Source organism: Pseudomonas lini (assembly GCF_001042905.1).
Taxonomy (GTDB): Bacteria; Pseudomonadota; Gammaproteobacteria; order Pseudomonadales; family Pseudomonadaceae; genus Aquipseudomonas; species Aquipseudomonas lini.
Genome location: NZ_JYLB01000011.1, coordinates 170,321 through 227,178 on the forward strand (window position 1 = coordinate 170,321; position 56,858 = coordinate 227,178).

Sequence of the window (56,858 nt, forward strand, 5' to 3'; positions counted from 1 at the left end):
GGCTTTGTAGCCGCGCACCAGATCGACGTTGGTGCGCGCGACGTCTTCGGAAAACTCCGAGGCGCTGACGCTCACCGGTGGGAACTGCGACAGGTCGGTGTTGGGGCCGATGCGCGTGGTGGAGGGCACGTAGAAGTCTTCAGGCAGGTCACGACCGTCGACCACCGAGTTGTGCCGCACCACGCAACCGTCGCCCACCGCGCAGTTGAACAGTACGCTGTTGAATCCGATGAACACGCGGTTACCGACGGTGCAGGGGCCATGCACGATGGAGCGGTGGGCGATGGAGCTGAACTCGCCAATGTTCACCGCCGCACCGGACTTGGAGTGGATCACCACGCCGTCCTGAATGTTCGAATTGGCGCCGATGGTGATTGGCTCCATTTCGCCTGAGTCATCCACTTCATCGGCGCGAATCACCGCGTAAGGACCGACGAACACGTTCTCGCCGATCACCACTTTGCCGCAGATGATGGCGGTTTTATCCACATACGCGGACTCCGCAATCAACGGCAGATCACCCGAAGGGTTCTTGCGGATCATGGCTTGCTCAACGCCTCATACAAGGTGTTGAGGTTGTATTCGAACAACCCGGCGAACGTACTGGCCGGGCCGGTTGCCGCGAGGGCATCGGAGTACAGCGTGCCGCCGATATGCGCGCCGCTTTCATCGGCGATTTGCTTGAGCAGGCGTGCGTCCTTGATGTTTTCCATGAACACCGCTTTGACCTTGGCCTGACGGATCTGCGTGATCAGCGCAGCGACTTCGGCGGCCGATGGTTCACGTTCGGTGGACAGTCCTTGAGGTGCCATGAAGTCGATGCCGTAAGCCTGGCCGAGATAACCGAAGGCGTCATGGGAGGTCACGATTTTGCGATTACCTGGCGGCAGCGAACCGAGCTTGGCTTTGGCCTCGGCGAGCAAGGCGTAGATCTTTTTCAGGTAGGCTTGGCCGTTGTGTTCGTAGTCGGTTTTGTTGGAAGGGTCGGCGGCGATCAGCGCTTTGGTGATGTTGCTGATGTACAGCTCGGTGTTCGCCAGATTGTGCCAGGCGTGGGGGTCGGGAATGGTTTCGCCGTCTTCATCCAGCGAGCGTGGAATGACACCGTGGCTGGCACTGATGACCGCAGCTTTGGTCTCGGTGCTGGTCACCAGACGGTCCAGCCATGGCTCGAAACCTAGCCCGTTCTTGATGATCAGTCTGGCCTTGAGCAATGCCTTGGCATCGTCCGGAGTCGGCTCGTAGGTATGGGCATCGGCGTCCGGCCCGACCATATTGGTGATCTGAATATGGTCGCCGCCGACCTGTTGAGTCATGTCGGCGAGGATGCTGAAGCTGGTGACTACCTGGAGTTTTTCCGCGGCCGACAGCGACATCGACAGCATCAAACTGAACAGCACGAGTAAAGCGCGCATCGTGTAACACCTCATTGGGATGTGAGCAAAGGCGGGCGGCGCAGCAAACCGTGCACCGGACCGAACACCACGGACAGCAAATACAAAGCGCCAGCCACCAGCACGATCGCCGGGCCGCTGGGCAGTGAGTAGTAAAACGACAGCAACAAGCCGAACCAGACCGAGAGGCAGCCGAGCAGCGCGGCGATGGCCATCAGCACCGGCAAGCGACGACTCCAGAAGCGAGAAGCCGCAGCCGGCAACATCATCAAACCGACCACCATCAGGGCGCCGATGGCCTGGAAACCGATCACCAGGTTCAGCACCACCAAGGTCAGAAATACCCCATGAGCCAATGGCCCGAGGCGGCTGACGGTTTGCAGAAAAAGCGGGTCGAGGGTGTCCAGCAACAGGGGTTTGTAGATAAGGGCCATGGCGATCAGGCTGAAGCCCGAGACCCAAATCATGCCGGTCAAAGTAGGCCCGTCGACCGCGAGCGCCGAGCCAAACAATAGGTGCAACAGGTCCAGTCGCTTGCCGGCGATACCGAGGATCAGCACGCCGCTGGCCAGCGATATCGGGTAGATCGCGGCCAGGCTCGCGTCTTCTCGCAGGCCGGTGCGGCGGGTGATCCACGCGGCCAGTCCGGCCATGCTCAGACCAGCGCCGAGGCCACCGATGGTCAACGCGGGCAAACTCAAACCGGCGAACCAGAAGCCCAATGCGGCGCCCGGCAAGATGCCGTGAGCCACCGCGTCGCCGATCAGGCTCATGCGCCGCAGGATCAGAAACACCCCAAGCGGAGCGGTGCTGCACGCCAGAACGAGACCACCAAGGAACGCCCGGCGCATGAATACGAATTCGTGGAACGGTTGCCAAAGCTGAGCGGCAGCGATCATCAAGCCACCTGCGTCTGGAGTTGTTGGCGAATCAGATCGGTACTGGGGCCGAGGACGCAGCCGCTGCTTTTGATCAAGAGGGCTTGTGGGATGTGTTGGCGTACGGCGGCGAGGTCATGACACACCACGACCAGGGTTCGGCCTTCGGCATGCCAGGCGTGGATGTGTTTCCAGAGCAGCGCTTGGCCGAGTTCGTCGAGCGCGGCGTGGGGTTCGTCGAGCAACAACAAGGGGGCTTCGGCGAGACTCAGCCGGGCGAGCAGGGCTCGCTGCAATTCGCCCCCGGAGAGGGCCATCAATGGGCGATGTTCCAGGCCGGTCAGGCACCAGTCTTCCAGCGCAGACTTGAGGCGCTGGCTGCGAATTTCCGGAGTTTGCTTGTTGCCCCAGAAACCTGCGGCCACCAACTCTTGCAGGCTGATGGGGAATTGCCGGTCCAGGTGTTGTTGCTGAGGCAGGAACGAAAGGCCGCCTTTGCGTGGAACATCAATGATGACTTTGCCGGCGAGTGGTTTTTGCAGACCGGCGATGACTTTCAGCAGACTGCTTTTACCCGAACCGTTGGCACCGATGACAGCGGTCAGACTTCCTTTGGGTAATTGGAAATCCATCGACGGAGTGAGCGGTTGACCGGGTGCGCCCCAGCGCAAGGCTTGGCATTGGATCATGCGGCCTCCCAATTCCAACGGCTTTCGGCGACGGCATCGTGGGCGTGAAGACTTTCGGCGTGAACGACTCGCACGTGAAAAGCGTTGATGCCGGGGGAGCGTTTCAGGGCCAGATTCAAGCGTCGAGCGGCGTCTTCGCAGAACATCAGGTTCTGGCCGTTGGCGAGGGCGAAGGCTTGTTCGTCGGCGCGTTTCACGGCGGTTTGCACCGCGGTGCCCAAGGCTGCTTCCGCATCGTTGATCGCGGCGATCAGCGGCAGGTCATCCAGATAGTCGTCCAGACGCAGCTGCAATTGCGCATTGCTGCGTTGGCTATGCGGCGTGGCGACGATGCCTTTCGTAGAGCCGAGCCAAGCCAGAACGTCAGCGTGTTGCAATGAACGATTGGCGAAGTCATCAACGAATTGTTGTTGAATCAACTGCCGCGAAAGCGCTGCTGAGCACGGGCAGGTTGAGGAATAAGGAACGTCGATTTTTAGTTCCACGTGGAACATCGTGTTTTTCAAACTGGCTTCGATGCTCACCGGATAAGTTTTCCAACCGGCCAGTGGACTGATAAGCGCGGGTCTTTTGAGCAATAGTTCGGTGTGAATTTTTAGGAACGCGTTGTGGGAAAGTCCTTCATGGCTTTGGAGAAAATTCTGCAAAACTCGCCGCAACAACGCGGGCGAAAGGTTTTCCTGCTCAAGCATTTCCAGCGCCAGATACAGCCGCGACATATGGATACCACGCGCCTCTCCATCGTCGAGGCTAACGCCAGCGTCGGCCTTTGCGCTCAGTCGCTGGCCATCGAATAAAACAGGAAGAGCAATGCCGCACATGCCCACCCAATCGAGTGGCAGGGCTTGGCGTGAGGCCTGCGCGGCGATATCCGGCAGAGTCAGCGCATTCATGAGCAGGTCCATCGTGGGAGTTGATTTGGCATGTTATATTATAACAATCAAATCGACGATGCCTTTTTCGTGAGCGGGCTTTCACCATGCACAGACGTCACTTGCTCAACCTGATTCTGGCCAGCGCGGCCTTCGCATTTCCCTTTTGCGCGTCGGCCACGCAAATTCGCAATGCACGACTGTGGCGTTCTGACGACAAGCTGCGACTGGTGTTCGATCTGAGCGGACCGGTGCAATACAAGACGTTTTCCCTGAGCGCTCCGGAACGGCTGATCATCGATCTGAGCGGCGCCAATCTCAGTGGCGACTTCAGTCAGTTGGCACTCAGCAACACGGTGATTCGCGCAATCCGCTCCGGACATTTCGGCCAGGGCGATACGCGAATCGTCCTCGACCTCAGCGGCCCGGTGCAGCTCAACAGTTTCCTGCTGGCGCCACAGGACGGGCAGGGGCACCGATTGGTGCTCGATCTGAAGACCGCTGCGCCGCTACAGATCGCGGCAGTGCCGTTGGAAAAAACTGAACCCGTCACCGATAAGGCTCACCCCAAGCGCGACATCATCGTGGTGGTCGACCCTGGTCACGGCGGCAAAGACCCGGGCGCGATCGGCGCCAAAGGTGAACGGGAAAAAGATGTGGTGCTGTCGATCGCCCAACTGCTGGCCAAGCGGCTGAAGCGTGAGAAGGGCTTCGACGTGAAACTGGTGCGCAACGACGACTTCTTCGTCCCGCTGCGCAAGCGCGTGGAGATCGCCCGCAAGCACAAGGCCGACATGTTCATCTCGGTCCATGCGGACGCGGCGCCGCGTCTCACCGCTTCAGGTGCGTCGGTGTACTGCCTGTCCGAAGGCGGCGCGACCTCGGCCACGGCGCGCTTCATGGCGCAACGGGAGAACGGTGCAGACCTGCTGGGCGCCACCAGTCTGCTCAATCTCAAGGACAAGGACCCGATGCTCGCCGGGGTGATTCTCGACATGTCGATGAACGCCACCATCGCCGCCAGTTTGCAGTTGGGCAGTACGGTGCTCGGCAGCCTCGCGGGCATCACCACGCTGCATCAGAAGCGCGTGGAACAAGCGGGATTCGCTGTATTGAAGTCGCCGGATGTGCCGTCGATTCTGGTGGAAACCGGCTTCATCTCGAACGCCCGCGACAGCCAGCGACTGGTGACTGCCCGCCATCAGCAAGCCGTGGCAGATGGTTTGTTCGAAGGGTTGCAGCGGTATTTCCAGAAGAATCCTCCGGTTAATAGTTATTTGGCTTGGCTGAACGAACAGAAGCAGCTATCGGCGTGAGCCCGAATTAAAAACTCGATTATTTAAGCGTCAGTAAATAATAAAAAACAGACCTGATATCGCCAGAAAGTCTTTGTTTTCATGGATTACCTATAAGAACTGACAGTAGACGACATGTCAGTTATCACTTTAACTAGCAAAGGTAAAAATAATTTAAATTTATTGAATATTGAGGTGTGAATATGCGTTCTATTAAATATGTTGAGGATTTTGACGCGCTAGAGGATAAGAAATATGAAACGGGGGAAATGCTGGTCACTCCTCATATGACATTTGTCACTACCTCGCCAAGCAACTCATTGGGGATAAGTATTGGACTAGTTCGGTCTGAAAAAGGGTTTAACAAAAAAGGTCTCTTGTCAGACAATAATAGTCATTTTGGACCTGGGGATTTAATTGTAACGTTCAGGTATCCCCGTATCAAAGGCTTTGAGTTTGCTTTTCATGGATATAACGCTCATGGATATGAATGTAAATATTTTGATCAAGGTGGACAGTTTATCAATGCACTGCCGTTGAAAACCGATGAGGCCCAATTCGTTAGATATGAACGAAGTGAAGAGGGCGTTTATATTTCACGGCTTGAAATTAACTTTTGGTCGGATTATGCATATATGGCAGTTGATCAATTTAGTATATGGAAAGAAGAATAGTTGTGCGACTCTTCCTATAGTCGTTACCTCCGCTTGCCTTGACCCGGGGTGTCTTTTTACCTTTATGCGACAGGGCATTCGCTTGTAACTCAGCAGCCGGTCATTCGGCTGCACGTGAACTTGCCGCTGCTGCCGCCGGAGCTGGAAAACCGATTGATGGTTGTCCAGCCAACCCGGCGGTTGTAGCCGACCCAGGCTTCGCCATCGGACGCGATGCCCGTGAAGAACGTCAGTTGCCCATAGCGGCTGTTGGTTTGCGCCCATTGGCGTTTGCCGGCCACTTCGAAGCCGCGCAGGTAGATCGTGCTACCGACGGTGTTGACGCTGTAGGCATTGCCGTCGGCATCCACGCAGGCCAGCAGATTGGCGCTACGGGTGCAGTTGGCCAGGCTCGGGACTTGTCCCCAGGCATCGACCGCGATCAGCAACGAAAGGCTCAACAGCGAGAATCTCAGGGCGTTTCCCATGGCATTTCTCAAGGGGGCGGACGGCTCAAGCATCGTGCCCTTTGTCGTGGCGAGCAAGAGGGGAGTGGCTTATTTGCATTGTTATACTATAACATAAAAGTACACCCGCTCTGATGATCCACCGCCATGACTGAACAAGAACTCCTCGCTCAATCTGCCGCCGATTACATGAACGACGCCCAGCAAGGCTTCTTTCGCGACCTGCTACTGGCTCAGCGCAGCGAGTTGCAGGAGCGCATTGCCGGCGAGTTCGACGCGTTGCGCGAGCAGGAACCCCATAGCGATCCCGCCGATATCGGCAGCGCCGAAGAACAACGCCAGTGGCAACTGCGCCTGCTGGAGCGGGAAAAGAAGCTCCTGGACAAGATCGACGAAGCCCTCGAACACCTGGCTCGCGGCCAGTACGGCTGGTGTCGCGAAACCGGCGAGCCGATAGGCCTCAAGCGCCTGCTGCTGCGGCCCACCACCACTCTGTGCATTGAAGCCAAAGAACGTGAAGAGCTGCGCGAACGCCATCAACGGGCGATTTGACCGGCCACATCCTGATGAGGAATACCTGATGCCCAATCGTCTCCCCGTGACCGTCCTGTCGGGCTTTCTCGGCGCCGGAAAAAGTACACTGCTTAATTACGTACTACGTAATCGCGAAAATTTGCGGGTCGCGGTGATCGTCAATGACATGAGTGAGATCAACATTGATGGCAGCGAAGTTCAACGCGATGTGAGCCTGAACCGTGCCGAAGAAAAACTCGTGGAAATGAGCAACGGCTGTATTTGCTGCACCTTGCGCGAAGACTTGCTCGAAGAAGTCAGCAAACTCGCCAAGGACGGTCGTTTCGATTACCTGTTGATCGAGTCCACGGGCATTTCCGAGCCTCTGCCCGTGGCGGAAACCTTCACGTTTCGCGATGAAGAAGGGCAGAGCCTGGCGGACATCGCGCGGCTCGACACCATGGTCACCGTGGTCGACGGCATGAACTTCCTGCTCGACTATCAGGCCGCCGAAAGCCTCGCTTCCCGTGGCGAAACCCTGGGAGAGGAGGACGAACGCTCAATCACCGACCTGTTGATCGAGCAGATCGAATTCGCCGACGTGATTCTGATCAGCAAAATCGATTTGATCAGCAGTAGCGAGCGCCAGGAGTTGATCGCGATCCTCGAACGGCTCAATTCCCAGGCGGAAATCATTCCGATGGTCATGGGCGAAGTGCCGCTCAAGAAAATCCTCAATACCGGACGCTTCGACTTTGAAAAGGCCGCTCAGGCGCCGGGATGGTTGCAGGAATTGCGCGGTGAACACGTACCGGAAACCGAGGAATACGGCATCGCCTCCACGGCTTATCGGGCGCGGCGACCATTTCATCCGCAACGCTTCTTCAGCTTCATCGATCGTCCGTGGGTGAACGGCAAATTGCTGCGCTCCAAAGGCTTCTTCTGGCTGGCCAGCAAACACCGGGACGCTGGTAGCTGGTCCCAGGCCGGCGGCTTGATGCGCCACGGTTTTGCCGGACGCTGGTGGCGTTTCGTGCCGAAAAACCAGTGGCCGCAAGACGAAGAAAGCACCGCCGGGATCATGGAAAACTGGACGGCGGCCACCGGTGATTGCCGTCAGGAGCTGGTGTTTATCGGCCAGAACATCGATTTCGCGCAACTCACCGTCGAACTCGATAACTGCCTGCTGACGGATGCTGAAATGGCCTTGGGTGTCGAGGGCTGGCAGTTACTGCCCGATCCGTTTGGTCCTTGGCACGAAGAGGCGGCCGCTTGATGTTAGCGCCCAGTCTGAAGCTGCGACCGGTCATTTATCAGGTTCAAGGTGATACGCCAAAAGCGCTGACCGGAATTCTGGACGACGGCGTGAACCTTGCCCTCTGGCAACGCCAACTCCCGGCGCACATTGCCGATTTCGGTGGTTTGTTGTTGTCCCTGAACGAGCCGCTGGCCGAGGCGCTGTCCCTGGAAATGCCAGGCGATGACGCCGAACCCAATCTCCACGGCTTAGCCTCAGGCTTCAGCGACCTGGAAGGCTACGAAGGCTTTATCGCTGACGTTTCCTGGCTGGTCAGCGCTTTCGCCTGCCTGTTGGGCGCCCAGCGTATCGGCCTGCGCCTGCGGGTTCTGGACAAAGCCATGTGCCCGCGTTTCCACGTCGATCATGTGCCGGTGCGGTTGATCACCACCTACGCAGGTATCGGCAGCCAATGGCTGAAAGAAGGGGCGATGGATCGGCGGCAGTTAGGCAAACCGGAGGCTGAGCCGCAGGACGATTCGCTGATCCAGCAAATCACCAGCGGCGAAGTGGCGCTGCTTAAAGGGGAGAAGTGGCAAGGCAACGAAGGCTTCGGTTTGATCCACCGCTCGCCGCAGCTGGCGCCGGGCGAGCGTCGTTTGATTCTGACCCTGGACTGGCTGAGTTAGTGGCTCAAGGCTTGAGCCAGGTTCCCTGGCTCTGGGCTTCGCAAAACGGCTTTAAATACGCCGCATCGGTGGCCACGCCGTAATAGTGAATATCCTGCCGGTAAGGCATATTGGCGACTTGAGCATTACTGCACACCCCGAACGCGCCGGTGGGGCATTGGTCGACGTACAGCACCTCGACTTTCTGCCCGGGTAGATTCGGCTGGCAGAAACCATCGGCGAACAGTTTTTCCGGGATGCTGCGGTTTTGCTGGCAAACCTTCACGTCGAGCCGCTCAGCCGTGCTGTGCACCACGCAGGCCTGAGCCAGCGCTTCGCCCGATGTGAGCGCCAGAAGCAACGACCATCCCATCAACCGCATTCTTTACCTCCTCAGAAAACCTCGACCATGTTGCAGAACATTCCCACCCACGTCATTGCCGGCCCGCTGGGTGCCGGCAAGACCAGCCTGATCAAGCACCTGCTGGCGCAACGGCCAGCAGGTGAGCGCTGGGCGGTGTTGATCAACGAGTTCGGCCAGATCGGTCTGGATGCCGCGCTGTTGACCCAGGACGCCGATGGTATCGCACTGGGGGACGTGGCCGGGGGCTGTTTGTGTTGCGTCAATGGTGCACCGTTTCAGATCGGCCTCGGGCGGTTGCTGCGCAAGGCTCGACCGGGTCGGCTGTTCATCGAGCCCTCCGGCCTGGGGCATCCGGCGCAGCTGCTCCGGCAATTGAGTGAGGCGCCGTGGCAAGGCGTCCTGGCGGTGCAGCCGTGCGTGTTGGTGCTGGATGCCCAGGCGCTCGCGGCCGGAAAGCCGCTGCCTGAGGCGCAACAGCAAGCGTTGGACAGTGCAGGGTTGCTGTTGCTGAATAAGGCAGAAGGGCTCGACGACAGCGATCGTCAGCGAATTGCCACACAGTTGCCGATGCGTCCTTTGTACTGGACGCAGCAAGCCGTCTTGCCCTTGAGCGAGTTACCGGGGCTCGGGGCTCAGGCTGTCGGAGGTGTGGATAACTTTGTCATGCCCAAGGGATTGGCGCAGATGCCGGCCATTTGGACTGACCCCACGCTGCCGATTTGCTTGAGTCAGGCGCAGGAGGGTGGCTGGAGCGTTGGATGGCGGTGGCATCCGAGTCAGATATTCGATGCGGTACTGATCGGGAAATGGCTTGAGCGCCTTGAATGGCGGCGGGCGAAGTTGGTTATCCACAGTGTCGAGGGGTGGGTATCGGCGAATGCGCTGGATAATTCGTTACTGGATTGGCAGCCCAGCGAATGGCGTCGGGATTCGCGTATTGAGTTGATTTTCAGTGAGGCGCAGGCGGTTGAGTCGCTGCAAAGAGATCTGGCCGACTGCCGGTCGGGTTGAAGATCAAAAGATCGCAGCCTTCGGCAGCTCCTACAGGGTGTACGCAAAACTCAATGTAGGAGCTGCCGCAGGCTGCGATCTTTTGATTTATGGACGCCACTTCGTGTGTTCTTGCCGCCACTGACTCAGTTCAATCACCTCAGCTCTGGGCTTCGCGATATCGACCACCGGCGGAGTATCGTCGAACGGCATCGGGTAGGGCGCGAGCTCGATCTGTGCGCTATGGGCGCCGAACTGGATGATGGTGCCGGTGTGGCGGGTTTCGCCGGTCACGGTGAATTCGAAGTTATACACACGGGCCAGGCGCCGACGGCCATTGGCGTCTTTAATGAAAGCGATCTTCTTCAAGGCTACGTTGCCGTCCAGCAGCTCGATCCGCAGCTTGGTGCAATGCTGCATGACCCGCTCCAGCGCGCGTTCGCGCAAGCCGTGGTTGTGCCACAACCACGCACCACCAGTGGCGAGCAGCATCAGCACGAGGATATTTCCGAGGGTCAGCATCAACAGGGTGCTCCAACAAGATAGTGCCAGCTTAACTGCGTCGCCGGTCTGTCGTACAGGCTGCGTTTAGTCGCATACTGCGCGGCTCGAATTTCAATCGTTTGACGGAAAACTCACCGCATGAAACGTACGCCCCATGTGCTCGCCATCCAGTCCCACGTGGTGTTCGGCCACGCAGGCAACAGCGCCGCGGTTTTCCCGATGCAGCGGATCGGGGTGAACGTCTGGCCGCTCAATACCGTGCAGTTCTCCAACCACACGCAATATGGCCAGTGGGCCGGAGAAGTGCTGGCCCCGCATCAGATTCCGGAATTGGTGGAAGGCATCGCGGCGATCGGTGAGCTGGGCAATTGCGATGCTGTGTTGTCCGGCTATCTCGGCAGCGCGGCCCAGGGCCGGGCGATTCTCGCGGGCGTGGAACGAATCAAATCGATCAATCCCAAAGCGCTATACCTCTGCGACCCGGTGATGGGCCATCCGGAGAAGGGCTGCACCGTTCCAGCCGAGGTCAGCGATTTTCTGCTGGAAGAGGCGGCTGCGGTGGCCGACTTCATGTGCCCGAACCAGTTGGAGCTGAACAGCTTCTCGGGGCGCAAGGCGCAGTCTTTGTTCGATTGCCTGGCCATGGCGCGCGCGCTGCTGGCGCGTGGTCCAAAGGCGGTGCTGGTCAAGCATCTGGACTATCCCGGCAAACTGGCGGAGGGCTTCGAGATGTTGCTGGTGACCGCCGAAGGCAGCTGGCACCTGCGTCGGCCGCTGCTGGCGTTTCCGCGTCAGCCGGTCGGCGTTGGTGACCTGACTGCAGGGCTGTTTCTGACGCGCGTGCTGCTGGGTGACAATCTGGTGAGCGCCTTCGAATTCACCGCGGCGGCGGTGCATGAAGTGCTGCTGGAAACCCAGGCTTGTGCCAGCTATGAGCTGGAACTGGTGCGGGCGCAGGACCGGATCGCCCATCCGCGGGTGCGGTTCGAGGCAACAGCGATTAGCCTTTAAAAGCTTCGCGGGCAAGCCTCGCTCCTACAGGTTCGGGTTGATCACACAATATGTGTGCGACTCGAACCTGTAGGAGCGAGGCTTGCCCGCGAAAGCAATCTAAAGACCGAACACCTCAGGCGTCGCCCTTGATGTCCTGATAACGCTTTTCCAGTTCCTGGCGAATCTGCCGACGCTGCTGCGCCTGCATGTACCGACGCTTGTCTTCACTGTTCTGCGGTTGCAGCGGCGGGACTGCAGCCGGTTTGCGCTGGTCATCCACCGCGACCATGGTGAAGAAGCAGCTGTTGGTGTGGCGCACCGAGCGCTCGCGGATGTTCTCGGTCACGACCTTGATGCCCACCTCCATCGAGGTGTTGCCGGTGTAGTTGACCGAGGCCAGAAAGGTCACCAGTTCACCGACGTGAATCGGTTCGCGGAAGATCACCTGATCCACCGACAGGGTCACCACATAGCGGCCGGCATAGCGGCTGGCGCAGGCGTAGGCCACTTCATCGAGGTATTTGAGCAGGGTGCCGCCGTGGACATTGCCAGAGAAGTTGGCCATGTCGGGGGTCATCAATACCGTCATCGACAGCTGGGCGTTTCCGGGTTCCATAACGTACTCACGGGTTCAAGGCAGAGTTTCGGGGTTGCACCTCTGTGGGTGCTTGGTTTTTCAAACCATCAGTTATCGGGACGCCGGGCGGGGGGGCGCCGTCACGCCCGAATCGACTGTTTCCATATATTGCACCGTCTTCCCGCCGGAAGTCGCGATGTTACCCTTCAAAAGCCCACCCCAAGGAGCCACACGCCATGCACGCCATCAGTTTCATTCAGGATCTGGCAGTGATCATGTTGATCGCGGGTGTGGTGACCGTGCTCTTTCATCGTCTCAAGCAACCGGTGGTACTCGGTTATATCGTCGCCGGCTTCATCATCGGCCCGCACACGCCGCCGTTCAGCCTGATCCATGACGAAGCAACCATCAAGACCCTCGCCGAACTCGGGGTGATTTTCCTGATGTTCTGCCTGGGTCTGGAGTTCAGCCTGCGCAAGCTGTTCAAGGTCGGCGCCACGGCGTTTATAGCTGCCTTCCTGGAAATCGTCCTGATGATCTGGATCGGCTATGAAATCGGCCGCTGGTTCGACTGGAATACCATGGACTCGCTGTTCCTCGGCGCGATCCTGGCGATTTCCTCGACCACCATCATCGTCAAGGCGCTCAACGACCTGAAGATGAAGAACGAGCGTTTTGCGCAGTTGATCTTCGGCGTGTTGATCGTCGAAGACATCCTCGGCATCGGCATCATCGCGTTGCTGTCGAGCATCGCGGTCAGCGGCACCGTCAGTTCCGGTGAAGTGTTTTCCACGGTCGGCAAGCTTTCACTGTTCATGATTGTCGCGCTGGTTATTGGCATTCTGCTGGTGCCCCGACTGCTGGCCTATGTGGCCAAATTCGACAGCAACGAGATGCTGCTGATCACCGTGCTGGGCCTGTGTTTCGGCTTCTGCCTGCTGGTGGTCAAGCTTGAATACAGCATGGTCCTCGGCGCGTTCCTGATCGGCGCGATCATGGCTGAATCGCGGCAACTGCTGAAGATCGAGCAGTTGATCGAGCCGGTTCGCGACCTGTTCAGTGCGATTTTCTTCGTCGCTATCGGCCTGATGCTCGACCCGATGATCCTGCTGCAATATGCCTGGCCGATCGCGGTGATCACCGTGGCCGTGGTGTTGGGCAAGATGCTGTCCTGCGGCCTCGGCGCTTTTATCGCCGGCAATGACGGACGCACCTCACTGCGTGTGGGGATGGGGCTGTCACAGATTGGCGAATTCTCTTTCATCATCGCGGCGCTGGGCATGACGCTGCAGGTCACCAGTAACTTTCTCTACCCGGTGGCGGTGGCCGTCTCGGTGATCACCACGCTGTTGACGCCGTATCTGATTCGCGCGGCTGATCCGCTGTCGATCAAGCTTGCAGCGGTGATGCCGCAGCGTCTGGGCCGTGTGCTGGGGATGTATGGCGAATGGCTGCGCAGCATTCAGCCTCAGGGCGAGGGCGCACTGTTGGCGTCGATGATTCGGCGGATTCTGTTGCAGGTAGGGGTCAATCTGGCGTTGGTGATTGCGATCTTTCTCTCGGGCGCGTTCTTCGCCGAGCGCATGTCCGTTTACCTGCAAGCCTGGGTCAGCGATCCGAGCTGGCAGAAAGCGTTGATCTGGGGCGGGGCGTTGCTGCTGTCGCTGCCGTTCCTGATCGCCGCCTATCGCAAGCTCAAGGCGCTGTCGATGCTGCTGGCAGAGATGGGAGTGAAGCCGGAAATGGCCGGCCGGCACACACAGCGAGTGCGTCGGGTGATCGCCGAAGTGATCCCGATACTCTCGCTGTTAGTGATTTTCCTGCTGCTGGCAGCCTTGTCGGCCAGTATTCTGCCGACCAACAAGTTGCTGGTGCTGATCGTCATAGTCGCGGCCGCGGTGGCGGCGCTGCTCTGGCGCTGGTTCATTCGCGTGCATACGCGGATGCAGGTGGCCTTGCTGGAAACGCTGGACAATCACAAGGAATCGTCCGGGCATTGACCACGCGATGCATCAGGGCGGATCAGCTTTCCAGCCAGACGTCCCGCGCCCAGTGCCATACCGATTCCCAGGTTTCTTCGGCGATCAGCTCTTCTTCGGCCAGCCACAGCACCACGGTGCCGTCTTCTTCGACCAGGTAGTAATTGTCACCATCCTGGCAGATCGGAATCATGCTGCGATCGACGCCAGCGTCCCAGGCGTTGGCGGCAACGTCCGGCAGGTAGGTGTGGGACTGCGGATCGGTGACGGTCACCGGCTCCAGGCTGCCGTAGACCACATCGCTGACGGTCAGCAAAAATTCTCTGAAGACGAACGGGATGTCGATGAACAGTTGCTCTTCGATTTCCACAATCTGATCTTCGTCAGGCAATTCCAAGGGGACCGGTACCGGTTCGTTGGCTTCACGCAGTTGTTCGATGATTTCTTCCACGTCCGGGATCCTCTTGCTTGATGGCGCGGTTTAGTTGGGGCGGTTTATACAGTAGCTCGCTATAGATGCAACCGCGAAATAGAAAACCCCGGCCGAGGCCGGGGTTTTATTACAACAGGTGAAGCGCGGGAAGTGATCAGCCGTTCTGGCGGATACCGGCCACCAGCCAAGGCTGGTTTTCGCCCTGTGGACGTTCCATGTTCCAGCTTTCGCTGAACACTTCGCCCTGGTCGAAACGCGAGGACTTCGACACGCCGCTGAAGGTCAGGGTGGCGATGGTCTTGTCCGCACGGTCATCAACGCCGTCCAGTTGTACCTGGAGGTTATCGATGTAGGTCGACTGGAAGCCGTCGCCCAGGTCGGCACGTTCGCGCTTGAGGAACTCCAGCAGTTGTGGAGTCACGAACTCGGCGATCTTGTCCATTTCGTTGGCGTCCCAATGCTGCTGCAGGGACTGGAAGTGGTTGCGGGCCGCTTCAATGAAGTTGTTTTCATTGAACCAGGCTGGCGCGTTGATCACCGGACGAGCGGCAGCAGGTGCGGCCGAGCCGCCAAAGATCGAACCCATGGCTGTTGGTTTCTGTTCGAACACTTCACGCTGCATCGGCGCGCCGGCTGGAGCCATGTGCTCCTGCTGCTTGCGACGACGAGCGGCGATGAAACGGAAGACCAGGAAGGCGATGACCGCCATGATCAGGATGTCGAAGATCTGCATGCCCTGGAAGCCGTCGCCCATGAACATGGAAGCCAGCAGGCCACCGGCAGCGATACCGGCCAGAGGGCCGAGCCAGCGCGAAGCACCGCTGGCCTTGGTAGCGGCGCCAGCAGCACCGGCCGCACCCGCAGTGGCAGCAGCGCCGCCTGCAGCAGAAGAAGGAGCCATTTGGCTGGTCTGGTGAGTCGGCGCAGCGCCGGAGCTCTTGCCGCCACCAAAGCGCTTGGCGGCATTGGCGTCGAGGCTCATCGTCAGGCCAATGCACAACGCCATGGCGATGCTAAGAAAACGTTTCATAAAGGGAATTCCCATTTGTGGAAGGCACGCGCGCCATGTTGCACAGCTGAAGTGTTACTGGCTAGCGGCAGAGTGTTTCGGGCTTTTGCCTGACAGGTTGTGTTCAGCTTCAGTCAGCGCAATAAGGCCTGTTAACTTTGGTCTGTAGGAGGAGTGGATAAGTTCTGTAGGACTCAGGGCATCAACATGTGGGAGCGGGCTTGCTCGCGAAGAACGATGACGCGGTGCCTCTGATACACCGCGGTGCTGCCTTCGCGAGCAAGCCCGCTCCCACAAAAAGCTCTCGGTTGTCTTTATACCGCTTCCAGCTTGGCGTAACCCAGCATCAACCACTTGCTGCCTTCGCTGAAGTTCACCTGCACCCGCGCCTGAGCACCGGCGCCTTCGAAATTCAGGATCACACCATCGCCGAACACCGAGTGCCGCACAGTCTGGCCAAGGCTGAACCCGGTGTCCGGGATCTCGCTGCCGCCGAACAGGCTGCTGGAGCTCTGCTGCTGGCCACCGCCGAACGGACGGCTGACGCTGTTGGACAGCCGCACTTCCTGGATCAGGCCTTTCGGCACTTCACGTACGAAACGCGACACCTTGTTGTAGGTCTCGCTGCCGTACAGGCGTCGGGTTTCAGCATAAGTCAGTACCAGATTTTGCATCGCCCGGGTGATTCCGACGTAGGCCAGGCGGCGTTCCTCTTCAAGACGGCCGGGTTCTTCCAGGCTCATCTTGTGCGGAAACAGGCCTTCTTCCATGCCCACCAGGAACACGTAAGGGAATTCCAGGCCCTTGGCACTGTGCAGGGTCATCAACTGAATGCTGTCTTCGTGTTCGTCGGCCTGGGTGTCTCCGGCCTCCAGCGAGGCGTGACCGAGGAACGCTGACAGGGGCGACTGCTCTTCATCCTCTTCCGGGTTTTCGAAGTTGCGCGCGGCGCTGACCAGTTCCTCAAGGTTTTCTACCCGGGCCTGGCCTTTCTCGCCTTTTTCCGCCTGATGGTAGGCAATCAGCCCCGATTGCTCGATCACGGTTTGGGTCATCAAATGCAGCGGCATTTCCAGGCACTTGGCGGCGAGGTTCTCGATCAGCTCCATAAATGCCCCAAGAGCACCGGCCGCGCGACCGGTCAGGCCTTTGTTGGCCACCAGCTGACGCATGGCTTCCCACATTGACACATGGCTGTGGCGCGCATGATCGCGGATCGCTTCGACGGTTTTTTCGCCGATGCCACGGGCCGGAACGTTGATCACCCGCTCCAGGGCCGCATCGTTGCCACGGCCTTCCAGCAAACGCAGGTACGCCATGGCGTTCTTGATTTCTGCCCGTTCGAAGAAGCGCTGACCGCCATAAATGCGATACGGAATACGCTCACGCAGCAAGGCTTCTTCCAAAACGCGCGATTGGGCGTTGGAGCGGTACAAAATCGCGATATCGCTACGAGCCAAGCCGGTTTTCAGCGCGCTTTCAATGGTTTCAACCACGTAGCGTGCTTCATCGTGCTCGTTGAAGGCAGCGTACAGGTTGATCGCTTCGCCTTCGCCGCCATCGGTCCACAACTCTTTGCCCATGCGCCCGGTATTGTTGGCGATCAAGGCGTTGGCGGCTTTGAGAATTCCGGCCGTGGAGCGGTAGTTTTGCTCCAGACGAATAATCTGGGCATCCGGGAAGTCGTCGGAATACTGATAAATATTCTCGATTTTCGCGCCACGCCAGCCATAGATCGACTGATCGTCGTCGCCGACCACCATCAGGCTGTCGCCACCCTTGGCCAGCAGACGCAACCAGGCGTACTGCACGGCGTTGGTGTCCTGGAACTCGTCCACCAGAATGTGTCGGAAGCGCTTCTGATAATGGGCGAGCAGGCCCGGGTTATCGCGCCACAGATCGAGGGCGCGCAGCAGCAGTTCAGAGAAGTCGATGACGCCGGCGCGCAGGCAAGCAGCTTCATAGGCTTCATAAATGCTGCGCATGGTTGCCAGGAACAGATCGCCGCTGGCTTGAATATGTTGCGGACGCAGACCTTCGTCTTTCTGCCCGTTGATGAACCACTGGGCCTGTCGGACCGGCCAGCGTTGCTCGTCCAGGCCCAACTCGCGGATCACCCGCTTGACCAACCGTTGCTGGTCGTCACTGTCGAGAATCTGGAAGGTCTGGCTCAGGCCGGCTTCCTGCCAGTGCGCCCGCAGCAAGCGGTGCGCCAAGCCGTGGAAGGTGCCGACCCACATGCCGGCCGGGTTGATACCCATCAGCTGCTCGATGCGATGACGCATCTCGGCAGCGGCCTTGTTGGTGAAGGTCACCGACAGAATGGAGTGGGGCGAGGCGTTTTCGACCTGGATCAACCAGGCGATACGGTGCACCAGCACTCGGGTTTTACCGGAACCAGCACCGGCCAGGACCAACTGACGACCCACGGAGGCAGCTACGGCCTGACGTTGGGCATCGTTGAGGGAGTTCAGCAGAAGGGAGAGATCATCGCGCATCGGGGCATTCTAGGGTGCGCCGTCACACCGGGCAAACCGAGCTTTGCATTAGCCGATGAAAGAAGCACCGATGACGACCGGTCGGTCACCGGCTGCAAGCATTGGCGGAGCTCGTCTGGCTGCTTTTTTACCAAGGCGGGCGGCCCAAACTTTCGTCTATTTTATGACCTTGGGCTGTTTGGTCCGGGCATTTGCTTGTGTATGCTCCGTTCACAATTCGGGCTCGCATGCTCACTAATAAGAACAAGAACATTGCCTATGACCCTCAGCTCCGACCTGTCGGGCCCCTCTGTGGAGCCCCGGGTTATCCGCAAGCAGTACGCCATGGAAATGGCGGTCGAGCGCACGCGCCTGCTGTACCAGGGCTCGCTGTTGCCTACGCTGTTCATGCTGATCAACGGTCTGGTGTGCGCCGGGCTGCTCTGGAGCCCACAGCGTTACTTCGTGGTGAGCGTCTGGCTGATCTGGTTATTGTCACTGGTGGCGTTGCGGGTGATTCAGGTCGCGGCCTTCGATTCGGCGATCCCCAACCGTCAGGCCCATCCGATCTGGCGTCGCATGTTCATGCTCGGCTCTGCCATGACCGGCCTGACCCTGGCCGGTGCCGGCATCGCGTTGGTGCCCGCTGACAATTTCATGCAGCAAGCCTGGGTGTTCGGCCTGATCGGCGCCGCGGCGCTCTCGGCCAGCGTCGCTTATGCCGTCAGCCTGCCGGCTTTTCTGTCCTTTACCTTGCCCTGTCTGTTGCCGGCTATCGGCTACCTGTTTTGGGGCGGGGATGAGCAGGAACAGGGCTGGGGCTGGTTTGGCCTGATTTTGCTGGGTTCGTTAAGCGTGGTCGCCTGGCAGGTCAATCGGCTGATTAACCAAGGGCTGCTGCGACGCTTTCAAAATCAGGCCCTGATCGAGCATTTGCAGCAGGCGCAAAGTCGCAGCGATCAGCTCAACCACGAACTGGCCAAGGAAATCGACCAGCGCCGCCGCGCCGAAGACAAATTGCGCGAAACCCAGGTCGACCTCGAAAACCGGGTCGCACAACGCAGTCTGGAACTGGACGCCGCCAACCAGGCCTTGAGCAAGAGCGAAGCGCGACTGGCGCTGGCGTTGAAGGCGAGCGAACTCGGGCTGTGGGACTGGAACCTGCAGACAGACGAAGTCCATCACACCCAACTCCAGGAGCTGTTTGGCCTGGAGCCGGAATTCGTGACAGCGATGCTCCGCCACCTCAAGCCCAGGCTGCACCCCGACGACTTGCCATCGCTGAAGCGGGCGCTGGTCGAGCACTTGAAGGGCCGCAGCGAGGATTATCAGATCGAGTATCGGGTGCGGCACGGCGATGGCCATTGGGTCTGGATCGAGGACCGTGGTCGAGCGGTGGAGCGCGCCGAGAACGGCCGGGTGATTCGCATGGTCGGCACCCGCCGCGATATAAGCGCCAGCAAGGGCCTGGAGCAACAGCGACAACTGGCGGCGACGGTGTTTGAGGCTGCCAGCGAAGGCATTGTAATTCTGGACCCGAATTACGCGCTGATTGCCGTTAATCAGGCCTTCAGTCGGGTTACCGGCTATGACATTGATGACATGCTCGGACGCAACGTGGTCGAGTTGCCCTGCAGCCGCGATGCCCGCCGGCATTACACGGCTATTCGTCAGGCGCTGGAGCAGGACGGTAGCTGGCAGGGCGAGCTGGTCGAAGCCCGCAAGAATGGCGAGTTGTATCCGCAATGGCTGCAACTGAATGCCGTGCGCGATACGCGGGGAAATGTGAGTCATATTGTCGGCTTCTTCGCCGATCTGTCCGCTCGGCGTGAATCCGAAGAACGTATGCGCTACCTCGCTCATTACGATGAACTCACGGGGCTGGCCAACCGTTCGTTGTTCCGCGAACGGCTGCACGAGGCTCATCAACGTGGGCGCCAGGGCGGTCGTCGCAGTCTGGCGTTACTGCACATCAATCTGGACCGTTTCAAGCTGCTCAACGATAGCCTCGGCCACGAAATTGCCGATGAGTTGTTACAAAAAATGGCCCGACGGTTGGTCAATGCACTGCCGGAAGCGGACACTATCGCCCGGCTGTCCGGCGATGAATTTGCAGTGCTGTTCGATACCTACGGCAACCTGTCGAGCCTGGCGCGCGTAGCGACCCGATTGTCGGCCAAGCTGCGTTTGCCAGTCACCGTCGAGGGTCATGAATTGGTGATGAGTGCGTCCATGGGCATCAGCTTGTTGCCGGACACCGCGCGGGAGATTTCCGCGCTGGTCAGCCAGTCGAACATGGCCATGCAGCATGCCAAACACTTGGGCGGCAACAACTTCCAGTTCTATACAGACAGCCTGCAAGCCAGCACGCTCGAGCGTTTGCAGCTCGAGAACCAGCTACGCAAAGCCATCGAAGAAAAACAGCTGAAAGTGTTTTATCAACCCAAACTCTGCCTCGCCACCGGCCGGCTGAATGCCGCCGAGGCGTTGGTACGCTGGAATCACCCGACCCTGGGCCAGGTACCGCCGGGGGATTTCATCGGTCTGGCCGAGGAAACCGGGCTGATCGGCGCTATCGGCGAGTTCGTTTTGCGCCAAGCCTGCTGGCAAGCGTGTGAGTGGCAGCGTCAGGGGCTGGAGCCGATTCGGGTGTCGGTCAACCTGTCGGTGCATCAACTGCGTCAGGGAAAACTGGTTAGCCTGGTGCGCCAGGTGCTGGAGGAAACCGGTCTGGCGCCGCATTACCTGGAACTGGAACTCACCGAAAGCCAGTTGCTGGACAGTGTCGAGCACATCATTGCGACCTTCCAGCAGTTGCGCGACCTTGGGGTGAAACTGGCCATCGACGATTTTGGCACTGGCTATTCGTCGCTGAGCTATCTCAAGCGCATCCCTGTGGACTACGTGAAAATTGATCAGGCGTTTATCCGCGGTCTGGGGGAGAGCAGTGAGGATGCGGCGATCACCCGGGCGATCATCGCCATGGCCCACGGCCTGTCGTTGAAGGTGGTGGCTGAAGGGGTGGAGCGGCCGGAGCAGCTGGAGTTTCTGAAAACCGAGCGCTGCGATGAAGTGCAGGGCTATTGGGTCAGCCGTCCTGTTGAAGCCGCCGACCTGGCCGAGCTTTTACGTCGCGACGCCAACCCTTTGTAGCTGCAGGCTTCGCCAGCTGCTACAGCGACCGAGAGGGCTACATGGAGCGCATGTCGCATGAAATGGGGACATTGAGTTACGCATTGAGCAGGCAAAAAGCCGATTCATGTAGTATAACTACAAGCGTGCTACATCCCCGGCACCTGCCAATAACAAAGAGTCCGCCCCTTTGAATCTGCTGCAACACATCGCCCAGTCACGCCACCTGTTACGCAAGTCGGAGCTCAAGGTCGCCGACCACGTGCTGCTTGACCCTGCGGCGGTGATGCACAGCTCCATGGCCGACCTGGCCCACAACGTGGGCATCAGCGAACCGACCATCGTGCGGTTTTGCCGCGCCATCGGTTGCTCCGGGTTTCAGGATTTGAAGCTGAAACTGGCGCAGAGCCTGGCGGCTGGCGCGAGCTTCGGGCAATTCGCGATCCATGAAGACGATTCGGTCGCCGATTACAGCCTGAAAATCTTCGACACCACCCTGCACACCCTGATGGAAGTTCGCGAGAAACTCGATCCGGTGGAGTTGCAGAGGGCGGTGTCGCTGATGTCTCAGGCCCAGCGTGTCGAGTTCTATGGCTTCGGTGCCTCGGGCGCCGTGGCGGCGGATGCCCAGCACAAGTTTTTCCGTTTGCTGCTGACCGCAGCGGCGTATTCCGACCCGCACATGCAGGCGATGTCGGCGGTCACCCTGAAGCCGAGCGACGTGGCGATCTGCATTTCCCAGTCGGGGCGTTCCAAGGACCTGTTGATCACGGCCAACCTGGTGCGCGAGAGCGGCGCTTCGTTGATCACTTTGTGCCCGAGCCAGACACCGTTGGCCGAGCTGTCGACCGTCAATCTGGCGATCGATGTGCATGAAGACACCGAAATTTATACGCCGCTGACTTCGCGCATTGCGCACCTGGTGGTGATCGATGTGCTGGCGATGGGCGTGGCCATGGCCCGCGGTCCGAGCCTGGTCAATCACCTCAAGAGCGTCAAACGCAGCCTTCGCAGCTTGCGGCTGTCGCCCAAGTCAGTAAAAGCCCTCGACGATTGAGCCCGATCTGACATTGCCGGAAGGTCGTTCCGACCTTTTCGCGGGCAAGCCCGCTCCCACAAGGATCGGCTGTGTTGCATAGAGTGAGTGAACACCATCGATCCCTGTGGGAGCGGGCTTGCCCGCGAAGGCGTCCTCAAAAACACCCCAGTCATCTGCCAATGTTCACACGTCTGTAACCCTCCCGCCGCCAAACCGTCATCCCTCGCACCTATCGTGTAACTCCCGTACTCGCCTTGGGAGACTCGAAATGGCTCAGCCCTACGAAGAACGCAACAGCGCCGTCAAAACCCGCCGTCAGCAAGAAGATCAGCGCCGCATGGAATTTCGCCGCGCCATCGAAGATCGCTGCGAACGCCGCCAGTTACTGGCCGAAATTGGCGATTTTCCTGACGACCTCGAACTCAACTACTGGCAGGCAGCACCGGCAACTTCCCGTCGAAACGTTCAACCAGCGCGCTGATCTGCACCCGTTCGCTGCGGATAAACGCAAGGAATGCGTGGGCCACCGGCGATAGCCGTTTGGCCTTGGCCTGCACCAGGCACCAGCTACGGAACAGCGGCAACTCTTCGACCGGCAGCTCAATAAGGGCGCCGGTCGCCAACTCAAGGTTCAGGGCGTGGCGTGTCAACAGCGCCAGGCCCAGACCCGCCAATACGCATTCACGCTGAGCTTCCGCCGAGGCGACCTCCTGGGTCTGGGTGAAGTGCACGCGCTTCTCTTTGAAATACTCGTCGCATGCCAATCGCGTACCGGAACCGGGTTCGCGCAACAGCAGCGTGTAGGGTTCCAGATCCTGCAAGCGCAATGGTCCCATATGGCACAGCGGATGATCCGGCGGGGCTACAGCGACAATCGGATTGTTGAGGAACGGCAGGAATTCCAGCCCCATGTCTTGTGGGACCATCGACATGATCACCAAGTCATCACGGTTATCCGACAGGCGCCGGATGACCTGGCCACGGTTGACCACCGTCAGGTGCAGGTTCACCTCCGGGTGCTGGCGCTTGAAGGCGGCAAACAGGTGCGGCACGAAATACTTGGCGCTGGATTCCACCGCCAGTTTCAGCTGGCCCTGCAATGAACCTTGCATGTCAGACAGCTGCATATCGAGGTTTTCCAGGCGCCCGAAAATGTCACGGCTGGCGCGCTGCAGTGCTTCGGCCGCCTCGGTCATGTAGAGTTTTTTGCCGACATAATCGAACAAGGGTTGGCCGATCAGCTCTTCGAGTTGACGAATCTGTAGGCTCACGGCAGGTTGTGTGAGAGACATTTCGTCGGCCGCGCGGCTGTAGGACCTTAAGTCGCACACCTCATTGAAGATCTGCAATTGACGCAATGTCATACGCATCAATGACTTACGCATTTTCTAGAGACCCTGAGCGGAGGCTGATGCCTCAACTATAAGTCTTTGCTTATGTGTAACCCAATTATTATTCATTTTTGTTAATCCCTTGCGAAGGCTAGTGTGGAGCTGCGACTGAATTGAAACATTTGGTCACGCGCCGGCCTGGTTTGACAGGTCGTGGGTACCACCGGCTCAAGGGAACCTCCAAGTGATAAAAAAGATCCTGATCGCCAACCGTGGTGAGATTGCCGTACGAATCGTGCGTGCCTGCGCCGAAATGGGCATTCGCTCGGTCGCGATCTATTCCGATGCCGACCGCCATGCCTTGCATGTGAAGCGTGCGGACGAGGCCCACAGCATCGGTGCCGAGCCACTGGCCGGTTACCTGAATGCGCGCAAGCTGGTGAATCTGGCCGTGGAAACCGGTTGTGATGCGTTGCATCCCGGCTACGGTTTCCTCTCGGAAAACGCCGAGCTGGCAGACATCTGCGCTGAACGCGGCATCAAATTCATCGGTCCATCGGCTGAAGTCATTCGCCGCATGGGCGACAAGACCGAAGCACGCCGTAGCATGATCAAGGCGGGTGTGCCGGTCACGCCAGGCACCGAAGGCAACGTCGCGGACATTGCGGAAGCCTTGCTCGAAGGCGATCGCATCGGTTATCCGGTCATGCTCAAGGCAACCTCCGGTGGTGGTGGTCGTGGTATCCGGCGCTGCGACAGCCGTGAAGAACTCGAACAGGCCTTCCCGCGAGTCATTTCCGAAGCCACCAAGGCTTTCGGTTCGGCGGAAGTGTTCCTGGAAAAATGCATCGTCAATCCGAAACACATCGAAGCGCAGATCCTCGGTGACAGCTTTGGCAACGTGGTGCACCTGTTCGAGCGTGATTGCTCGATCCAGCGTCGCAACCAGAAGCTGATCGAGATCGCTCCGAGCCCGCAACTGACCCCGGAACAGCGTGCCTACATCGGCGATCTGTCGGTGCGTGCGGCCAAGGCCGTGGGTTACGAGAACGCCGGCACCGTGGAGTTCCTGCTCGCCGAGGGCGAGGTGTATTTCATGGAGATGAACACCCGGGTGCAGGTGGAGCACACCATCACCGAAGAAATCACCGGCATCGACATCGTTCGCGAGCAGATTCGCATCGCGTCCGGCCTGCCGCTTTCGGTGAAACAGGAAGACATCCAGCACCGCGGTTTTGCGCTGCAGTTCCGGATCAACGCCGAAGACCCGAAAAACAACTTCCTGCCGAGCTTCGGCAAGATCACCCGTTACTACGCGCCCGGCGGTCCCGGCGTGCGCACCGACACAGCGATCTACACCGGTTACACCATTCCGCCTTTCTACGACTCGATGTGCCTGAAACTGGTGGTCTGGGCGCTGACCTGGGAAGAGGCGATGGACCGTGGCTTGCGAGCTCTGGACGACATGCGTCTGCAAGGGGTCAAGACCACCGCCGCGTATTACCAGGAAATCCTGCGTAACCCGGAATTCCGTAGCGGCCAGTTCAATACCAGCTTCGTTGAAAGCCATCCTGAACTGACCAACTACTCGATCAAGCGCAAACCCGAAGAGCTGGCCCTGGCCATCGCCGCCGCCATCGCCGCCCACGCAGGCCTGTGAGGAATATAACAATGAGCAAGAAAATCCACGTTACCGACACAATCCTGCGCGACGCCCACCAATCGCTGCTCGCCACCCGCATGCGCACCGAAGACATGCTGCCGATCTGCGACAAGCTCGACAAAGTCGGCTACTGGTCGCTGGAATGCTGGGGCGGCGCGACCTTCGACGCCTGCGTCCGCTTCCTGAAAGAAGACCCGTGGGAGCGTCTGCGCCAACTGCGCGCGGCCTTGCCTAATACGCGTCTGCAAATGCTCCTGCGTGGCCAAAACCTGCTGGGCTACCGCCACTACAGCGACGACGTGGTCAAAGCCTTCGTTGCCAAGGCTGCGGTCAACGGCATCGACGTGTTCCGCATCTTCGACGCGATGAACGACGTGCGTAACCTGCGAGTCGCCATCGAAGCGGTGAAAGCGGCCGGCAAACACGCTCAGGGCACCATCGCCTACACCACCAGCCCAGTGCACACCATTGACGCATTCGTGGCGCAAGCCAGGCAAATGGAAGCCATGGGATGTGATTCCGTGGCGATCAAAGACATGGCCGGCCTGTTGACCCCGTACGCCACTGGCGAACTGGTCAAGGCATTGAAATCCGAGCAATCGCTGCCTGTGTTCATTCACTCGCACGACACCGCTGGCATGGCCACGATGTGCCAACTCAAGGCCATCGAAAACGGCGCCGATCACATTGACACCGCGATCTCCAGCTTCGCTTCCGGTACCAGCCATCCAGGCACCGAATCGATGGTCGCTGCTCTTAAAGGCAGCGAATACGACACCGGCCTGAACCTGGAACTGCTGCAGGAAATCGGCTTGTACTTCTACGCCGTGCGCAAGAAGTACCACCAGTTCGAAAGCGAGTTCACCGCCGTTGATACCCGCGTTCAAGTCAACCAGGTACCGGGCGGGATGATTTCCAACCTGGCCAACCAGTTGAAAGAGCAGGGCGCGCTGAACCGCATGAGCGAAGTGCTGGCGGAGATCCCGCGCGTTCGCGAAGACCTCGGCTTCCCGCCACTGGTGACCCCGACCTCGCAGATCGTTGGCACCCAGGCGTTCTTCAACGTGCTGGCTGGCGAGCGCTACAAGACCATCACCAACGAAGTGAAGCTCTACCTGCAAGGCGGCTACGGCAAAGCGCCGGGCACCGTGAACGAAAAACTGCGTCGTCAGGCGATCGGCAGCGAAGAAGTGATCGACGTGCGTCCAGCTGACCTGCTCAAGCCGGAAATGACCAAGTTGCGTGCCGAAATCGGTGCCGTGGCCAAGTCTGAAGAAGACGTGCTGACCTACGCCATGTTCCCGGACATCGGTCGCAAGTTCCTCGAAGAACGCGCAGCCGGCACCCTCACTCCAGAGGTGCTGTTGCCGATTCCGGAAGCGGGCGGCGTGGCATCGGCCGGCGGCGAAGGCGTGCCGACCGAGTTCGTCATCGACGTTCACGGTGAAACCTACCGCGTCGACATCACCGGTGTCGGCGTCAAGTCGGAAGGCAAGCGCCACTTCTATCTGTCCATCGACGGCATGCCGGAAGAAGTGGTGTTCGAACCACTCAACGAATTCGTCAGCGGCGGTAGCAGCAAGCGCAAGCAAGCCACTGCACCGGGCCACGTCAGCACCACCATGCCAGGCAACATTGTCGATGTGCTGGTCAAGGAAGGCGACACCGTGAAAGCCGGCCAGGCCGTGCTGATCACCGAAGCGATGAAGATGGAAACCGAAGTCCAATCGGCCATCGCCGGCAAAGTCACCGCCATCCACGTGGCCAAGGGCGACCGGGTGAATCCGGGCGAGATTCTGATCGAGATCGAAGGCTGAGTTAACGGCCTCGATATACCGTTTTAAACCTCGGGGGGGCATGTGCTCCCCTTTTTTTTCGCCCGGTGTTTGGGTGGATTGCAGATCAAGTGTGGGCTTGCTCGCGAATGCGGTGTGACATTCAACATCCATATCGACTGACACTCCGCATTCGCGAGCAAGGTATTGCACTGAATCAGTGAATATGAGGCGAGTTCATCAGAACGCTATCCGCCACTGTCCCATTACGCCATGAGTGCGGCTGTCACTGCCGATCTCGCCGGTAAGGCCCACACCCAGCGTGTGGTTGGCCGAGAGCCCCAGGTCGAGCCCGGCATCAAGCGACAGGCTGTCGCGATCAAACGCTGCCCCGGCGATGTCGAAACGTTTCCCGCCCTTGACAAACTGTTGGCGCGTTTCGCTGCCGAGCTCGCCGTAGATGTGTTTCCAGCCGGCGCTGACTCGCGGTGTCAGGCGCATGCCGTTGTCCAGTGAGTTCAGCTTCGCCGCGCGCAGGCCGAAGGTGCTGCTGAAATTGTCTTGGGTTTGCCCATAGACTTTCAGCGCTGCATCGCCACCTTTTTCGGTGTGGTTGTCACGCTGGTAGCGTTGATAGCCGACGCTGGCGAATGGCTCGACCGTCACATTGTTGCGGCCCAGATTGAAGCCCGCTTCGGCGAAGGCCTGCTGGGTGTTGGCGTCATAGCTGCCTTTGAGGCGGTCGTTGAATCCGTTGAATGCAACCCGACGTTTGCTGCTGCCTTCATGGCTGGCGTAGGTAGCACCGAGACGCAGCACTAATGGGCCGTCCTGGCGCAACGCATAAGCACCCAGGTGCCAACTGTCGAGATCGCCGTCGAATTGCCGGGCTTCGAGTTTCGTTTGTGATTTTCCGCCCATCACCCCGACTTGCCATTGCTCGTCGAGCCGCCAGTCGGCGCCCAGAACGAGGCCTTGGGTGGAGTGTTTCAGCGTGTTGTCGAAGTCGCTCTCGACTTTGCCGCCATTGCCCAACGCCTGAAGCCAGACGCGGCTGCTGTTTTCACTGCCAGTGGCAAGGCGTGGAGCTTTGTCGGAGAAAGTGCCCGTGCCGTTATCCAGCTGACGCATGGCTGAGAGCATGCTGGCGCTGACGGGGCTGACACTGCTTAAAGTTGCTTTTGCGAGGTTGGCGTTGCTACTTGCGGCCAATTGTTCAATGGCGATGGAGGCATTGGCCTTGTTGCTGGCCAGTAGCGCGCCGATGGCGGCGTTGGCGATCACGGTTTTGGGGGTGTCTACACTGCGGGCCAGGGCCTGCGCGCTGGCAGAGGTGGCAACCGTCTCGAGCGGTACATCGTTGCGGGTCAGCGCCACTTGAGTGTCATTATAGGAAGCCTCTGGCGTCATGAATGCCAGATTACTGGTGACTTGTCCGAACTCATCTTCAACATTTCCGGTATTCAGCACGGTTTGGACGGTGCTTTGGGCGTGGTTGCCGGGAAGAACAACAACATTCATACCTGCGTTACTTGGTGTGGCCGTAGCCTCGACCTTAAGCGCTGAAGCGCCTACGGTGGCCTCTTCAAACACACTGCCAGGGGGGGCTACAGGTTTGGTGGCTTTTTTTCGGGTTTTGGTGGGCTTTACGTCGGCGTCGACTTGAGGCTCCAGTTGCTGGGCCAGGGAGAACTCTGCACAACCAGCTGCAAGTGCAATGGCCAGGACAAGGTGGTGGGGTTTGTATTTATGTTGAATGGGCATCGAGTACGGCCTCTTTTGAAAGGAGGCCAAACTCTAAGAGGGAGGCTATAGGTGCCGATGTCAGCTGCTTCCGACGGGCTTGCGGGGAGTGTCAGATGGTTGTGTAGAAAATGGCCAGCCGCTTGAGACCGGCTGATTTTATCTGTTCGCGCTGATGCTTTTTCTTACATCGAATCAAGATACGGGGGCTATCGCATCTTCAAAAAAACGTATCTGCCGCACGTTAAAGATCAAAAGATCGCAGCTTTCGGCAGCTCCTGCAGGGGGGGCACGTTGACTCCAGGTAGGAGCTGCCGAAGGCTGCGATCTTTTGGCCTAACTACGGTTCAAATACGCCTTCCCATAATGCCGCTCCATCCGCGCCTGAATCAGCTCCAATCCAATCGACATCAACCAATAAATAATCGCCGCCGTCGTCAGCATCTCGATGTAGCGATAGCTCGAACGCCCATACGATTGCGCCAGGAACATCACTTCCCAGACCCCCATCACCGAAATCAGTGACGAGTCTTTGAGCATCGAGATGAATTGGTTGGTGGTTGGCGGGATGATGGTGCGCATGGCTTGGGGCAGGGTGACGCGCCAGAAGATCACGGTTTCGCGCATGCCCAGGGCCAATGATGCTTCGCGTTGGCCGTGGGGGACGCCGAGGATGCCGGCGCGGAAGATTTCGCTCAGGTAGGCGCCGTAGTTCAGCGACAGGGCGATGATGCCGGCGGCAATGGCGCCGGGCACGATGCCGAGTTGTGGCAGGCCGAGGTAGATCAGCAGAATCTGGATCAGCAGCGGTGTACCGCGAAAGAACGAGGCATAGAAGCTCGCGATACCGAACGCCACCGCGCTTTTCGACAGCCGCGCCAAAGCGGTGATGAAGCCCAGCAGCGATGACGTCACAATCGAGCACAGGCACAAAAACAACGTCAGCGCTGCGCCTTGCAGAAAGCCGTTGGGTGCCAGGTGCAGGCCGATCAGGTTCGGCAGTTTGTCGAGGATGATCGAGAACTTCAGGTCGAAGCTCAGGAAGAAACTTGCGAACAAGCTGAACATCGCCGCCCAGGTCAGGTACAGCCGCGTACGGAAGCCGAAGACCCGCTGCAGCAATGACTCAGCCACTGGTTGCGGCGGCTGAGGAGGTTTGGGGAAAGAGGTCATTTGCTGATGTCGGCGCCGATCCATTTTTGCGACAGTTTGCTCAGAGTTCCGTCTTGTTTCAACTGAGCGAAAACTTCACGCACTTTGCTGTTCCACTGGGTGTCGCCTTTTTCGATGGCCACCGAGTTCGGCTCCGAGTACAGCGGCTGGCCGGCGAGTTTGAAGCGCTTGTCTTCGTTCAGGCGTGGTTGGGCGGTGACAAGGTTGGTGATAATCGCGTCCAGACGCACGCCAGCGCCCAGGCCCAAATCCTGGAACGCGACGTTGTCGGTGTCATACGGGGCGATCTGCACATTCTCGAACGGGTATTGCAGTTGGGTGTCTTCGGCGCCTTCGATCACCAGGTTTTTGTTCAGGTAGCTTTCATAGCTGGAGGCGCTGGTGAGGCCGACTTTCTTGCCGCTCAGGTCCTTGGCGCTGTGAATGCTGTCGTTCTTGGCGTTGACCACAATCACCGCAGGGGAGGCGTAGTACTCGACCGGGAAGTCGAAGACTTCAGCGCGGGCTTTGCTCGGGGTCATGGAGCAGATGCAGATGTCGTAACGCCCGCTCCAGCGGCCGGCGGCGATCACATCCCAGGACGGCGTTTCGAGGCGCAGCTTGACGCCCAGTTTGTCCGCCACGGCCTTGGCCACGTCGACGTCGAAGCCGTCGAGCTGGTTCTGGTCGTTGAGGAATGAGAAGGGCGGATAGCTTTCCATCAACACGCCTACCAGTTCTTTCTTTTGCTCGATGCGATCCAGGGTGGCGCCCGCAAAGGCTTGAGTGGAGGCAGCCAGAATCGTCAGGCCCAGGGCCAGCAGTGGTTGAAATTTCACAGTTGATCCCTGAAAAAAAAGAGGTTGTTATTAACCGGGTGGTGCGTATTAAATAGTTATAAGAACGACTCTGATAGTGAGTTATTTTCATAAGCTTATGAGTGAAAAGCATATGGGCGCAGGGACGGTAATTCTAGATGGTGGCATGGGTCGTGAGCTGCAACGCCGAGGGGCGCCTTTCAGGCAGCCCGAGTGGTCGGCGCTGGCCTTGAGCGAAGCGCCGCAAGCGGTGGAGGCGGTGCACGCGGCTTATATCGAAAGCGGTGCCAGCGTGATCACCAGCAACAGTTATGCGGTGGTACCGTTCCATATTGGCGAAGAGCGTTTTGCCGCTGAGGGCCAGGCGCTTGCAGCATTGGCCGGGGAGTTGGCCCGTCGTGCAGTCGATGCGGCGGGCAAACCGGTGCGCGTGGCCGGTTCATTGCCGCCGTTGTTCGGCTCCTATCGCCCGGACCTGTTCGATGCTGCGCGGGTGACTGAACTGCTGGCGCCTCTGGTCAATGGCCTGGCGCCTCATGTCGACCTGTGGCTGGCCGAAACCCAGAGCTCGATTATCGAGGCACGGGCGATTCATGCCGGTCTGCCGAAGGACGGCAAGCCGTTCTGGCTGTCGTTTACCTTGAAGGATGAAGACACCGACGAAGTGCCGCGTCTGCGTTCCGGTGAGCCCGTGGCTGAGGCTGCCGCGGTGGCGGCTGAGTTGGGCGTCGAGACCTTGCTGTTCAACTGCAGCCAGCCGGAAGTGATCGGCGCTGCGATCGATGCGGCGCGGGAAACCTTCGAACGCCTGGGGGTGAAGATCCACATCGGCGCATACGCCAATGCCTTCCCGCCGCAGCCGAAAGAGGCCACGGCCAATGACGGTCTGGACCCGTTGCGCGACGATCTCGATCCGCCCGGCTACCTGCAATGGGCGGCCGATTGGCAGAAACGCGGGGCCAGCCATTTAGGCGGTTGCTGCGGGATCGGGCCGGAGCATATTGCGGTGTTGGCCCAGAAACTGGTTTGAAAGATCGTTCCCACGCGCAGCAAAGGAATGCATCCCGCGACGCTCTGCGTCGCCTTCCGGATCGAACGCAGAGCGTCCGTGGCTGCATTCCCACGCAGGAGCGTGGGAACGATCATCAGGTGCGGCACTCAACCAGAGTTTTCACCTGCCCCGATTCCGTCTGGTTCTCATCGGACAGCCACCGCTCGAACCCCGCGCCAATCGCCGGCCATTCCGAATCCAGAATCGAATACCACGCCGTGTCTCGGTTTTTACCCTTGACCACCATGTGTTGACGGAAAACCCCTTCAAAACTGAATCCCAACCGCTCTGCCGCATATTTGGAGCGGGCATTGCCGTTGTTGCATTTCCATTCCAGACGCCGGTAACCCAAGGCAAAGGATTCCCTGGCCAGCAGGTAAACCGCCTCGGTGCTTTTTGGCGAACGTTGCATCGCTGCGCCGAAGGTCACATGGCCGATCTCGATGCGACCCTGAGCAGGGACAATCGACATCAGGCTGAGGATGCCCTGCACATCGCCGCTGGCGCGGTCGATCACGGTGAAGAAATACGGGTCGCTGTTGGCCGCATGGTTGTTCAGCCAATCGTTGAAAGCGCTGCGCTCCGGGAAAGGCCCATAAGGCAAATAGTCCCAGAGTTTCGGATCCGAACCCGGGCCTTCCAGGGTTTTCCACAAGCCGTCGGCATGACGCGCCGGGTCAAGTTTTTCCAGGCGGATGAACCGCCCTTCGATCAGTTGCACCGAGGGCGGCGGAACACCTTTCCAGTCCGCGAGTGAAGTCGACATGCTGCTCTCCTTGAACCTTACAGGACGTTGCGAAACTGAATGAAACCGGGACGCTCGGCAATGCGCTCATAGAGCTGGATCGCGGTGGCGTTGGTTTCGTGGGTCAGCCAATGAACCTTGCAGCAGCCATCGGCCTTGGCCGTGGTGTAGACGAATTCGATCAGTTGCCGACCGACACCGGTGCCGCGGGTTTCGGGCGTCACCAGCAAGTCTTGCAGGTAGCAGGAGTTTTCGATGCTCCAGTTCGAGCGGTGGTAGATGAAATGCACCATGCCCACTGCTTTGCCATCGGCCCAGGCCAGCGCCCCATGGGTCGGTTCGCTCGGATCGAGCAGGCGCTGCCAGGTGCTCTGGGTGACTGCATCGGGCAATTCGGTGTTGTAGAAGCGCAAGTAGGCTTGCCACAACGGCAGCCAGGCAGTGTGATCGTCGGTGGTGACCTGGCGGATGTCGATCTGACTCATGTTGGTTCCTTAACGCATCAAGTGGGCGAGGGCCTGGTCGTGCACATCAGGGCTGGCGGCCAGCCCCTCGCGCACACCGGCGATGTCTGCAGCATTGCGGTTCTGGCTGAGCTTGCGTTTGCCCTCCAGACGCTGGATCGGCAAAGCAAAACCGACGATGGCCTTGAGCATGCCATCAATGTAGTCGGTGGGGGCGTCGGCGACTTTCCATGGATTGATGCGACCCGCTTCATGACGATCAGTCAGAGCGCTGACCAGAGTGCGCAGGCGATCGGCGTCGGTGAACACTTCGGCCATGCCATAGGCGTGCACGGCGACGTAGTTCCAGGTCGGCACGACTTTGCCGTGCTCGGCTTTGCTCGGGTAAAACCCCGGGCTGACGTAGGCATCGGCACCGGCAAAAATCACCAGCGCCTCGGCGCCGTTCTGCAAATCCCGCCATTGTGGATTGGCCCGGGCGAAGTGCCCGTAGAGAGTGCCATTCGGGCCTTGGTCAACATTCAGCAGCAGCGGCAGATGACTGGCTTGCAGACCTTGTTCACCGTGGGTGACCAAGACAGCAAGGCGAGTGCCGCGTATCTGCTGGTGCAGTTCATTCAAATCATCGATCGCGAAATTGCTGGGCGTGTACATGGAAATTTTCCTTGGCGAATGCGTTCATCCTAGGCAGGCTATTGGTCTGTTGTAAGAGCCATTAATGACCAATTTCATAGGTCCATTACCATGCCGAATCTGCCGCTCCCCTCGTCGTTCAATCCGGCGGGTATCGAACTCGACCGCCGTCAGGGCCTGAGTCGTCAGCTCTATCAAGCGCTGCGGGTGCGAGTGCTCGACGGACGATTGGTCAGCGGCACACGACTGCCGGCCAGTCGCGATCTGGCGGCGGCGTTATCGATTTCCCGCAACAGCGTGGTCCGTGCCTACGATCAGCTTTACGCTGAGGGCTTTATCGAGGGGCGTGTTGGCGACGGGACTTATGTCGCGCAATTGCCTCAAGCCGCGGTGCCGGTAAAAAAATTATCCACAAAAGTATCCACAGGGTTTTCAACAGGGTTACCCACAGCCTTATCCACAAATTGGCTGGATTTACCTGTGATTTCATCCAGTAAAGTTATCCACAGCGGTGCTTTGGGCCGGGTTGAAAAGAACCATTTGGCCTTGCCTCCCAGTGGTCCGCCTCGGGCATTTCGTGTTGGCGTTCCGGCCTTTGATCTATTTCCTTTCGAGGTCTGGGCCAAGCTGAACGCGGCTTTCTGGCGCAAGCCGGATTTGCAGCAACTGTGTTACGGCGACCCAGCGGGTGATGCACGATTGAGAGGGCTGATTGCTGCGTACTTGCGCAGCTCAAGGGGCATGCAGTGCTCGGCTGAGCAAATAGTGATCACCAGTGGCGCACAACAGGGGATTAGCCTTTGTGCACAGTTGCTGGTGGAGCCTGGAGATGGGGTGGGCATTGAAAATCCGGGGTATCGAGCGGCGGGTCATGCGTTCGCTGTAGCCGGTGCGCGATTGCACGGGATCGCGGTGGACAGCGAGGGCATTGATTGCACCCAATTGGCGGGGCTCAGCGATTGTCGATTGGCTTACGTCACACCGTCGCATCAGTACCCGACCGGGGTGGTCATGAGTCTGGCGCGACGTCTTGAATTGTTGGCCTGGGCCGAACGCACCCAAGGCTGGATCGTCGAGGACGACTACGATGGCGAATACCGCTACAGCGGCGCGCCACTGGCACCGTTGGCTGCACTCGATCGGCAGGGGCGGGTGCTGTATGTCGGCACCTTCGGCAAGGTCGCATTCCCGGCATTAAGACTGGGTTACCTGGTGTTGCCGCCCGGATTGGTTGATGCGTTCTCCCAGCGTCGTGCGGTGGACGTCCGGCATTCGGAGATCAGCACTCAAGCGGTAATGGCTGAGTTCATGGCGGCCGGGCACTTCCAGCGACACATCCGGCGTATGCGCCGTGCTGCGTTGAGTCGGCGTAACGTCTTGCTCAATGGCTGGCCTGTGGATATCCCGGGCGTCGGTAAGCTGCCCAGCGTAGCGGCCGGCCTGCACCTGACGGTATCAGTGAGCAGTGTGGCCCGAGAGCGCGAGTTGATTACCAAAGCGCAAAGCGTGGGCGTCGAGATTAATGGTCTGAGCACTTACTGGTTGCCCGACTCGCAAACACCGCTGGATCAGCGAGCCGGGCTGGTGCTGGGTTTTGCCGCGGTGCCAGAGCCGGCGATCGAAGCGGCTCTGGCCCGTTTGCGCAGGGCCTGGTGCGATTGAAAGGGCAGGTTTTTTGGTTTACGAGAAGAACAACGATTGCGCCAGTGAGCGACTGATCTCACTGCGGTGAATCGCAATGAGTTCCTGATTGCTGTGGGGATCACGCCATTCGTAGGCGCCTCCCAATCGTCGCTGATCCACCGTTTTCAAGTGCGCGGCGGTGAATGACGCCAAGGGATCGGCCGGGTTGGCGTAGTGAAAGTGGGCATACCACAGCACCTCCTGGGTTTGTTTGTCGAGAATCTCGTATTCCAGCAGATAGTCTTTGCGAGGCCCCTTGAGGCGGCGCTGCGTTGCCTTCGCAATCTCGATCTCGCTTTTGCCTTTGAGCCACTCGACCCGGGCAGCAGTGGGGGCTTGCTGTTTGGTCATGGCGATCCGGGTGCTTCGGCCCGTGGTGTAAAGCGCTTTAGCCGCGCTGTCGAGTTTGTTGCGCAATGTGGTGGCGGCAGCGGAGCGGCTTTCGCTGATATTACCGGCGCTCAAGGCCTGGTCGATTTTTTTCACCGCGTCGTTCAGTTGTTCGGCATGCAGGTAGTAGATCTCTTCGATCTCTGTCGGGATGCGCTGCGCCCGGTTGATGTGGGCTTCGGTGCGCCGCCTGAAAGCGGGCAACTCAGTGAGCAGGTTCTGCCCGGCTTGCGTACTTTTGGACAGGTCGGGAGTTGCCCTGGGCGGTGCCGGTGGTTTGGCCGGCACTCGTTCTACCCACACCCCCGGGGATTTTTCGTGGAAGGTGGCGATCACTTTTCCCGTCAGTGGAGCCACCACGTCGACGAAGTCTGTGTCCTGTCCGCGGGCGTCCTTGCGCGGCTTGCCGACCAGCGTGCCCTTGAAGCGGGTTTTGATGATCTTTTTCGCAGGGGCTGAAGACGATCTGGACGGACCGGGAACAGGATCAATCAGCCGTTGCTCTCGCAGCAGGTTCGACAATCGTTGCACAGTGTCCTGGCTGAACTCGGCGACACGTTTTTGCACTTGATCAAGCCGTTCCTGAATGAGTTGTTCCGGGTACTCGCTGGTAAGGTCGAGAAAACGCTGGTCGATGATTGCGAACTGCTCGGCCAGGTTGTTCAGGGCCTCAATCCGGTCACCGAGGTTGTGCAGGTTTTCATCTTCACTCAGATCCAGCGAGCTTTGAATATTCAGGGCTGCGTCTTCGATCAGGCTTTCCAGCCCCTGCCGTGCTTGTTCCAGAGTCTCTGTCGTACCGGGCTTGAGGCACAGCGCCTGCCCCAGGGTGATTTGCAGCAGCTTCAAATCCTGCAGATCAAAGGTCGGGAGCTTGGCTTTGGCACTGCGTGTGATCTCTGCGCCTTCCTTGCCCAGCAGGCTGAGTTCCTCGAAGCGCGATTGAGCGAATTCGAGTTTGTCGATGATGCCCTGCGTCTGGTCGGTCATTTTTTCGAAAGGCTCGGAACGCTCTTCCTGTGGCGTCGGGTTTTCCTTGTCGAGCAACTCCAGTGTGACCCCCAGACTGCTGCGGAACACTGGGTATTGCTCGTTGATCCAGGATTGCATCAGAAACAGCTGCAGCGTGATTCGGTCGAGCATGGCGGTGCGGTAATTGGGAATGGCTTCCAGGACGTTCAGAGACTTCAGGTTCTCGATATGGGCGCTGTACGCTTTCAACTGTGAGTCCAGTTCGTCGAGGAACCGTTGGCGTGCACTTTCGACGGCGTCAGGTGTGGCTGCCAGCATGGCTTGTCGGACACTGAAGAGCTGTGTTTTCTGGCCTTCAAGTGAGGCATCGAACGCGGCGATTTCTTCCTTCTTCTTGCGCAACCGCTCCTGATTTTCCCGCTGCACTTGCTTGCGTCGGCTTTTCAGACCTCCACCGCGTAATCGCAAGCGCAGATCGACGAACCACTCGCCCCGGACATTGCTCATCAGCAACGGCCCGCTGCGGGGAGGTTGTGGGCGTGAGTCGATGATTTGTACGTCCTCATGATCGTTGAGGATGACCTCGAACCAGCGCTCACCGACCTTGGCATACCACTGTTGACCGTGGGCGCGCAGGTGCTTGTGTGGCCCTTCGGTCATCGGTTCGGCGAGCCCTTGCGGGGCCGGGATCATCAGAGTGTCCAGAAATGATTCCAGCGCCGGTAGGGAACGTTGCAAGGCGCCGATGCCGTGAAGCGATGTTGCGTGGGTTTGTGGGAGTTCATGTGTGGGCAGGTCTGGCTGCCGGATAGCAGTGATTGGAGTTGATGGGGTTGATGGGGTTTTCTCTTCAACAGTGCGTGCCGTTACCGGACTGGCCGAAGGCGCAAGGCGCGGTTTTTTCCGAACGGCGGCGCGATGCGCCAGCACCATGCCCAGTGTCAGGAAGATATCGGCCAGTGCCGACCCTGCCAGCGATTCTTGCGGGTGTTCCTGGCTGTCGGCGACTTCTTGCAGATCATCCATGATTTGCCAGATCCACGCGGCCGTGCCGATGCCGCGCCCCAGAAACGGTAGCGCGGCATTGAAGATCATCCAGCCTCCGCGTTTGAGGGTGGCCCAGCGCGCCTCGGCATTGGAGACCGACTGGCGATCCGCCTGAGTGATCAACGCCCGGGCATTGGCCTTGAACAGGGTTGCTCGCACATCCTGCTCAATGACGTGTCCGCCCAGAACAACAGGCCCGGCCATTTGCGGCGAGACCGTAGGATCGATAAGCAACTGCGGCACCGTCCAGACCGAGGGCAAGGCGCCCGGAAATACATATTGCGAATAGTTGAAACGGACGCGGTCCGGTAGCCAGGCCAGAACCGATTGGCGCAACGATCTTGAATGGTGAATGGCATACAGCAGGTTGGCGCGGGACGGATATTGAAGCAGTGGCGGGTCGAGCAGCGGGCGATAGAGCAGGCACGGGCCCTTGTCCGGTATGCGCGGCTCGATCACGAACATATTGACGACCTCGTCGGCACTGGCGCCGGTATTTTTACCGGTGACGAAGGCCAGCGGGCGGATGACGATGTCCTGCCCATCGACCTGTCGATCGGCCGGCTCGCTGGCCAGGGCGGCAAGGACATACCGATAGCCTTGTTCATCAACATCCGCTTGTGCACGGATCTTGTTTTGCAGCGTCAGCAACGGCAGTTCAATGGCCAGTTGCCGGGTATAGAGCCGTTGCAGTGATGAGGCTTGCGCGGCGTCGTCGACCAGTCGGCGTTTGAGCATGGCCGGGTAGGTCGCACCGATGTTGACGGCGCTGATCAGCTTTTCCACGTAGTCGTAGGTCATCCAGGCCGGTACCGCCGTGCCGTTCTTGTAGCGGACGGTCTTGTTGCCCGGCGGCAGGCCGACCAGGTTCTGCAAGGCCAGTTCGACAAGGCTCAGGGTCAGGGTTTCGTTGTCGCCAGGGAAGACGAAGGTGCCCCAGACGGTAACGCTGGTAATGCTGATTTCGATGTCGTCGAGTTTCAGGTCAGTGCCATGCGGGTGCTTTTTGTTCAATTGCTCGGCCAATGCATTCAGGGTGAAGCGCTTAATGTCGGGGATTTCTCTTTGAAAGGTTTTTCCGCTGTTTTGTTGCTCGAATACCGCCAGATCCAGCAGGTGTCGGCTATAGCAGGTCTGATCTGCAGGCGATGCTTTTTCCAGCCATTGCGGCAATGCGTGTTCTATGTGATTGAACTGGGGTTTGAGGCGCTCCGGCGGTTCCTGATTGCCAGCACTGCCGGGTCGGGAAACAAGACCGGTTTCGCTGACGCTCTGGAAGAAATCGATGTAACCGATCGCCTCAGCTTCCAGTGCAATCAATGTGCAGGCCTGCTGATCGAAGTAGTTACCTTGCGGCTCGAACAACCGCCAGTAAAGGCCTGGGTTGGGTCCCGCTAGCACTTGCGTCAACGACTGCCCCAATGCGTCGAATGAGTCGAAGCGTTGAAAGCCTTGGGTGATTGAATGCGTCAGGATCAGCGTTCGATTGCCGAGCGTGCCGATCAGCACGGCGGTATCGAGGACACTCAGGTGCTTGCGGTCAGTCGCCTCGCCGAGGTCGATATCGATCAGGCAGGCGCGGGTCTTGTACTTGTCACCCGAAAGACGCCGGGCCTTGTCCGGTTCATTGAAGACGGCCCGCGCCATGGCCCGTTGATCGGCGTCCCAGCCGTTGTCTTCGGCGATATTCCACTGGTTGCGCAAGGTATCCGACAGCAGGTACCAGCGAGGGTGGTCGGGTGTGACGGGATCGTTCCAGTAGTCCACCTGATTTTCCTGATAGGCGGTAAACAGCACGGGTGCGAGTTCATTGAGCAGGCAACCGATCGCATCGATTTTTACCGGAAGCTGGATCGCCGGCTCGACGCCCGGCTTCAGCGTCAGGAAATGTTCGCCGTCGATGTAAGTCACCGCGTCTCCAGACAAGGCGAGACGTACGAGCACATCGGTGAGGGATTCGAAACGAGGATCGCCATGGGTAATCTGTTGGTCGTTGATGATCCAGCCGGGGGTGACAACCAGGGTCAAGGCCGGGTCGATGCTCAGTTGCGGATAGAGCGGGTCAAACACGGAACGCAATAAGGTCGAAGCAACCTCGTTGATCGAGGGGCCGCTGACTAATAGGGTCAGTACGTCAACTGCACTGGGGGCGGAGGGGTCGGACATGGTCATTTCCTTCTCTGACGGCTGAGGTCGCTGTTCACGAACAGCGACGGGTCAGGGCAAGGTATTGGGGCGACGATGACGGGTGGCGGTAGATAAATATCGCAGACAAAAAAAGACCCGCGCTGGCGCGGGTCTTTGGTTTTCACGGTTTCAAGTGCCGGACTTGATCTTGGTCCAGGCGCGGGTCCGTGCCCGTTCGGCATCACGAGGCAACGGTTGCAGGGTGTAGAGCGTGCTCATCGCCGCTTCGGTCGGGTACAGGTTCGGGTTGTTGCGGATCGCCGGGTCGACCATTTCCGTGGCGTCCTTGTTCGGGTTCGGGTAGCCGACGAAGTCGCTGACTGGCGCGATTACTTGGGGTTGCAGCAAGTAGTTTATGAAGGTGTAGGCGTCTTCCGGGTTTTTCGCGCCTTTGGGGATCGCCAGCATGTCGAACCAGATCGGCGCGCCTTCTTTGGGCAGGCGCATGTCGACGATTACGCCATTCTTGGCTTCCTTGGCGCGGTTGGCGGCCTGGGAGAAGCTGCCGGAATAACCGACTGCGACGCAGATGTCACCGTTGGCAATATCGGCCATGTACTTGGACGAATGGAAGTAGGTGATGTACGGACGAATCTTCATCAGCAGCGCTTCAGCCTTGGCGTAGTCCGCCGGCTTCTTGCTGTTGGGGTCCAGGCCCAGGTGCTGCAGGGCCAGCGGCAGGATCTCTGACGGCGAGTCGAGCAGGGCCACGCCGCACTGCTTGAGCTTGCTGATGTTCTCTTCCTTGAAGATCAGGTCCCAGCTGTCCACCGGCGCGTTATCGCCTAACGCTGCTTTGACCTTGTCCGGGTTGAAGCCGATCAGGATGGTCCCGTACATGTACGGCACGGCGAATTTGTTGCCCGGGTCGTTGGCTTCGATCAGCTTCATCAGCTTCGGATCGAGGTGGTTCGAGTTCGGCAGTTTGCTGCGGTCCAGTGGCTGGAACACCCCGGCTTCGATCTGCTTGGCGAGGAACACGTTGGACGGCACCACCACGTCGTAGCCGGAGTTGCCGGTCAGCAACTTGGCCTCCAGCGCTTCGTTGGTGTCGAAGATGTCGTAGACCAGTTTGGTCTGGGTGTTCTGGGTCTTGAAATCTTCCAGCGCCTTGGGGGTGATGTAGTCGAACCAGTTGTACACCCGCAAGGTACGTTCTTCAGCGTGAACGGCACCACTGAGCAGCGTGGCGCATAGCACTGTGGGCAAGAGCGCTGGCGCGATAAAACGCTTGAGTCGGTTCATTGTTCTAATTCCTCATTGGGCGCTTTCAAAACCTTCGAGAACGTTCACGGCATTGATGCCGATTTCTTCCACCGCGTAACCGCCTTCCATCACGAACAGCGTCGGCTTGCCGAGGCCCGCGATGCGCGCGCCCATCGCCAGGTAATCCGGGCTGTCGAGTTTGAACTGGGAGATCGGGTCGTCCTTGAACGTATCGACACCCAGGGACACGACGACGATGTCGGCGCCGTACTTTTCGATCTCTTTGCAGGCCTGCTCCAGCGCTGCGCTCCAACGGTCCCAGCCTGAACCGGCGGGCAAAGGGTAGTTGAAGTTGAACCCTTCACCTGCGCCTTCACCGTGTTCGTCTTCGTAACCGAGGAAGAACGGAAACTCGGCTTGCGGATGGCCATGGATCGAGGTGAACAGCACGTCGCTGCGTTCGTAGAAAATCGATTGGGTGCCGTTGCCGTGGTGGTAATCGACATCGAGGATCGCGACCTTTTTGTGGCCTTGATCGAGGAATGCCTGAGCAGCGATGGCGGCGTTGTTGAGGTAGCAATAACCGCCCATCAAATCGCTGGCGGCATGGTGTCCCGGTGGACGGCACAAGGCGAAAGCACTGCGAGCACCGCGCTGGATTTGCGCCTGCGCGGTCAACGCCACTTGCGCCGCGCTATACGCCGCTTGCCAGGTGCCGGCGGTAATCGGTGCGCCGCCGTCGAAGCTGTAATAGCCGAGCTGGCCGTGCAGGCTAGTGGGCATGATCCGGCGCAAGGTGCGGGCCGGCCAAGTGTAGGGCAGCAAGTCGCCGTCGGTATTGAACTCGGTCCAGCGCGCCCAGGCCCCTTTGAAGAAGTCGAGGTAATCGCGGCTGTGGATGCGCTGAATCGGCTCTAGACCGAAATCCTGCGGCGACTCGACCGGGCCCAGATGGCGGGACTGTACGCGTGCCAGCACATGGTCGGCCCGCGAGGGCATTTCGAAGCAGGGCATCAATTGCCCGTCCATCAATTCACAACGGCCGTGATGCAAGTGGTGATCGTCCGAGTAGATCGTCAGCATTCTTGTTCTCCGCAGGCTGATTCGGTTGCATACAGTCTTGCGGCGGGCGGCGTTTGGGAGAACGGCAGGAAAGGCCAAAAGGGGATTGATATGGCCAAAAGATTTGACCGAAATTCGCCCCTTGATCGCACGCCGATGCTTCAACATTGGGCATGGAATGCCGAACCTGTGGGAGCGGGCTTGCCCGCGAAAGCGGTGGTCCGGTCAATGGAGATGCGTCGAATGTACTGGCCTCTTCGCGGGCAAGCCCGCTCCCACAGGGTTATCGGTGTGGCCTGAACTGGCTCGGCGCCACACCACTCCAGCGCACAAACGCATGTCGGAAGCTCGCGGTCTCGCTGAACCCCAACGCCTCGGCAATCCGGTAGATCGGCAATTGATCTTCGCAGAGCATTCGCTTGGCCTGCTCGAAGCGCAACTCATCGAGCAATTCCTGATAGCTGCAGCCCAAGTCCTTTAGATGTCGGCGCAAAGTCCGCGCCGAACAATTCATTTGTTCCGCCAACCCTTCAAGCCCGGGCGCCGCGTTGAGTTGTGCGGCGAGTAGTTGGCGGATACGCCCGAGCCAGGCCTGGCGCCCGGTGAATTCGGTGTTTTGCTTGCGGCAACGTTCGGCCATGGCCTGATGGGTGATGGCGTCGGCCAGAGGCAGGGGTTGTTCGAGCCAGTGTTTGTCGAAAGCAAAGGCATTGGACACCGCATCGAACTGCAAGGGGCAGTCGAAACGCTCGGTGTAGTGCGCCTGATAGTCAGGCGCCGGGTGTTCGAAGCGGGCGCCGAGCAGAGGCAGAGGGTGGCCAAGCAAGTCTTCGCAGGTGACTTTCATCGAAACCAGGCAAAACTCGACATTGAATGGTGCCAGCGCCGGATTTTCCCGATAGTCGCCTGCGGTGAGCCAGATGCGCTCGTCCTCTTCTTCCAGGCTCAACTCGAACAGTGTTCCCAATAGCGCCGGATAGTGCAGCGCCAATCGCAACGCGTCACCTAAAGTGGCGCTGGTGAGTAAGGCGTACCCGAGCATGCCGTAGGACGAGACGTGCATCCGCCGACCCAGCTCCAGGCCGATATCGCGACGTAATGCGACGGCGTTGGCGCAAACCAGCATCTCTTGGTTGGTGGTGATGCGCGTGTCCGCCCGGCTCAAATCCGCCGCGCTGATGCCGCTGCCAGCCAATAACGCTTCGCTGGACAGGCCTTCGGCCTTGAAGGTGTTGAGCACCAGAGAGACGGCATTGAGGGTGGTGAGGTGGGAGTGGAGCATGGGTAGTTCCAGCCGTTAAGTAGCCGGAGGCGAGCAAGTTATATGCCCAACGACGATCCTGTGGGAGCGGGCTTTTTGTGGCGAGGGGGCTTGCCCCCGTTCGGCTGCGAAGCAGTCGTAAATGGGTGCCGCGCATTAACTGAAGAGCGCGCCTACTGGCTCTTGGGGAGCGCTTCGCACTCCAACGGGGGCAAGCCCCCTCGCCACAAGAGCCCGCTCCCACAGGGTTTTGTGATTTGTCAGCTCAGTTCGCCGCACAGGTCGAGTTCAACCAGTCGCCGAACTTCAGTGGTCTCAAGCCCTGCACCCAGCAGTCCATGCAACTTGCCAAACGCCGCCTCGCGAGTCATGCCGCCACCGGACAACACCCCGGCGTCACGCAAGCGGCTACCGGCCTCGTATACGTCGAGCTGCACACCACCTTCATGACATTGCGTCACCGCGACCACCACCACACCTTTGTCCCGCGCCCGTTCCAGGCTGACGACAAACTCGGGGTTGTCGCTCGGCCCGGTACCGCTGCCATAACATTCCAGTACCAGACCCTGAATACCGCTGTTGAGCAGGCCATCCAGTTGATCGGCACCGATGCCCGGGAACAGCGGCAGCACCGCGACCTTCGCCAGCTGTTTAGGCTGGTTGTAGTTCAGCTGCGCCGGCACGGAAGTCGCCTTCACGCCGCCGCCCTGACGCTCCAGCCGCTTGAACGGATGACGGCCGAAGCTGCGAACCTTGGCGCACCGGGTCGGGTCGAGCAGTTCTCCGTGGAAGTACAGATGAACGCCCGGTGCCAGGCCTTGGCCAAGAGCAACCAATGCACCGCTGAGGTTTTCCCAGGCATCGCTGTCGGCTACGCCGGCCGGCAGCATGGAGCCGGTGAACACAACGCGGGCATGCAGGCCGAGCAGCTGAAAGCTTATGGCTGCGGCGCTGTAGGCCAGGGTGTCGGTGCCATGCAGGATTAACACGCTGTCGCAGCCCTGGACATCAACGGCGTCGACCACTGCTTCACGCAGTTGCTGCCAGTAGGCGGGCGTCATGTTGGCGCTGTCGATCAGCGGCGCCATCTCGCGAAAGCGCCACTGCGGCACCACCAGCTCAGGCTGGCTGTGCAGATACTCGCGCATCCGCGATTCGAAACCGGACGCTGGCGCCAAGCCGTGGGCACTGGCTTGCATACCGATGGTGCCGCCGGTGTAGAGCACCATGACGTGCTGGGCAGCAGGAAAAGTCGAGGAATTCATGGAGGTTCTCCGAAAACGATGTGGGAGCGAGCCTGCTCGCGATGGCAGCGACGTGGTCTCAAACCCGAACCAAAACGGCAGCATCAAAAAAGCTGCCACAACATGCGACCGAGCATGACGCCGGTCGCAAGCTGTGTCACGCCGGGCGCAGGGGATGCGCCCGGTTTTTTACCGATCAGCGTTGCGCTGCGGTCACGCCTTGCGGCTCAGTCTGCACTTGAGGAGCGGCTGACGGATTGGCTGGCCAGGCTTTCAGGTCCAGGTCCAGATCCGGGAACTTGCTCGAATCGAACACTGGAGTCTTGATGCCGGCAGCGCGCTGGTCATCGTAGTCACGCATGATACGCATGCCGACCTTGAACAGCAGGAACAGCGCGATCAGGTTCACGAACGCCAGCAGGGTCATGGTGATGTCGGCGAACGCGAACACCGTGCCCAGGTTCTCGATGGCACCCCAGAAGATCAATACCAGTACCAGTGCGCGGTAGCCGATCAGCGCCTTGCGGTTTTCGCCGATCATGAAGCGCAGGTTGTTCTCGCCCAGGTAGTAGTTGTAGAGGATCGAGGTGAACACGAACAACGCCAGGGCCACGGAGATGAACATCCGGCCCCATTCGCCGACCACAGCAGCCAGGGAGTTCTGGGTCAGGGCAATGCCGTCGCCTTCGAAGCCCGGGGTGTAGAAGCCCGACAGCAGGATCAGCAACGCGGTGCAGGTGCAGATCACGAAGGTGTCGAGGAACACGCTGAACGCTTGAACCACGCCTTGCGAAACCGGGTGCTCGACCGAGGCCACGGCGGCCACGTTCGGCGCACTGCCCAGGCCTGCTTCGTTGGCGAACACGCCGCGCTTCACGCCCATGACAATGGCGCTGCCGATCAGGCCGCCGAACGCCTGGTCCAGACCGAAGGCGCTTTTGACGATGGTAATCAACATGCCTGGAACGTGGTCGAACTGCAGCACGATCACGTAGATGGTCACGCCGATGTACACCAGGGTTTTCACCGGCACCAGCAGGTCAGCGACCTTGGCGATCCGCTTGATACCACCGATGAACACCAGACCCAGCAATACCGCCAGGCCAAGGCCGGTGTACGTGGTGTCGAGGCCGAAGGCATTGTTCAACGAGTGGGTTACGGCGTGGGCTTGCAGGCCGTTGAAGGCGAAGCCAAAGGTGATCAGCAGCAAGAACGCCATGATCATTCCCAACCAGCGTTTCTGCAGGCCGTGCTGGATGTAATAGGACGGGCCGCCACGGAACTGGCCTTCGGAGTCGCAGCGCTTGTAGAGCTGGCCGAGGGAGCATTCGAAGAAGCTGCTGGACATGCCGACCAGCGCGGTCACCCACATCCAGAACACCGCACCGGGGCCACCCAGGGTCACGGCGATGCCGACACCCGCGATGTTGCCCGCACCGACGCGGCCGGCCAGGCTGAGCATCAGGGCCTGGAAGGAGCTGAGCTGGCCAGCGCTGCTTTTGAGGCTGTCACGGAACACCGCGAACATGTGAAAGAAATGGCGGAACTGAACGAAACGCGAGCGGATCGTGAAGTAGCTACCGAGCCCGACAATGAGCACGATCAGTACTTTCCCTGAGAGGAAGTCGTTGATGACTTCGAGCATGGATTATTCCTCGCTATTTTTTGTGTGTGCGAATACTGGATGGGCCGACACATCGCGTTACACCGGCTTGCGCGGGGCACAACAGGTGGGTCGAGGTACGTTCCGTTTCCATATCGCGGGTTTTATTAGTTCGGGTTTCGCATGGGTTTGGGCCTCGTTAACGACGACCGCTCACGCGAAGAGGGCCGGCACTATACCTAGGAGAGCGCCGGCCGTCTGCACGATTGTGGTGCAAGCGACGAACGAGGGCGCTGCAAAATCAAAAAATCGCAGCCTTCGGCAGCTTCTGGGGGATATCAAATCCTGTGGAAGCTGTCGAAGGCTGCGATCTTGGCGGCACTGAAAACATTCAACATGTTGTGAAAATCCGCAAACGGGTTAAAAAAAAGGGCTTGAGGGAGTAAATCCCCAAGCCCTCAAAAGGTGAGAGGTGTCTAGTCCCTCGACCTGGTGAGCGTGGCTCTCATCAGAGCCGGCGTTTGGTCAAGCCTTCAGAGGCACCAGACGCGGAGCGATCATGTTTTCCGGGCGCAGGATGTCGGCGAGCATTTCTTCGTCGAGCAAGCCTTCTTCGCGCACCAGTTCCAACACGCCACGGCCGCTTTCAAGAGCGATACGGGCAATGCGGGTGGCGTTTTCATAGCCGATGTAAGGGTTCAGCGCGGTGACCAGGCCGATCGAGTGTTCGACCAGCTCACGGCAGCGCTCTTCGTTGGCGGTGATGCCGACGATGCAGTGTTCGCGCAGCATGTCCATGGCGCGCTGCAGCAGGCGGATCGAGTCGAAGATCTTGAAGGCGATCAGCGGTTCCATCACGTTCAGTTGCAGCTGGCCGCCTTCGGCCGCGATGGTCAGGGCCAGGTCGTTGCCGATGATCTGGAAAGCAACCTGGTTCACGGCTTCCGGAATTACCGGGTTGACCTTGCCTGGCATGATCGAGCTGCCTGGCTGACGCGCAGGCAGGTTGATTTCGTTGATGCCGGTGCGTGGGCCGCTGGACAGCAGGCGCAGGTCGTTGCAGATCTTCGACAGCTTGACCGCGGTGCGCTTGAGCATGCCGGAGAACAGCACGAAGGCGCCCATGTCGGAGGTGGCTTCGATCAGGTCGGCGGCCGGTACCAGCGGTTGACCGCTGATGGTTGCCAGACGCTGAACGGCCAGGGCCTGGTAACGCGGGTCGGCGTTGATGCCGGTACCGATTGCGGTACCGCCCAGGTTCACTTCGGTCAGCAGCTCAGGTGCCAAGGTCTTCAGACGCGCCAGGTCTTCGCTCAGGGTGGTGGCGAAGGCGCGGAATTCCTGGCCCAGGGTCATCGGCACGGCGTCTTGCAGCTGGGTACGACCCATCTTCAGAACGTGGCTGAATTCTTCACCTTTGGCGGCGAACGACTGGATCAGGCTGTCGAGGCTGGCCAGCAGCGCGTCGTGACCCAGCAGCAGACCCAGACGGATCGCGGTCGGGTAGGCGTCGTTGGTCGACTGCGCCATGTTCACGTCGTTGTTCGGGTGCAGGTACTGGTATTCGCCCTTGCTGTGGCCCATGGCCTCCAGCGCGATGTTGGCGATGACTTCGTTGGCATTCATGTTGGTCGAAGTGCCAGCGCCGCCTTGAATCATGTCCACCACGAATTCTTCGTGGAAATCGCCGCGGATCAATCGGGCACAGGCTTCGCTGATGGCAGCGTGCTTGGCTTCGCTCAGGTGACCCAACTCGCGGTTGGCGTCAGCGGCGGCCTGTTTGACCATTGCCAGACCGACAACCAGTTTCGGGTAATGCGAAATCGGAACACCGGAGAGACGGAAATTATTCACCGCTCGCAGGGTCTGGATGCCGTAATACGCTTGAGCAGGTACTTCGAGTACGCCAAGCAGGTCTTTTTCTGTGCGGAAAGATGCAGCGGAAGACATGATAGAAATCATCTCGATAGGGACCCGGTCTGTGCCGGAACACTGCAAATGCTAGGCTTGTGAAGAATTTTGGGCAAATGCTGTTAAACACTAGCCTATGCACATTCGGCATAATGCCCGTGTGACGCCGCGTGTACGGCGAGCGTGTGACCTAAATTGGTGCGTGCCCCGGGAGGGCGAAATGAATCTGGAAAGTAAATGGCTCGAGGACTTTAGTGCTCTGGCCGCCACCCGCAGCTTCTCCCAGGCAGCTGAACGACGCTTCGTGACTCAGCCGGCATTCAGCCGGCGGATCCGCAGCCTCGAAGCCGCGCTGGGGCTGACTTTGGTCAATCGCTCCCGCACGCCGGTTGAGCTGACAGCGGCAGGACAGCTGTTTCTCGTTACCGCGCGAACCGTGGTCGAACAGCTCGGTGAGGTGCTGCGCCACCTTCATCATTTGGAAGGCGGGCAGGGCGAGGTGATGCAGGTTGCCGCTGCTCACTCCCTGGCACTGGGTTTTTTCCCGCGCTGGATCGCGCAGTTGCGCAACGAAGGGCTGAACATCGCCACGCGACTGGTGGCGACCAACGTTGGTGATGCCGTGCATGCGTTGCGCGAAGGCGGCTGCGATCTGATGCTGGCGTTTTACGACCCGGATGCGGCCATGCAAATGGACCCGGAGATTTTCCCGTCGCTGCACCTGGGGGACACCGAAATGCTCCCGGTCTGCGCCGCCGATGCCGATGGCAAACCGTTGTTCGACCTGGAAGGCGAGGCCAGCGTGCCGCTATTGGCCTACAGCGCCGGTGCGTTTCTTGGACGTTCGGTGAACATGCTGTTGCGCCAGCGGGCGCTGCGATTCACCACTATTTACGAAACCGCCATGGCCGACAGCCTGAAAAGCATGGCGCTGGAGGGCTTGGGCATTGCCTGGGTGCCGCAACTGAGCGTGCGCGCCGAACTGGCTCGCGGTGAGTTGGTGGTCTGCGGCGGCCCGCAATGGCATGTGCCACTGGAAATTCGTCTGTACCGCTGCGCGCTGGTGCGCAAGGCCAACGTGCGGTTGCTCTGGCGCAAGCTTGAGGGTGGTGCGGCGCAAACCACCCCCGTTTCTTGAAGACAACGAAGAACCCTGTGGGAGCGGGCTTGCCCGCGAAGGGGCCGGCATATTCAATATCAATGTTTGATGTGCTGACGCCATCGCAGGCAAGCCAGCTCCCACAGGGATTTGTGGTGGATTTGATTGACCTTGAGGTCAATAAAACCGGCACTTTGCGCCGTATGACAGATGGTCGCATCGGGGGCTGTTTATCTGCTTCATTGAGGTATACTGCGCGGCCTTCGGCCGGTTCGTCCGGCCATTTTTCGTACAATCAAGCCACGCATTCTGCGTGGCTTGTTGTTTTTTGACGCGCCTGCGGGCGCCCAGAGAGAAGAGGCACGACGATGAGCGCACTGGTTGGCGTGATCATGGGCTCCAAGTCCGATTGGTCCACCCTTAGCCACACCGCCGATATGCTGGAAAAGCTCGGCATCCCTTACGAGGTGAAAGTGGTCTCTGCCCACCGCACCCCGGACCTGCTGTTCCAGTACGCCGAAGAGGCTGAGGCCCGTGGCATCGAGGTGATTATCGCCGGTGCCGGTGGCGCGGCCCACCTGCCAGGCATGTGTGCGGCCAAGACCCACCTGCCAGTGCTGGGCGTGCCGGTGCAGTCGTCGATGCTCTCGGGCGTCGATTCGCTGCTGTCTATCGTGCAAATGCCAGCAGGCATTCCGGTCGCCACCCTGGCCATCGGCAAGGCTGGCGCGATCAACGCAGCCCTGCTCTCGGCGAGCATCCTGGGCGCCAAGCATCCGCAATTTCATACCGTGTTGAAGAAATTCCGCGCTGAGCAGACAGACAGCGTCCTGGACAATCCAGACCCACGCATCGCCTGAGGTTGTTGACGATGAAAATCGGTGTAATCGGTGGCGGCCAGTTGGGTCGCATGTTGGCGCTGGCGGGCACTCCGCTGGGCATGAACTTCGCTTTCCTCGATCCGGCGCCGGATGCTTGCGCAGCCGCATTGGGCGAACACCTGCGGGCCGATTACGGCGATCAGGATCACCTGCGCCAACTGGCCGATGAAGTCGATCTGGTGACCTTCGAGTTCGAAAGCGTCCCGGCCGAAACCGTGGCATTCCTGTCGCAATTCGTCCCGGTGTACCCGAGCGCTGAAGCACTGCGCATCGCCCGCGATCGCTGGTTCGAAAAGAGCATGTTCAAGGACCTGGGGATTCCGACCCCCGCGTTCGCCGACATCCAGTCGCAAGCCGATCTGGATGCCGCCGTGGCGTCCATCGGTCTGCCGGCCGTGCTGAAAACCCGTACCTTGGGTTACGACGGCAAGGGCCAGAAAGTCCTGCGCAAGCCTGAAGACGTGGTCGGCACCTTCGCCGAACTGGGCAGCGTCGCCTGCCTGCTGGAAGGCTTCGTGCCGTTCACTGGTGAAGTCTCGCTGATCGCCGTGCGTGCTCGCGATGGCGAAACGAAGTTCTATCCGCTGGTTCACAACACCCACGACAGCGGCATTCTCAAGCTGTCCGTGGCCAGCACTGATCACCCGCTGCAAGCGTTGGCTGAAGATTACTCCAGCCGGGTGCTCAAGCAGCTGGAGTACGTCGGCGTGATGGCGTTCGAGTTCTTTGAAGTCGACGGCGGCCTCAAGGCCAACGAAATCGCCCCGCGCGTGCACAACTCCGGGCACTGGACCACCGAAGGCGCCGAGTGCAGCCAGTTCGAAAACCACCTGCGGGCCGTTGCCGGTCTGCCGCTGGGTTCGACGGCCAAGGTCGGCGAGAGCGCGATGCTCAACTTCATTGGTGTGGTGCCGCCAGTAGAAAAAGTGATCGCGATCGACGACTGCCATTTGCATCACTACGGCAAGGCCTTCAAGATCGGCCGCAAGGTCGGTCATGCCAGTCTGCGCTGTGCAGACCGTGAAACGTTGGCTGCGCAGATCCTCAAGGTCGAAGCGCTCATCGCCGAATAGTTTCATGTGGCGGCGGCGGAACCTTCAGGGTACGCCGCTCTCTGATGGCAGGATGCCAAAGTCTGGCTAGGCTTTCGGCATATCCAATCATTCAGAGGGAAATGCCATGGGAATTATCGGAACCATCTTTATCGGCTTGATCGTCGGCCTGCTGGCTCGGTTTGTGAAACCGGGCGATGACAGCATGGGTTGGATCATGACCATCCTGCTCGGTATCGGCGGTTCGCTGGCGGCCACTTACGGCGGCCAGGCCCTGGGCATTTATCGCGCTGGCGAAGGCGCAGGTTTCATCGGTGCGCTGGTGGGCGCGGTGGTATTGCTGGTGATTTACGGCCTGATCAAAAAAAGGACCTGATTGAAGTGACAAAGCCCTCTCTGCGCCATCGCCGGAGAGGGCTAGAATGCTCGGCGTTGCCATCGTCACATTGTCCTTTCCTTTGCCGAGCACGTTCATGCGCCGTCTTCTGTTGACTCTTCTCTTCCTGGGCAGTGGTTTGGCCCATGCCGGCGAACTGCCGGAAACCGACTGGCTTGAACTGATGCCCAAGTCGGACCAGAAAGCCCTTGAGGCTATGCCCGAAATCGACCACAACTCCCCGGAAGCCAACGGCACCTTTACCCAAAAAGGTGGCATGAAGCAGAGCAAGGGCTTGCCGGCGGTGATGTACTCGACCAAAACCGTGCCGTCGATGAACGACAAACACATCCGCATTGGTGGTTATCCGGTACCGCTGGAATCCGACGCCAAAGGCCACAGCACGCTGTTCTTCCTTGTGCCGTATCCGGGCGCTTGCATCCACGTGCCGCCACCGCCACCTAACCAGTTGGTGCTGGTGCGTTATCCAAAAGGCTTGAAGCTGAATGACATCTACACACCGCTGTGGGTGACCGGCACGCTGAAGATCGAAAAGGTCAACAACGACCTGGCGGACGCGGCGTATGCGCTGGACGCGGCGCAGGTGCGGGTGGTCAAAGAGTCGGATTTGTAATCGCGTATACCGCAAAAAAGATCGCAGCCTGCGGCAGCTCCTACGCCGATCTATGTAGGAGCTGCCGCAGGCTGCGATCTTTTGATCTTAAAGCGGTTTACTACCGATGCTCACACCGAGGCTATGACTTGCCCCCGGTGCCAGCGTCACCACATCACCCATCACATTCGCCGTTTCAATGCACAGCATGCGCTGCCAGCCATCATCGGCCATGTCGCTGAATGCCGCGGCGCGGTCGATCCAGGGATTCCAGATCACCGCCGAGCGCGAGCCGCTGCTGGTCAGTTCAATGCGTCGTTCCCAATGTGGGTCAACAATGCTCAGCTTCGGTGGGGTATTGAGATAGATGCGGTCGGTCTCGCCGGTAAAATGCAGATCACCGGTCTGGGTGACGGTTTTCCAGTCGTCCAGGGTTTCGATATAGCTCAAGCCATCCAGCCCTTCAACGTGCACATGGCGCACATCGCTGACCGCAAAATAGCTGTGCAATGCCTGGCTGATCGTGACGTGTTCGGTGCCCTTGTTTTCGCTCGTCAGGCTGATATGCAACTGCTCATCCAGACGAATGCTCAGTTTCAAGTCCACCTGATGCGGCCATCCCGGCAGACCGCCTTCGGGGTAGGGCAGGACGAATTCCACCTTCAGGCTTTCGCCTTCGGTTTCGATGCCGCCCAGTTCCCAGTCCATCGCCCGCACCAGACCATGGGCGGTCGGCGGTTCCTGGCTGACGCGCATGGCCTGGACACTCTGCGGGTTGCGCGACAGGTTGCCGAACCATGGCCAGCACACCGGCACGCCGGCGCGGATACTCTTGCCAGTCTTGAATACCGCCTCGTCGTTGAGCCAGATCAGCGGCGGTTCGCCAGCCAATTGATAACTGAGGATGTGCGCGCCTTGCTGGGCCACCAGCAATTCGGCCTGACCGTGGCGGATGCGCCAGCAGTTCAGTTCATCCAGTTTCACGGCTTCAACGTTGGGCGTGCTCATGGGGCAACTCTCGATCAGGAACAGGACTGCAATGGACCGCAAAACGGGCGCCGGGTTTAACGCCCACTTTTTTTACGGGCTCCGGTTTAACGAGCTCTAGGCGGAACCGAGCGAGTGCGGCCGCTGCCGTCGATAGCGACGAACACGAAGACTGCTTCGGTCACTTTACGCCATTCGCTGGACAGTGGATCGTCGCTCCAGACTTCGACCATCATCTGAATCGAGCTGCGGCCGATTTCCAGGGCCTGGGTATAGAAGGAGAGTTGAGCACCCACCGCTACCGGCACCAGGAACGCCATGCGATCGATCGCAACGGTGGCTACGCGACCACCGGCAACCTTGCTGGCCATTGCGGTGCCAGCCAAATCCATCTGCGCCACCAGCCAGCCGCCGAAAATATCGCCAAAGCCATTGGTTTCGCGTGGAAGCGCGGTGATTTGCAGGGCCAAGTCGCCTTGCGGGATTGGATCTTCTTGTTCGAGCTCTATCATGCCGGGGGTGCCTCTGACCCGTGACTCTTCATTGGTACTTCAGGTTGAATAGCCGTCTCTAAGAAAAACGATTCAGCCCCGAACATACTACGTTCGTCACGTTTTTCGTAAGGCGCCTAAAGGGAAACTCTGCGAAATCGGCTGACGGATGCCAACGACGGTTTCGCACAGCAACCCCTTACAAGCCGTTGCAATGTTGCGAGTATATCGATCGGTAGACTCCGAGACGACCGTCCGGTTCTCATTTTGACCGTCAAATACGCGCCTCTATGTGCTTTTTCGAACAATTTGCTATCGTGCCGAACCTGCCCAAGCCTCAGCCAGCGTTGTTGAGGTTGCAGATCCGACTATAAGAGAAGCCCTTGCCATGACCACAGCGCCCTCGAGCATCGCGCAGCCCAACCAATCCGCACGTCCGCTGACCCGCAACGACTATAAGACGTTATCGCTGTCTGCCCTGGGCGGCGCGCTGGAGTTTTACGACTTCATCATCTTTGTGTTCTTTGCCACGGTGGTCGGCAAGCTGTTCTTTCCTGCCGACATGCCCGAGTGGCTGCGCCTGATGCAGACGTTCGGCATCTTCGCCGCTGGCTACCTGGCGCGGCCGCTGGGCGGCATCGTCATGGCGCACTTCGGTGATCTGCTGGGGCGCAAGAAGATGTTCACCTTGAGCATTTTCATGATGGCAGTGCCGACCCTGATCATGGGCTTGCTGCCGACTTATGCGCAGATTGGTATGTGGGCGCCGATCCTGTTGCTGCTGATGCGGGTGATCCAGGGCGCGGCGATTGGCGGTGAAGTGCCGGGGGCTTGGGTATTCGTTTCCGAACACGTGCCACAGCGGCACATCGGTTATGCCTGCGGCACGCTGACCTGCGGTCTGACCGCCGGTATTCTTTTGGGCTCATTGGTCGCCACCGCGATCAATAGCATTTACACGCCGGTTGAAGTCGCGGATTACGCCTGGCGGATCCCGTTCCTGCTGGGCGGTGTATTTGGCCTGTTCTCGGTCTACCTGCGCCGCTGGCTTCACGAAACCCCGGTGTTCGCCGAGCTGCAATTGCGCAAGGCCCTGGCCGAGGAAGTGCCGCTGCGCGCGGTGTTACGTGACCATCGCGGTGCGATTTTGATTTCCATGCTGCTGACCTGGCTGCTGTCCGCCGGCATCATCGTGGTCATTCTCATGACGCCGACCGTGCTGCAGACCGTCTATCACTTCGCGCCGACTACCGCGTTGCAGGCCAATAGCCTGGCCATCGTATTCCTGAGTCTGGGCTGTGTGGCCTCCGGTGTATTGGCTGACCGCTTCGGCGCCGGCCGGGTGTTCGTGTTCGGTAGCGCCGCGCTGCTGATCAGTTCGTGGACGTTCTATCACAGCCTGTTCAACCATCCCGACTGGCTGTTCCCGATGTATGCCCTGACCGGTCTGCTGGTCGGCACTATCGGTGCGGTGCCGTATGTGATGGTCAAAGCCTTCCCGGCGGTGGTGCGGTTCAGCGGGTTGTCGTTTTCCTACAACCTGGCTTACGCGATTTTCGGTGGCCTGACGCCGATGGTCGTGACGTTGCTCTTGAAGGAAAGCCCGATGGGGCCGGCCTATTATGTGGCGATCATTTGTGGTGTCGGGATTCTGGTGGGTGGGTATCTCTGGAAGAAGGGGCGCTAACCTTGTAACCGATCGTTCCCACGCTCTGCGTGGGAATGCCGCCATGGACGCTCTGCGTCCGCTTTTGAATGGGACGCAGAGCGTCCCGAGATGCATTCCCACGCAGAGCGTGGGAACGATCTATCGCTAGATGCTGGCCTTTCATCCAATTGTCATATTTCAGCCATAGAGTGTTCACACGGCCTGCTGATACTTGGCCCCGACTTAACACACCTATCTGCTAGGAGTAAGGCATGAAACTGAAGCGTTTGATGGCGGCAATGACTTTTGTCGCTGCTGGCGTTGCGACTGCCAACGCGGTTGCCGCTGTTGACCCGTCGATCCCGAGCTACACCAAGACCACTGGTGTGTCGGGCAACCTGTCCAGCGTCGGCTCCGATACCCTGGCTAACCTCATGACCCTGTGGGCTGAGAACTACAAAAAAGAATACCCGAACGTAAACATCCAGATTCAGGCTGCCGGTTCTTCCACCGCGCCACCTGCGCTGACTGAAGGCACCGCTAACCTGGGCCCGATGAGCCGCAAGATGAAGGACAACGAGCTGCAAGCCTTCGAAACCAAATACGGCTACAAGCCAACCGCTATTCCGGTTGCCGTGGACGCCCTGGCTGTCTTCGTACACAAAGACAACCCGATCAAGCACCTGACCATGGAACAGGTCGACGCGATCTTCTCCTCGACGCGTCTGTGCGGCGCTAAAACCGACGTGAAAACCTGGGGCGACCTGGGTGTGACCGGCGACCTGGCAAACAAGCCGGTTCAGCTGTTCGGTCGTAACTCGGTATCCGGCACTTACGGCTACTTCAAAGAAGAAGCCCTGTGCAAAGGCGACTTCAAGCCAAACGTCAACGAACAACCAGGTTCGGCTTCGGTTGTGCAATCGATCAGCTCCTCGCTGAACGGCGTTGGTTACTCGGGCATCGGCTACAAGACCGCCAGCGTGAAAACCGTAGCCCTGGCCAAGAAAGGCAGCACCGAGTTCGTTGAAGACACCGAAGAAAACGCCCTGAACGGCAAGTATCCGCTGTCGCGTTTCCTCTACGTATACGTCAACAAGGCCCCGAACAAGCCTCTGGCCCCGCTGGAAGCCGAGTTCGTGAAGCTGATTCTGTCCAAACAGGGTCAGGAAGTGGTTGTGAAAGACGGCTACATCCCGCTGCCAGCCAAGGTTGCTGCAAAAGCACTGGCTGACCTGGGTCTGCAAGAAGGCAACAACGTAGTAAAAAAGTAAAACCCTAGGTCCGGGCTAAACCCCGGACCTGTGTAGGAGCGAGGCTTGCCCGCGAAAGCGGTGGGTCAGTCAACATTGATGTTGAATGTAACGACCCCTTCGCGGGCAAGCCTCGCTCCTACAATGCCGGTAAATACCGGCCCCCAAATTTCCGATCCACTGCCAGTTCCCACCGGCGGCGGATTTGTTGCGTCACTGCATTGTCATCTTTCTGTCATACAGGATCGCTAGGGTGTGCGAATGAATGATCTGGCCAACTCCACCATGACTACAAATCCCCCCAAGCGAATTGACTTCAATACGCCTGAGCTGCACCGCAAGCGCCGTATTCGTGCG

General features: G+C 59.2%; 50 protein-coding genes (1 of these 50 cut by a window edge). 22 read left to right on the forward strand and 28 right to left on the reverse strand.

Features of this window, described 5'->3' with window-relative positions; translation table 11 throughout:
- The 5 genes in view from TU81_RS26620 to folE2 are tightly spaced (at most 11 nt apart) and all read right to left on the reverse strand, a layout consistent with a single transcriptional unit that may run on beyond the window.
- Positions 1-543, reverse strand: the 5' portion of a protein-coding gene (locus tag TU81_RS26620) for a gamma carbonic anhydrase family protein (protein WP_048397409.1). The gene continues 18 nt to the left of window position 1, outside the view; 543 of the gene's 561 nt are visible here — the first part of the coding sequence; the start codon lies at positions 541-543; its stop codon lies beyond the left edge, outside the window.
- Positions 540-1,415 carry a metal ABC transporter substrate-binding protein gene (locus TU81_RS26625; RefSeq protein WP_048397411.1) on the reverse strand — a complete coding sequence of 292 codons (876 nt, stop codon included), beginning with the start codon at positions 1,413-1,415 and terminating at the stop codon, positions 540-542. Before TU81_RS26625 ends, TU81_RS26620 begins: the two co-directional genes overlap by 4 nt.
- A gap of 11 nt (positions 1,416-1,426) precedes the next feature.
- Complete coding sequence (locus TU81_RS26630) at positions 1,427-2,293, reverse strand: metal ABC transporter permease (RefSeq protein ID WP_048397413.1); 867 nt, start codon at positions 2,291-2,293, stop codon at positions 1,427-1,429.
- On the reverse strand, positions 2,293-2,961 hold the full coding sequence (locus TU81_RS26635; protein WP_038980499.1) for a metal ABC transporter ATP-binding protein: 669 nt from the start codon (positions 2,959-2,961) through the stop codon (positions 2,293-2,295). The genes TU81_RS26630 and TU81_RS26635 overlap by 1 nt, the downstream gene beginning before the upstream one ends.
- Entirely contained in the window at positions 2,958-3,854 is an 897-nt protein-coding gene (gene folE2, locus TU81_RS26640; RefSeq protein WP_048397416.1) for a GTP cyclohydrolase FolE2, read from the reverse strand. Before folE2 ends, TU81_RS26635 begins: the two co-directional genes overlap by 4 nt.
- A gap of 86 nt (positions 3,855-3,940) precedes the next feature.
- Here folE2 and TU81_RS26645 point away from each other — a divergent pair, with 86 nt between their 5' ends.
- Entirely contained in the window at positions 3,941-5,149 is a 1,209-nt protein-coding gene (locus tag TU81_RS26645; RefSeq protein ID WP_048397418.1) for an N-acetylmuramoyl-L-alanine amidase, read from the forward strand.
- A gap of 182 nt (positions 5,150-5,331) precedes the next feature.
- On the forward strand, positions 5,332-5,802 hold the full coding sequence (locus TU81_RS26650; RefSeq protein ID WP_048397419.1) for a hypothetical protein: 471 nt from the start codon (positions 5,332-5,334) through the stop codon (positions 5,800-5,802).
- Between the two features lie 89 nt (positions 5,803-5,891).
- Here the strand turns inward: TU81_RS26650 and TU81_RS26655 are convergent, their stop codons facing one another.
- Positions 5,892-6,269, reverse strand: a complete 378-nt coding sequence (locus TU81_RS26655) for a hypothetical protein (protein ID WP_048397420.1) — start codon at positions 6,267-6,269, stop codon at positions 5,892-5,894.
- A 126-nt stretch (positions 6,270-6,395) separates the two neighbouring features.
- Between TU81_RS26655 and dksA the strand changes: the two genes are divergently transcribed.
- From dksA to TU81_RS26670, 3 genes are read left to right on the forward strand one after another with little or no spacing between them, the layout of a single operon-like run.
- Positions 6,396-6,800, forward strand: coding sequence for an RNA polymerase-binding protein DksA (gene dksA / locus TU81_RS26660; protein ID WP_048397422.1), 405 nt, complete (start codon positions 6,396-6,398; stop codon positions 6,798-6,800).
- A gap of 28 nt (positions 6,801-6,828) precedes the next feature.
- Positions 6,829-8,037 (forward strand): zinc metallochaperone GTPase ZigA, encoded by a 1,209-nt coding sequence (zigA, locus tag TU81_RS26665; protein WP_048397424.1) that lies wholly within the window; start codon positions 6,829-6,831, stop codon positions 8,035-8,037.
- Positions 8,037-8,687, forward strand: coding sequence for a DUF1826 domain-containing protein (locus TU81_RS26670; RefSeq protein ID WP_048397426.1), 651 nt, complete (start codon positions 8,037-8,039; stop codon positions 8,685-8,687). The genes zigA and TU81_RS26670 overlap by 1 nt, the downstream gene beginning before the upstream one ends.
- Before the next feature lie 4 nt (positions 8,688-8,691).
- Here the strand turns inward: TU81_RS26670 and TU81_RS26675 are convergent, their stop codons facing one another.
- Positions 8,692-9,048 (reverse strand): hypothetical protein, encoded by a 357-nt coding sequence (locus TU81_RS26675; RefSeq protein WP_048397429.1) that lies wholly within the window; start codon positions 9,046-9,048, stop codon positions 8,692-8,694.
- Positions 9,049-9,075: 27 nt separating this feature from the next.
- Here TU81_RS26675 and TU81_RS26680 point away from each other — a divergent pair, with 27 nt between their 5' ends.
- On the forward strand, positions 9,076-10,041 hold the full coding sequence (locus TU81_RS26680; RefSeq protein WP_048397431.1) for a CobW family GTP-binding protein: 966 nt from the start codon (positions 9,076-9,078) through the stop codon (positions 10,039-10,041).
- A gap of 87 nt (positions 10,042-10,128) precedes the next feature.
- On the opposite strand, the gene TU81_RS26685 is transcribed toward TU81_RS26680, so the two are convergent.
- Positions 10,129-10,542: a DUF3301 domain-containing protein gene (locus TU81_RS26685; protein WP_038980524.1), complete on the reverse strand. Its 414-nt coding sequence runs from the start codon at positions 10,540-10,542 to the stop codon at positions 10,129-10,131.
- Positions 10,543-10,662: 120 nt separating this feature from the next.
- Here TU81_RS26685 and pdxY point away from each other — a divergent pair, with 120 nt between their 5' ends.
- Positions 10,663-11,535, forward strand: a complete 873-nt coding sequence (gene pdxY, locus TU81_RS26690) for a pyridoxal kinase PdxY (protein WP_038980525.1) — start codon at positions 10,663-10,665, stop codon at positions 11,533-11,535.
- A 115-nt stretch (positions 11,536-11,650) separates the two neighbouring features.
- Here pdxY and TU81_RS26695 read toward each other — a convergent pair whose 3' ends face one another.
- Positions 11,651-12,133: an acyl-CoA thioesterase gene (locus TU81_RS26695; RefSeq protein WP_007896533.1), complete on the reverse strand. Its 483-nt coding sequence runs from the start codon at positions 12,131-12,133 to the stop codon at positions 11,651-11,653.
- Positions 12,134-12,330: 197 nt separating this feature from the next.
- Here TU81_RS26695 and TU81_RS26700 point away from each other — a divergent pair, with 197 nt between their 5' ends.
- Positions 12,331-14,094, forward strand: coding sequence for a cation:proton antiporter (locus TU81_RS26700; protein WP_038980527.1), 1,764 nt, complete (start codon positions 12,331-12,333; stop codon positions 14,092-14,094).
- Positions 14,095-14,116: 22 nt separating this feature from the next.
- Here TU81_RS26700 and TU81_RS26705 read toward each other — a convergent pair whose 3' ends face one another.
- From TU81_RS26705 to uvrD, 3 genes are all read right to left on the reverse strand, one after another.
- The gene (locus tag TU81_RS26705; RefSeq protein WP_008007803.1) at positions 14,117-14,524 is read right to left on the reverse strand and encodes an SMI1/KNR4 family protein; all 408 of its coding nucleotides are present in this window, start codon (positions 14,522-14,524) and stop codon (positions 14,117-14,119) included.
- 136 nt (positions 14,525-14,660) lie between these two features.
- Positions 14,661-15,536 carry a Tim44 domain-containing protein gene (locus tag TU81_RS26710; protein WP_038980530.1) on the reverse strand — a complete coding sequence of 292 codons (876 nt, stop codon included), beginning with the start codon at positions 15,534-15,536 and terminating at the stop codon, positions 14,661-14,663.
- Positions 15,537-15,829: 293 nt separating this feature from the next.
- The gene (uvrD, locus tag TU81_RS26715) at positions 15,830-18,013 is read right to left on the reverse strand and encodes a DNA helicase II (protein WP_048397433.1); all 2,184 of its coding nucleotides are present in this window, start codon (positions 18,011-18,013) and stop codon (positions 15,830-15,832) included.
- A gap of 258 nt (positions 18,014-18,271) precedes the next feature.
- Here uvrD and TU81_RS26720 point away from each other — a divergent pair, with 258 nt between their 5' ends.
- The 3 genes from TU81_RS26720 to TU81_RS26730 all read left to right on the forward strand — a co-directional run bounded on the left by TU81_RS26720 (position 18,272) and on the right by TU81_RS26730 (position 22,644).
- On the forward strand, positions 18,272-21,145 hold the full coding sequence (locus TU81_RS26720; RefSeq protein WP_038980533.1) for an EAL domain-containing protein: 2,874 nt from the start codon (positions 18,272-18,274) through the stop codon (positions 21,143-21,145).
- 169 nt (positions 21,146-21,314) lie between these two features.
- Positions 21,315-22,181, forward strand: a complete 867-nt coding sequence (hexR, locus tag TU81_RS26725; protein WP_038980535.1) for a transcriptional regulator HexR — start codon at positions 21,315-21,317, stop codon at positions 22,179-22,181.
- A gap of 250 nt (positions 22,182-22,431) precedes the next feature.
- Positions 22,432-22,644 (forward strand): PA3496 family putative envelope integrity protein, encoded by a 213-nt coding sequence (locus TU81_RS26730; protein WP_038980539.1) that lies wholly within the window; start codon positions 22,432-22,434, stop codon positions 22,642-22,644.
- Here TU81_RS26730 and TU81_RS26735 read toward each other — a convergent pair.
- Positions 22,586-23,548: a LysR family transcriptional regulator gene (locus TU81_RS26735; RefSeq protein WP_038980542.1), complete on the reverse strand. Its 963-nt coding sequence runs from the start codon at positions 23,546-23,548 to the stop codon at positions 22,586-22,588. The genes TU81_RS26730 and TU81_RS26735 overlap by 59 nt on opposite strands.
- 190 nt (positions 23,549-23,738) lie before the next feature.
- Between TU81_RS26735 and TU81_RS26740 the strand changes: the two genes are divergently transcribed.
- Together TU81_RS26740 and oadA are read left to right on the forward strand one after the other, a co-directional pair.
- Entirely contained in the window at positions 23,739-25,154 is a 1,416-nt protein-coding gene (locus TU81_RS26740) for an acetyl-CoA carboxylase biotin carboxylase subunit (RefSeq protein ID WP_038980544.1), read from the forward strand.
- An 11-nt stretch (positions 25,155-25,165) separates the two neighbouring features.
- Positions 25,166-26,974: a sodium-extruding oxaloacetate decarboxylase subunit alpha gene (gene oadA / locus TU81_RS26745; protein WP_030132494.1), complete on the forward strand. Its 1,809-nt coding sequence runs from the start codon at positions 25,166-25,168 to the stop codon at positions 26,972-26,974.
- A gap of 198 nt (positions 26,975-27,172) precedes the next feature.
- Here oadA and TU81_RS26750 read toward each other — a convergent pair whose 3' ends face one another.
- The 3 genes from TU81_RS26750 to TU81_RS26760 all read right to left on the reverse strand — a co-directional run bounded on the left by TU81_RS26750 (position 27,173) and on the right by TU81_RS26760 (position 30,666).
- Positions 27,173-28,696, reverse strand: a complete 1,524-nt coding sequence (locus tag TU81_RS26750) for an autotransporter outer membrane beta-barrel domain-containing protein (RefSeq protein WP_048397435.1) — start codon at positions 28,694-28,696, stop codon at positions 27,173-27,175.
- Between the two features lie 315 nt (positions 28,697-29,011).
- Positions 29,012-29,848 carry an amino acid ABC transporter permease gene (locus tag TU81_RS26755; RefSeq protein ID WP_038980546.1) on the reverse strand — a complete coding sequence of 279 codons (837 nt, stop codon included), beginning with the start codon at positions 29,846-29,848 and terminating at the stop codon, positions 29,012-29,014.
- Entirely contained in the window at positions 29,845-30,666 is an 822-nt protein-coding gene (locus TU81_RS26760) for an ABC transporter substrate-binding protein (RefSeq protein ID WP_038980548.1), read from the reverse strand. Before TU81_RS26760 ends, TU81_RS26755 begins: the two co-directional genes overlap by 4 nt.
- A 112-nt stretch (positions 30,667-30,778) precedes the next feature.
- Between TU81_RS26760 and TU81_RS26765 the strand changes: the two genes are divergently transcribed.
- Positions 30,779-31,675: a homocysteine S-methyltransferase family protein gene (locus TU81_RS26765; RefSeq protein ID WP_048397437.1), complete on the forward strand. Its 897-nt coding sequence runs from the start codon at positions 30,779-30,781 to the stop codon at positions 31,673-31,675.
- A 115-nt stretch (positions 31,676-31,790) separates the two neighbouring features.
- Here the strand turns inward: TU81_RS26765 and TU81_RS26770 are convergent, their stop codons facing one another.
- From TU81_RS26770 to TU81_RS26780, 3 genes are read right to left on the reverse strand one after another with little or no spacing between them, the layout of a single operon-like run.
- Complete coding sequence (locus tag TU81_RS26770; protein WP_048397440.1) at positions 31,791-32,462, reverse strand: GNAT family N-acetyltransferase; 672 nt, start codon at positions 32,460-32,462, stop codon at positions 31,791-31,793.
- 17 nt (positions 32,463-32,479) lie between these two features.
- Complete coding sequence (locus tag TU81_RS26775) at positions 32,480-32,926, reverse strand: GNAT family N-acetyltransferase (protein WP_038980554.1); 447 nt, start codon at positions 32,924-32,926, stop codon at positions 32,480-32,482.
- 9 nt (positions 32,927-32,935) lie between these two features.
- The gene (locus TU81_RS26780) at positions 32,936-33,559 is read right to left on the reverse strand and encodes an FMN-binding negative transcriptional regulator (protein ID WP_038980555.1); all 624 of its coding nucleotides are present in this window, start codon (positions 33,557-33,559) and stop codon (positions 32,936-32,938) included.
- A gap of 90 nt (positions 33,560-33,649) precedes the next feature.
- Between TU81_RS26780 and pdxR the strand changes: the two genes are divergently transcribed.
- Positions 33,650-35,200 carry a MocR-like pyridoxine biosynthesis transcription factor PdxR gene (gene pdxR, locus TU81_RS26785; protein ID WP_048397442.1) on the forward strand — a complete coding sequence of 517 codons (1,551 nt, stop codon included), beginning with the start codon at positions 33,650-33,652 and terminating at the stop codon, positions 35,198-35,200.
- 18 nt (positions 35,201-35,218) lie between these two features.
- Here the strand turns inward: pdxR and TU81_RS26790 are convergent, their stop codons facing one another.
- From TU81_RS26790 to aspA, 7 genes are all read right to left on the reverse strand, one after another.
- Entirely contained in the window at positions 35,219-39,796 is a 4,578-nt protein-coding gene (locus TU81_RS26790; protein ID WP_048397444.1) for a dermonecrotic toxin domain-containing protein, read from the reverse strand.
- Positions 39,797-39,946: 150 nt separating this feature from the next.
- Positions 39,947-41,062, reverse strand: a complete 1,116-nt coding sequence (locus TU81_RS26795) for a polyamine ABC transporter substrate-binding protein (RefSeq protein WP_048397446.1) — start codon at positions 41,060-41,062, stop codon at positions 39,947-39,949.
- A gap of 12 nt (positions 41,063-41,074) precedes the next feature.
- Positions 41,075-42,106: a histone deacetylase family protein gene (locus TU81_RS26800; protein WP_048397447.1), complete on the reverse strand. Its 1,032-nt coding sequence runs from the start codon at positions 42,104-42,106 to the stop codon at positions 41,075-41,077.
- A 262-nt stretch (positions 42,107-42,368) separates the two neighbouring features.
- Positions 42,369-43,367 carry an AraC family transcriptional regulator gene (locus TU81_RS26805; protein ID WP_038980563.1) on the reverse strand — a complete coding sequence of 333 codons (999 nt, stop codon included), beginning with the start codon at positions 43,365-43,367 and terminating at the stop codon, positions 42,369-42,371.
- 239 nt (positions 43,368-43,606) lie between these two features.
- Complete coding sequence (locus TU81_RS26810) at positions 43,607-44,611, reverse strand: asparaginase (protein WP_048397448.1); 1,005 nt, start codon at positions 44,609-44,611, stop codon at positions 43,607-43,609.
- A gap of 175 nt (positions 44,612-44,786) precedes the next feature.
- Positions 44,787-46,235 carry an alanine/glycine:cation symporter family protein gene (locus TU81_RS26815; protein ID WP_038980567.1) on the reverse strand — a complete coding sequence of 483 codons (1,449 nt, stop codon included), beginning with the start codon at positions 46,233-46,235 and terminating at the stop codon, positions 44,787-44,789.
- A 483-nt stretch (positions 46,236-46,718) separates the two neighbouring features.
- The gene (gene aspA / locus TU81_RS26820; protein WP_030132480.1) at positions 46,719-48,143 is read right to left on the reverse strand and encodes an aspartate ammonia-lyase; all 1,425 of its coding nucleotides are present in this window, start codon (positions 48,141-48,143) and stop codon (positions 46,719-46,721) included.
- Between the two features lie 181 nt (positions 48,144-48,324).
- Between aspA and TU81_RS26825 the strand changes: the two genes are divergently transcribed.
- From TU81_RS26825 to TU81_RS26845, 5 genes are all read left to right on the forward strand, one after another.
- Positions 48,325-49,242, forward strand: a complete 918-nt coding sequence (locus TU81_RS26825; RefSeq protein WP_038980569.1) for a LysR substrate-binding domain-containing protein — start codon at positions 48,325-48,327, stop codon at positions 49,240-49,242.
- A gap of 329 nt (positions 49,243-49,571) precedes the next feature.
- Complete coding sequence (gene purE / locus TU81_RS26830) at positions 49,572-50,063, forward strand: 5-(carboxyamino)imidazole ribonucleotide mutase (protein WP_003196369.1); 492 nt, start codon at positions 49,572-49,574, stop codon at positions 50,061-50,063.
- Between the two features lie 11 nt (positions 50,064-50,074).
- Positions 50,075-51,157: a 5-(carboxyamino)imidazole ribonucleotide synthase gene (locus TU81_RS26835; protein ID WP_038980572.1), complete on the forward strand. Its 1,083-nt coding sequence runs from the start codon at positions 50,075-50,077 to the stop codon at positions 51,155-51,157.
- A gap of 106 nt (positions 51,158-51,263) precedes the next feature.
- Complete coding sequence (locus tag TU81_RS26840; RefSeq protein WP_048397449.1) at positions 51,264-51,512, forward strand: GlsB/YeaQ/YmgE family stress response membrane protein; 249 nt, start codon at positions 51,264-51,266, stop codon at positions 51,510-51,512.
- A 97-nt stretch (positions 51,513-51,609) separates the two neighbouring features.
- Positions 51,610-52,146, forward strand: coding sequence for a DUF3299 domain-containing protein (locus TU81_RS26845; RefSeq protein WP_038983567.1), 537 nt, complete (start codon positions 51,610-51,612; stop codon positions 52,144-52,146).
- A gap of 87 nt (positions 52,147-52,233) precedes the next feature.
- Here TU81_RS26845 and TU81_RS26850 read toward each other — a convergent pair whose 3' ends face one another.
- Positions 52,234-53,133, reverse strand: coding sequence for a D-hexose-6-phosphate mutarotase (locus TU81_RS26850; protein ID WP_048397450.1), 900 nt, complete (start codon positions 53,131-53,133; stop codon positions 52,234-52,236).
- Between the two features lie 86 nt (positions 53,134-53,219).
- Entirely contained in the window at positions 53,220-53,624 is a 405-nt protein-coding gene (locus TU81_RS26855; RefSeq protein WP_007896491.1) for an acyl-CoA thioesterase, read from the reverse strand.
- A gap of 367 nt (positions 53,625-53,991) precedes the next feature.
- Here TU81_RS26855 and TU81_RS26860 point away from each other — a divergent pair, with 367 nt between their 5' ends.
- Together TU81_RS26860 and TU81_RS26865 are read left to right on the forward strand one after the other, a co-directional pair.
- On the forward strand, positions 53,992-55,290 hold the full coding sequence (locus TU81_RS26860) for an MFS transporter (RefSeq protein ID WP_038980576.1): 1,299 nt from the start codon (positions 53,992-53,994) through the stop codon (positions 55,288-55,290).
- Between the two features lie 233 nt (positions 55,291-55,523).
- The gene (locus TU81_RS26865; RefSeq protein ID WP_038980578.1) at positions 55,524-56,522 is read left to right on the forward strand and encodes a phosphate ABC transporter substrate-binding protein PstS; all 999 of its coding nucleotides are present in this window, start codon (positions 55,524-55,526) and stop codon (positions 56,520-56,522) included.
- Positions 56,523-56,858: the final 336 nt, after the last annotated feature.

Bases quoted from the DNA above. Each gene is read 5' to 3' on its own strand.
- TU81_RS26625 (WP_048397411.1), bottom strand. From the start codon at position 1,415: ATGCGCGCTTTACTCGTGCTGTTCAGTTTGATGCTGTCGATGTCGCTG.
- TU81_RS26630 (WP_048397413.1), bottom strand. From the start codon at position 2,293: ATGATCGCTGCCGCTCAGCTTTGGCAACCGTTCCACGAATTCGTATTC.
- TU81_RS26635 (WP_038980499.1), bottom strand. From the start codon at position 2,961: ATGATCCAATGCCAAGCCTTGCGCTGGGGCGCACCCGGTCAACCGCTC.
- folE2 (WP_048397416.1), bottom strand. From the start codon at position 3,854: ATGAATGCGCTGACTCTGCCGGATATCGCCGCGCAGGCCTCACGCCAA.
- TU81_RS26645 (WP_048397418.1), top strand. From the start codon at position 3,941: ATGCACAGACGTCACTTGCTCAACCTGATTCTGGCCAGCGCGGCCTTC.
- TU81_RS26650 (WP_048397419.1), top strand. From the start codon at position 5,332: ATGCGTTCTATTAAATATGTTGAGGATTTTGACGCGCTAGAGGATAAG.
- TU81_RS26655 (WP_048397420.1), bottom strand. From the start codon at position 6,269: ATGGGAAACGCCCTGAGATTCTCGCTGTTGAGCCTTTCGTTGCTGATC.
- dksA (WP_048397422.1), top strand. From the start codon at position 6,396: ATGACTGAACAAGAACTCCTCGCTCAATCTGCCGCCGATTACATGAAC.
- zigA (WP_048397424.1), top strand. From the start codon at position 6,829: ATGCCCAATCGTCTCCCCGTGACCGTCCTGTCGGGCTTTCTCGGCGCC.
- TU81_RS26670 (WP_048397426.1), top strand. From the start codon at position 8,037: ATGTTAGCGCCCAGTCTGAAGCTGCGACCGGTCATTTATCAGGTTCAA.
- TU81_RS26675 (WP_048397429.1), bottom strand. From the start codon at position 9,048: ATGCGGTTGATGGGATGGTCGTTGCTTCTGGCGCTCACATCGGGCGAA.
- TU81_RS26680 (WP_048397431.1), top strand. From the start codon at position 9,076: ATGTTGCAGAACATTCCCACCCACGTCATTGCCGGCCCGCTGGGTGCC.
- TU81_RS26685 (WP_038980524.1), bottom strand. From the start codon at position 10,542: ATGCTGACCCTCGGAAATATCCTCGTGCTGATGCTGCTCGCCACTGGT.
- pdxY (WP_038980525.1), top strand. From the start codon at position 10,663: ATGAAACGTACGCCCCATGTGCTCGCCATCCAGTCCCACGTGGTGTTC.
- TU81_RS26695 (WP_007896533.1), bottom strand. From the start codon at position 12,133: ATGGAACCCGGAAACGCCCAGCTGTCGATGACGGTATTGATGACCCCC.
- TU81_RS26700 (WP_038980527.1), top strand. From the start codon at position 12,331: ATGCACGCCATCAGTTTCATTCAGGATCTGGCAGTGATCATGTTGATC.
- TU81_RS26710 (WP_038980530.1), bottom strand. From the start codon at position 15,536: ATGAAACGTTTTCTTAGCATCGCCATGGCGTTGTGCATTGGCCTGACG.
- uvrD (WP_048397433.1), bottom strand. From the start codon at position 18,013: ATGCGCGATGATCTCTCCCTTCTGCTGAACTCCCTCAACGATGCCCAA.
- TU81_RS26720 (WP_038980533.1), top strand. From the start codon at position 18,272: ATGACCCTCAGCTCCGACCTGTCGGGCCCCTCTGTGGAGCCCCGGGTT.
- TU81_RS26730 (WP_038980539.1), top strand. From the start codon at position 22,432: ATGGCTCAGCCCTACGAAGAACGCAACAGCGCCGTCAAAACCCGCCGT.
- TU81_RS26735 (WP_038980542.1), bottom strand. From the start codon at position 23,548: ATGCGTAAGTCATTGATGCGTATGACATTGCGTCAATTGCAGATCTTC.
- oadA (WP_030132494.1), top strand. From the start codon at position 25,166: ATGAGCAAGAAAATCCACGTTACCGACACAATCCTGCGCGACGCCCAC.
- TU81_RS26750 (WP_048397435.1), bottom strand. From the start codon at position 28,696: ATGCCCATTCAACATAAATACAAACCCCACCACCTTGTCCTGGCCATT.
- TU81_RS26755 (WP_038980546.1), bottom strand. From the start codon at position 29,848: ATGACCTCTTTCCCCAAACCTCCTCAGCCGCCGCAACCAGTGGCTGAG.
- TU81_RS26765 (WP_048397437.1), top strand. From the start codon at position 30,779: ATGGGCGCAGGGACGGTAATTCTAGATGGTGGCATGGGTCGTGAGCTG.
- TU81_RS26770 (WP_048397440.1), bottom strand. From the start codon at position 32,462: ATGTCGACTTCACTCGCGGACTGGAAAGGTGTTCCGCCGCCCTCGGTG.
- TU81_RS26775 (WP_038980554.1), bottom strand. From the start codon at position 32,926: ATGAGTCAGATCGACATCCGCCAGGTCACCACCGACGATCACACTGCC.
- TU81_RS26780 (WP_038980555.1), bottom strand. From the start codon at position 33,559: ATGTACACGCCCAGCAATTTCGCGATCGATGATTTGAATGAACTGCAC.
- pdxR (WP_048397442.1), top strand. From the start codon at position 33,650: ATGCCGAATCTGCCGCTCCCCTCGTCGTTCAATCCGGCGGGTATCGAA.
- TU81_RS26790 (WP_048397444.1), bottom strand. From the start codon at position 39,796: ATGTCCGACCCCTCCGCCCCCAGTGCAGTTGACGTACTGACCCTATTA.
- TU81_RS26795 (WP_048397446.1), bottom strand. From the start codon at position 41,062: ATGAACCGACTCAAGCGTTTTATCGCGCCAGCGCTCTTGCCCACAGTG.
- TU81_RS26800 (WP_048397447.1), bottom strand. From the start codon at position 42,106: ATGCTGACGATCTACTCGGACGATCACCACTTGCATCACGGCCGTTGT.
- TU81_RS26805 (WP_038980563.1), bottom strand. From the start codon at position 43,367: ATGCTCCACTCCCACCTCACCACCCTCAATGCCGTCTCTCTGGTGCTC.
- TU81_RS26810 (WP_048397448.1), bottom strand. From the start codon at position 44,611: ATGAATTCCTCGACTTTTCCTGCTGCCCAGCACGTCATGGTGCTCTAC.
- TU81_RS26815 (WP_038980567.1), bottom strand. From the start codon at position 46,235: ATGCTCGAAGTCATCAACGACTTCCTCTCAGGGAAAGTACTGATCGTG.
- aspA (WP_030132480.1), bottom strand. From the start codon at position 48,143: ATGTCTTCCGCTGCATCTTTCCGCACAGAAAAAGACCTGCTTGGCGTA.
- TU81_RS26825 (WP_038980569.1), top strand. From the start codon at position 48,325: ATGAATCTGGAAAGTAAATGGCTCGAGGACTTTAGTGCTCTGGCCGCC.
- purE (WP_003196369.1), top strand. From the start codon at position 49,572: ATGAGCGCACTGGTTGGCGTGATCATGGGCTCCAAGTCCGATTGGTCC.
- TU81_RS26835 (WP_038980572.1), top strand. From the start codon at position 50,075: ATGAAAATCGGTGTAATCGGTGGCGGCCAGTTGGGTCGCATGTTGGCG.
- TU81_RS26840 (WP_048397449.1), top strand. From the start codon at position 51,264: ATGGGAATTATCGGAACCATCTTTATCGGCTTGATCGTCGGCCTGCTG.
- TU81_RS26845 (WP_038983567.1), top strand. From the start codon at position 51,610: ATGCGCCGTCTTCTGTTGACTCTTCTCTTCCTGGGCAGTGGTTTGGCC.
- TU81_RS26850 (WP_048397450.1), bottom strand. From the start codon at position 53,133: ATGAGCACGCCCAACGTTGAAGCCGTGAAACTGGATGAACTGAACTGC.
- TU81_RS26855 (WP_007896491.1), bottom strand. From the start codon at position 53,624: ATGATAGAGCTCGAACAAGAAGATCCAATCCCGCAAGGCGACTTGGCC.
- TU81_RS26860 (WP_038980576.1), top strand. From the start codon at position 53,992: ATGACCACAGCGCCCTCGAGCATCGCGCAGCCCAACCAATCCGCACGT.
- TU81_RS26865 (WP_038980578.1), top strand. From the start codon at position 55,524: ATGAAACTGAAGCGTTTGATGGCGGCAATGACTTTTGTCGCTGCTGGC.